This is a genomic window from Micromonospora costi (genome assembly GCF_003626655.1).
GTDB lineage: Bacteria > Actinomycetota > Actinomycetes > Mycobacteriales > Micromonosporaceae > Micromonospora > Micromonospora costi.
The window spans coordinates 1-56,335 of record NZ_RBAN01000006.1 but is presented as its reverse complement, the minus strand read 5'-3'; the positions used below and the strand labels follow the sequence as shown (position 1 = coordinate 56,335).

General features: G+C 73.2%; 57 protein-coding genes, 1 tRNA gene, 1 pseudogene and 1 riboswitch (1 of these 60 cut by a window edge). Of the genes and pseudogenes, 16 read left to right on the top strand and 43 right to left on the bottom strand.

Annotation, left to right across the window (positions count from 1 at the left end; all coding sequences use genetic code 11):
• Positions 1-1,359, bottom strand: the 5' portion of a protein-coding gene (locus D7193_RS27580; RefSeq protein ID WP_120782560.1) for an OFA family MFS transporter. The gene continues 57 nt to the left of window position 1, outside the view; the window shows 1,359 of its 1,416 coding nt (coding positions 1-1,359); its start codon is at positions 1,357-1,359; its stop codon lies off the left edge, out of view.
• Between the two features lie 304 nt (positions 1,360-1,663).
• Between D7193_RS27580 and D7193_RS27575 the strand changes: the two genes are divergently transcribed.
• Positions 1,664-3,262 (top strand): beta-N-acetylhexosaminidase, encoded by a 1,599-nt coding sequence (locus D7193_RS27575; protein ID WP_120782769.1) that lies wholly within the window; start codon positions 1,664-1,666, stop codon positions 3,260-3,262.
• 67 nt (positions 3,263-3,329) lie between these two features.
• Here D7193_RS27575 and D7193_RS27570 read toward each other — a convergent pair whose 3' ends face one another.
• A complete protein-coding gene (locus D7193_RS27570; RefSeq protein WP_120782559.1) occupies positions 3,330-4,319 on the bottom strand; it encodes a hypothetical protein in 990 nt (329 codons plus the stop codon).
• Positions 4,320-4,422: 103 nt separating this feature from the next.
• Entirely contained in the window at positions 4,423-5,334 is a 912-nt protein-coding gene (locus D7193_RS27565) for an aminoglycoside phosphotransferase family protein (RefSeq protein ID WP_241563543.1), read from the bottom strand.
• Positions 5,335-5,568: 234 nt separating this feature from the next.
• Here D7193_RS27565 and D7193_RS27560 point away from each other — a divergent pair, with 234 nt between their 5' ends.
• A complete protein-coding gene (locus D7193_RS27560; RefSeq protein WP_120782558.1) occupies positions 5,569-6,348 on the top strand; it encodes a hypothetical protein in 780 nt (259 codons plus the stop codon).
• On the opposite strand, the gene D7193_RS27555 is transcribed toward D7193_RS27560, so the two are convergent.
• From D7193_RS27555 to sigJ, 3 genes are all read right to left on the bottom strand, one after another.
• Positions 6,320-6,778, bottom strand: coding sequence for a carboxymuconolactone decarboxylase family protein (locus D7193_RS27555; RefSeq protein WP_120782557.1), 459 nt, complete (start codon positions 6,776-6,778; stop codon positions 6,320-6,322). The two genes, D7193_RS27560 and D7193_RS27555, sit on opposite strands and share 29 nt — an antisense overlap.
• Before the next feature lie 120 nt (positions 6,779-6,898).
• Positions 6,899-7,393, bottom strand: coding sequence for a cupin domain-containing protein (locus tag D7193_RS27550; RefSeq protein WP_120782556.1), 495 nt, complete (start codon positions 7,391-7,393; stop codon positions 6,899-6,901).
• Between the two features lie 146 nt (positions 7,394-7,539).
• Positions 7,540-8,430 carry an RNA polymerase sigma factor SigJ gene (gene sigJ / locus D7193_RS27545; RefSeq protein WP_120782555.1) on the bottom strand — a complete coding sequence of 297 codons (891 nt, stop codon included), beginning with the start codon at positions 8,428-8,430 and terminating at the stop codon, positions 7,540-7,542.
• Positions 8,431-8,942: 512 nt separating this feature from the next.
• Here sigJ and D7193_RS27540 point away from each other — a divergent pair.
• The gene (locus D7193_RS27540) at positions 8,943-9,203 is read left to right on the top strand and encodes a hypothetical protein (protein WP_206612008.1); all 261 of its coding nucleotides are present in this window, start codon (positions 8,943-8,945) and stop codon (positions 9,201-9,203) included.
• Between the two features lie 12 nt (positions 9,204-9,215).
• On the opposite strand, the gene D7193_RS27535 is transcribed toward D7193_RS27540, so the two are convergent.
• Together D7193_RS27535 and D7193_RS27530 are read right to left on the bottom strand one after the other, a co-directional pair.
• On the bottom strand, positions 9,216-10,013 hold the full coding sequence (locus D7193_RS27535; RefSeq protein ID WP_147434468.1) for a hypothetical protein: 798 nt from the start codon (positions 10,011-10,013) through the stop codon (positions 9,216-9,218).
• Positions 10,014-10,057: 44 nt separating this feature from the next.
• Entirely contained in the window at positions 10,058-10,483 is a 426-nt protein-coding gene (locus D7193_RS27530; RefSeq protein ID WP_120782553.1) for a MarR family winged helix-turn-helix transcriptional regulator, read from the bottom strand.
• Positions 10,484-10,624: 141 nt separating this feature from the next.
• On the opposite strand from D7193_RS27530, the gene D7193_RS27525 reads away from it, so the two are divergent.
• From D7193_RS27525 to D7193_RS27515, 3 genes are all read left to right on the top strand, one after another.
• Entirely contained in the window at positions 10,625-11,602 is a 978-nt protein-coding gene (locus tag D7193_RS27525; RefSeq protein ID WP_120782552.1) for an aldo/keto reductase, read from the top strand.
• A 544-nt stretch (positions 11,603-12,146) separates the two neighbouring features.
• The gene (locus D7193_RS27520) at positions 12,147-13,151 is read left to right on the top strand and encodes a tyrosine-type recombinase/integrase (RefSeq protein ID WP_120782551.1); all 1,005 of its coding nucleotides are present in this window, start codon (positions 12,147-12,149) and stop codon (positions 13,149-13,151) included.
• Positions 13,144-14,157 carry a hypothetical protein gene (locus D7193_RS27515; protein WP_241563541.1) on the top strand — a complete coding sequence of 338 codons (1,014 nt, stop codon included), beginning with the start codon at positions 13,144-13,146 and terminating at the stop codon, positions 14,155-14,157. Before D7193_RS27520 ends, D7193_RS27515 begins: the two co-directional genes overlap by 8 nt.
• On the opposite strand, the gene D7193_RS34940 is transcribed toward D7193_RS27515, so the two are convergent.
• The 4 genes from D7193_RS34940 to D7193_RS27495 all read right to left on the bottom strand — a co-directional run bounded on the left by D7193_RS34940 (position 14,141) and on the right by D7193_RS27495 (position 18,033).
• Positions 14,141-14,278, bottom strand: coding sequence for a pentapeptide repeat-containing protein (locus D7193_RS34940; RefSeq protein ID WP_120782767.1), 138 nt, complete (start codon positions 14,276-14,278; stop codon positions 14,141-14,143). The two genes, D7193_RS27515 and D7193_RS34940, sit on opposite strands and share 17 nt — an antisense overlap.
• Positions 14,265-14,900: a fasciclin domain-containing protein gene (locus D7193_RS27505; RefSeq protein ID WP_120782549.1), complete on the bottom strand. Its 636-nt coding sequence runs from the start codon at positions 14,898-14,900 to the stop codon at positions 14,265-14,267. The genes D7193_RS34940 and D7193_RS27505 overlap by 14 nt, the downstream gene beginning before the upstream one ends.
• A gap of 80 nt (positions 14,901-14,980) precedes the next feature.
• On the bottom strand, positions 14,981-17,089 hold the full coding sequence (locus D7193_RS27500; protein WP_120782548.1) for a M14 family zinc carboxypeptidase: 2,109 nt from the start codon (positions 17,087-17,089) through the stop codon (positions 14,981-14,983).
• Positions 17,090-17,253: 164 nt separating this feature from the next.
• Positions 17,254-18,033, bottom strand: a complete 780-nt coding sequence (locus D7193_RS27495) for an endonuclease/exonuclease/phosphatase family protein (RefSeq protein WP_120782547.1) — start codon at positions 18,031-18,033, stop codon at positions 17,254-17,256.
• A 207-nt stretch (positions 18,034-18,240) separates the two neighbouring features.
• On the opposite strand from D7193_RS27495, the gene D7193_RS27490 reads away from it, so the two are divergent.
• The gene (locus D7193_RS27490; protein ID WP_277749928.1) at positions 18,241-19,014 is read left to right on the top strand and encodes a sulfite exporter TauE/SafE family protein; all 774 of its coding nucleotides are present in this window, start codon (positions 18,241-18,243) and stop codon (positions 19,012-19,014) included.
• Between the two features lies 1 nt (position 19,015).
• Positions 19,016-19,789 carry a GNAT family N-acetyltransferase gene (locus tag D7193_RS27485; RefSeq protein ID WP_120782546.1) on the top strand — a complete coding sequence of 258 codons (774 nt, stop codon included), beginning with the start codon at positions 19,016-19,018 and terminating at the stop codon, positions 19,787-19,789.
• A 33-nt stretch (positions 19,790-19,822) separates the two neighbouring features.
• On the opposite strand, the gene def is transcribed toward D7193_RS27485, so the two are convergent.
• Both def and D7193_RS27475 read right to left on the bottom strand, forming a co-directional pair.
• Positions 19,823-20,332, bottom strand: coding sequence for a peptide deformylase (def, locus tag D7193_RS27480; RefSeq protein WP_120782545.1), 510 nt, complete (start codon positions 20,330-20,332; stop codon positions 19,823-19,825).
• A 10-nt stretch (positions 20,333-20,342) separates the two neighbouring features.
• Positions 20,343-21,113, bottom strand: a complete 771-nt coding sequence (locus D7193_RS27475; RefSeq protein WP_241563539.1) for a TetR/AcrR family transcriptional regulator — start codon at positions 21,111-21,113, stop codon at positions 20,343-20,345.
• 76 nt (positions 21,114-21,189) lie between these two features.
• Between D7193_RS27475 and D7193_RS27470 the strand changes: the two genes are divergently transcribed.
• A complete protein-coding gene (locus D7193_RS27470) occupies positions 21,190-22,149 on the top strand; it encodes an ATP-binding cassette domain-containing protein (protein WP_120782543.1) in 960 nt (319 codons plus the stop codon).
• Positions 22,146-22,958 carry an ABC transporter permease gene (locus D7193_RS27465; RefSeq protein WP_120782542.1) on the top strand — a complete coding sequence of 271 codons (813 nt, stop codon included), beginning with the start codon at positions 22,146-22,148 and terminating at the stop codon, positions 22,956-22,958. The genes D7193_RS27470 and D7193_RS27465 overlap by 4 nt, the downstream gene beginning before the upstream one ends.
• A 64-nt stretch (positions 22,959-23,022) precedes the next feature.
• On the opposite strand, the gene D7193_RS27460 is transcribed toward D7193_RS27465, so the two are convergent.
• The gene (locus tag D7193_RS27460; protein ID WP_206612007.1) at positions 23,023-23,511 is read right to left on the bottom strand and encodes a MarR family winged helix-turn-helix transcriptional regulator; all 489 of its coding nucleotides are present in this window, start codon (positions 23,509-23,511) and stop codon (positions 23,023-23,025) included.
• Positions 23,512-23,552: 41 nt separating this feature from the next.
• Here D7193_RS27460 and pip point away from each other — a divergent pair, with 41 nt between their 5' ends.
• Entirely contained in the window at positions 23,553-24,503 is a 951-nt protein-coding gene (gene pip, locus D7193_RS27455) for a prolyl aminopeptidase (RefSeq protein ID WP_120782541.1), read from the top strand.
• Between the two features lie 241 nt (positions 24,504-24,744).
• On the opposite strand, the gene D7193_RS27450 is transcribed toward pip, so the two are convergent.
• On the bottom strand, positions 24,745-25,947 hold the full coding sequence (locus D7193_RS27450; RefSeq protein ID WP_120782540.1) for a chorismate-binding protein: 1,203 nt from the start codon (positions 25,945-25,947) through the stop codon (positions 24,745-24,747).
• A 123-nt stretch (positions 25,948-26,070) separates the two neighbouring features.
• Here D7193_RS27450 and D7193_RS27445 point away from each other — a divergent pair, with 123 nt between their 5' ends.
• A complete protein-coding gene (locus D7193_RS27445) occupies positions 26,071-26,271 on the top strand; it encodes a DUF5999 family protein (RefSeq protein WP_120330837.1) in 201 nt (66 codons plus the stop codon).
• Between the two features lie 115 nt (positions 26,272-26,386).
• Here D7193_RS27445 and gcvP read toward each other — a convergent pair whose 3' ends face one another.
• From gcvP to D7193_RS27360, 17 genes are all read right to left on the bottom strand, one after another.
• Positions 26,387-29,209, bottom strand: coding sequence for an aminomethyl-transferring glycine dehydrogenase (gcvP, locus tag D7193_RS27440; protein ID WP_120782539.1), 2,823 nt, complete (start codon positions 29,207-29,209; stop codon positions 26,387-26,389).
• A gap of 72 nt (positions 29,210-29,281) precedes the next feature.
• A riboswitch (glycine riboswitch) is annotated at positions 29,282-29,380 on the bottom strand.
• A gap of 109 nt (positions 29,381-29,489) precedes the next feature.
• The gene (locus D7193_RS27435) at positions 29,490-30,389 is read right to left on the bottom strand and encodes an NAD-dependent protein deacetylase (RefSeq protein ID WP_174242750.1); all 900 of its coding nucleotides are present in this window, start codon (positions 30,387-30,389) and stop codon (positions 29,490-29,492) included.
• A 97-nt stretch (positions 30,390-30,486) separates the two neighbouring features.
• A complete protein-coding gene (locus D7193_RS27430; protein ID WP_120782538.1) occupies positions 30,487-31,179 on the bottom strand; it encodes a DivIVA domain-containing protein in 693 nt (230 codons plus the stop codon).
• The gene (locus tag D7193_RS27425; protein WP_120782537.1) at positions 31,176-32,351 is read right to left on the bottom strand and encodes a globin domain-containing protein; all 1,176 of its coding nucleotides are present in this window, start codon (positions 32,349-32,351) and stop codon (positions 31,176-31,178) included. The genes D7193_RS27430 and D7193_RS27425 overlap by 4 nt, the downstream gene beginning before the upstream one ends.
• A gap of 2 nt (positions 32,352-32,353) precedes the next feature.
• Positions 32,354-32,752, bottom strand: coding sequence for a group I truncated hemoglobin (locus tag D7193_RS27420; protein ID WP_120782536.1), 399 nt, complete (start codon positions 32,750-32,752; stop codon positions 32,354-32,356).
• A 692-nt stretch (positions 32,753-33,444) separates the two neighbouring features.
• Positions 33,445-34,035: a MerR family transcriptional regulator gene (locus tag D7193_RS27415; RefSeq protein WP_120782535.1), complete on the bottom strand. Its 591-nt coding sequence runs from the start codon at positions 34,033-34,035 to the stop codon at positions 33,445-33,447.
• A gap of 213 nt (positions 34,036-34,248) precedes the next feature.
• A complete protein-coding gene (locus D7193_RS27410) occupies positions 34,249-34,713 on the bottom strand; it encodes a bifunctional nuclease family protein (RefSeq protein WP_120782534.1) in 465 nt (154 codons plus the stop codon).
• A gap of 181 nt (positions 34,714-34,894) precedes the next feature.
• Positions 34,895-35,596 (bottom strand): transcriptional regulator FtsR, encoded by a 702-nt coding sequence (gene ftsR, locus D7193_RS27405; RefSeq protein WP_174242760.1) that lies wholly within the window; start codon positions 35,594-35,596, stop codon positions 34,895-34,897.
• A 50-nt stretch (positions 35,597-35,646) separates the two neighbouring features.
• The gene (odhI, locus tag D7193_RS27400) at positions 35,647-36,099 is read right to left on the bottom strand and encodes an oxoglutarate dehydrogenase inhibitor Odhl (protein ID WP_007071101.1); all 453 of its coding nucleotides are present in this window, start codon (positions 36,097-36,099) and stop codon (positions 35,647-35,649) included.
• Between the two features lie 214 nt (positions 36,100-36,313).
• Positions 36,314-36,694 carry a glycine cleavage system protein GcvH gene (gene gcvH, locus D7193_RS27395; RefSeq protein WP_120782532.1) on the bottom strand — a complete coding sequence of 127 codons (381 nt, stop codon included), beginning with the start codon at positions 36,692-36,694 and terminating at the stop codon, positions 36,314-36,316.
• A gap of 58 nt (positions 36,695-36,752) precedes the next feature.
• Positions 36,753-37,745 (bottom strand): DUF881 domain-containing protein, encoded by a 993-nt coding sequence (locus D7193_RS27390; protein ID WP_120782531.1) that lies wholly within the window; start codon positions 37,743-37,745, stop codon positions 36,753-36,755.
• Between the two features lie 10 nt (positions 37,746-37,755).
• A complete protein-coding gene (locus D7193_RS27385; RefSeq protein ID WP_091588778.1) occupies positions 37,756-38,088 on the bottom strand; it encodes a small basic family protein in 333 nt (110 codons plus the stop codon).
• Positions 38,085-39,014: a DUF881 domain-containing protein gene (locus D7193_RS27380; RefSeq protein WP_120782530.1), complete on the bottom strand. Its 930-nt coding sequence runs from the start codon at positions 39,012-39,014 to the stop codon at positions 38,085-38,087. The genes D7193_RS27385 and D7193_RS27380 overlap by 4 nt, the downstream gene beginning before the upstream one ends.
• Positions 39,011-39,631 carry a cardiolipin synthase ClsA gene (clsA, locus tag D7193_RS27375; RefSeq protein ID WP_120782529.1) on the bottom strand — a complete coding sequence of 207 codons (621 nt, stop codon included), beginning with the start codon at positions 39,629-39,631 and terminating at the stop codon, positions 39,011-39,013. Before clsA ends, D7193_RS27380 begins: the two co-directional genes overlap by 4 nt.
• A 380-nt stretch (positions 39,632-40,011) precedes the next feature.
• Positions 40,012-40,482 carry a MarR family winged helix-turn-helix transcriptional regulator gene (locus D7193_RS27370; protein ID WP_120782528.1) on the bottom strand — a complete coding sequence of 157 codons (471 nt, stop codon included), beginning with the start codon at positions 40,480-40,482 and terminating at the stop codon, positions 40,012-40,014.
• A gap of 56 nt (positions 40,483-40,538) precedes the next feature.
• On the bottom strand, positions 40,539-41,717 hold the full coding sequence (locus D7193_RS27365) for a PP2C family protein-serine/threonine phosphatase (RefSeq protein ID WP_120782527.1): 1,179 nt from the start codon (positions 41,715-41,717) through the stop codon (positions 40,539-40,541).
• Positions 41,718-41,806: 89 nt separating this feature from the next.
• Positions 41,807-42,553 carry an SAM-dependent methyltransferase gene (locus D7193_RS27360; protein WP_120782763.1) on the bottom strand — a complete coding sequence of 249 codons (747 nt, stop codon included), beginning with the start codon at positions 42,551-42,553 and terminating at the stop codon, positions 41,807-41,809.
• Positions 42,554-42,671: 118 nt separating this feature from the next.
• On the opposite strand from D7193_RS27360, the gene D7193_RS27355 reads away from it, so the two are divergent.
• The 3 genes from D7193_RS27355 (at position 42,672) to D7193_RS27345 (ending at position 44,303) form a co-directional block, all read left to right on the top strand.
• Positions 42,672-43,556 carry a universal stress protein gene (locus tag D7193_RS27355; protein ID WP_120782526.1) on the top strand — a complete coding sequence of 295 codons (885 nt, stop codon included), beginning with the start codon at positions 42,672-42,674 and terminating at the stop codon, positions 43,554-43,556.
• Positions 43,557-43,620: 64 nt separating this feature from the next.
• Entirely contained in the window at positions 43,621-43,833 is a 213-nt protein-coding gene (locus D7193_RS27350; protein ID WP_120782525.1) for a phosphatidylethanolamine-binding protein, read from the top strand.
• Positions 43,830-44,303 carry a hypothetical protein gene (locus D7193_RS27345; RefSeq protein ID WP_120782524.1) on the top strand — a complete coding sequence of 158 codons (474 nt, stop codon included), beginning with the start codon at positions 43,830-43,832 and terminating at the stop codon, positions 44,301-44,303. Before D7193_RS27350 ends, D7193_RS27345 begins: the two co-directional genes overlap by 4 nt.
• A gap of 3 nt (positions 44,304-44,306) precedes the next feature.
• On the opposite strand, the gene D7193_RS27340 is transcribed toward D7193_RS27345, so the two are convergent.
• On the bottom strand, positions 44,307-44,513 hold the full coding sequence (locus tag D7193_RS27340; RefSeq protein WP_120782523.1) for a hypothetical protein: 207 nt from the start codon (positions 44,511-44,513) through the stop codon (positions 44,307-44,309).
• Positions 44,514-44,674: 161 nt separating this feature from the next.
• On the opposite strand from D7193_RS27340, the gene D7193_RS27335 reads away from it, so the two are divergent.
• Positions 44,675-45,328: a hypothetical protein gene (locus D7193_RS27335; RefSeq protein WP_120782762.1), complete on the top strand. Its 654-nt coding sequence runs from the start codon at positions 44,675-44,677 to the stop codon at positions 45,326-45,328.
• Between the two features lie 13 nt (positions 45,329-45,341).
• Here the strand turns inward: D7193_RS27335 and D7193_RS27330 are convergent, their stop codons facing one another.
• The 9 genes and pseudogenes from D7193_RS27330 to fdh all read right to left on the bottom strand — a co-directional run.
• A complete protein-coding gene (locus tag D7193_RS27330; RefSeq protein ID WP_174242759.1) occupies positions 45,342-45,509 on the bottom strand; it encodes an amidophosphoribosyltransferase in 168 nt (55 codons plus the stop codon).
• A gap of 182 nt (positions 45,510-45,691) precedes the next feature.
• The gene (locus D7193_RS27325) at positions 45,692-46,969 is read right to left on the bottom strand and encodes a hemolysin family protein (protein ID WP_120782521.1); all 1,278 of its coding nucleotides are present in this window, start codon (positions 46,967-46,969) and stop codon (positions 45,692-45,694) included.
• A gap of 108 nt (positions 46,970-47,077) precedes the next feature.
• The gene (locus tag D7193_RS27320; protein WP_076471704.1) at positions 47,078-47,275 is read right to left on the bottom strand and encodes a hypothetical protein; all 198 of its coding nucleotides are present in this window, start codon (positions 47,273-47,275) and stop codon (positions 47,078-47,080) included.
• Between the two features lie 58 nt (positions 47,276-47,333).
• On the bottom strand, positions 47,334-49,088 hold the full coding sequence (gene selB / locus D7193_RS27315) for a selenocysteine-specific translation elongation factor (RefSeq protein WP_120782520.1): 1,755 nt from the start codon (positions 49,086-49,088) through the stop codon (positions 47,334-47,336).
• Between the two features lies 1 nt (position 49,089).
• Positions 49,090-50,397, bottom strand: coding sequence for an L-seryl-tRNA(Sec) selenium transferase (gene selA, locus D7193_RS27310; protein WP_120782519.1), 1,308 nt, complete (start codon positions 50,395-50,397; stop codon positions 49,090-49,092).
• 21 nt (positions 50,398-50,418) lie between these two features.
• Positions 50,419-50,514: transfer RNA gene (locus D7193_RS33570), tRNA-Sec, on the bottom strand.
• 57 nt (positions 50,515-50,571) lie between these two features.
• A complete protein-coding gene (gene nrfD / locus D7193_RS27305; protein WP_120782518.1) occupies positions 50,572-51,750 on the bottom strand; it encodes an NrfD/PsrC family molybdoenzyme membrane anchor subunit in 1,179 nt (392 codons plus the stop codon).
• Complete coding sequence (locus D7193_RS27300) at positions 51,747-52,796, bottom strand: 4Fe-4S dicluster domain-containing protein (RefSeq protein WP_206612006.1); 1,050 nt, start codon at positions 52,794-52,796, stop codon at positions 51,747-51,749. The genes nrfD and D7193_RS27300 overlap by 4 nt, the downstream gene beginning before the upstream one ends.
• Positions 52,797-52,803: 7 nt before the next feature.
• A pseudogene (gene fdh, locus D7193_RS27295) lies at positions 52,804-56,055 on the bottom strand (formate dehydrogenase); the annotation flags it as partial.
• Positions 56,056-56,335 lie beyond the last annotated feature (280 nt).

Sequence of the window (56,335 nt, the reverse complement as noted above, 5' to 3'; positions counted from 1 at the left end):
CGCCGGCTCGTGGTACCGCTGCGGCACCGGCCGGATCAACAGGTTGGCGACGAACCCCACCGCCAGCACCCCGACCATCGTGAACAACGCCGGCCGGTACGCCTCCGCCGTCAACGTGCCGGGCTTGCCCTGAGCGTCGAGGAACCCGTTCACGATCAGCGGACCGGCGACACCCGCCGCCGACCAGGCGGTCAGCAGCCGCCCGTGGATCGCGCCCACCTGGAACGTCCCGAACAGGTCCCGCAGGTACGCCGGTACCGTGGCGAACCCGCCACCGTAGAACGACAGGATCACGCACGCCAGCAGCACGAACAGGCCCGTCGCCGCGTGCCCCACGAGCGCCAGCAGCGCGTACAGCACCATGCCGACGCCCAGGTACACCATGTAGATGGGCCGGCGACCGATCATGTCGGACGTCGAGGACCACACGAACCGGCCGGCCATGTTGAACAGCGACAGCAGGCCCACGAAACCGCCCGCCGCCGCCACCGACACCGCCGAGGTGCCGCCGTCGCGGAAGAAGTCCTGGATCATCGGGCTCGCCTGTTCCAGGATGCCGATGCCGGCGGTCACGTTGCAGAACAGCACCACCCACAGCAGCCAGAACGAACGGGTCTTCAGCGCGTTCGCCGCCGACACGTTGGCCGTGGTCACGAGCGGTTTCGCCGCCACCCGCGCCGGGTCGAACCCGGCCGGCCGCCAGTCCGGCGCCGGCACCCGCACGTTGAACACCCCGAACATCATGATCAGGAAGTAGCCGACGCCCAGCGTCACGAACAGCCATACCAGCGCACTGCCGGACGCCGTCGACCCGGCGTTCGACGGGTCGTACGCCGGGTCGTAGTACGACAACAGCTGCCGGGACAGGGGAGAGGCCACCATCGCCCCGCCACCGAAACCCATGATCGCCAGACCGGTCGCCAACCCGGGCCGGTCCGGGAACCACTTGATCAATGTGGACACGGGGGAGATGTAGCCGATCCCCAGCCCGATGCCGCCCAGCAGCCCGTACCCGAGGTAGAGCAGCCACAGCTGCCGGGTCGCGATGCCCAGCGCGCCGACCAGGAAACCGGCCGCCCAGAAGCACGCCGAGACGAACATGGCCTTGCGCGGCCCGTTCGCCTCCACCCACGTGCCCGCCACCGCGGCGGACAGGCCGAGCATCACGATCGCGATGCTGAAGATCACCCCGATCGCCGTCTGACCGGTGTCGAAGTGCGCGATGAGGGAGTTCTTGTACACGCTCGTGGCGTACACCTGCCCGATGCACAGGTGGATGGCCAACGCCGCCGGTGGTATCAGCCAACGGCTGTACCCCGGCGGCGCCACGGTGTGCCGACGGTCGAGTGCGGAAAGCATGCCGCTGGTCCTCTCCGGAAGACGGGTGAAATCCTTTTCCCCTTTCATCCACCCGCCGGTGGGCCCGGGAAAACCAGGACGGTCCCGCGCCGTCGCCGGGCGGTCGCTGCGGTGAGCCGAACGGTCAGCGCATCACCCTCGCCCGCCGCCCCCGCTGACCGCCGGACGCGGCACCGCCCGACCCCCGGAGCGCGCCCGTTGGCACGACACGCATCGTTAAGGAAGGTTTACAGTCCAGGTGGGGCGCGGGTAGCGTGCGGATCGATCGACCACCACCGATCACGACGAGCGCTTGGAGGTCTCCGTGCGTCGCCGACACACCGTCACCCGGCTGCTGGCCGCAGCCGTCCTCACCCTGCCCCTGACCGTCACGGCGGCCCCCGCGGCCGCCGCACCCGCCGCGGCACCCACCCGCCAACTCAGCGACGTCATCCCCGCACCCGTCGAGACCCGCCCCGACCCCCGCGGCACGTTCATCCTCAGCCCGCTGACCGTCATCCGCACCACACCGGGTTCCGCCGCCGCCCGCCAGGTCGGCCGGCAACTCGCCGACACCCTGCGGCCGGCCACCGGCTACCCGCTGCCCGTCCTGCCCGTCCCGTTCACACCCCTGCCCGAGATCGCCCTGCTCCTCGGCGGGGCCGACGCCCGCGTCGGCCAACAGGGCTACCAACTCGACGTCACCCGCCGCGGCGTCACGATCCGGGCCAACACCGCGGCCGGCCTCTTCGCCGGCACCCAGACCCTGCGCCAGCTCCTCCCCGCCCAGATCGAGGCCCCGCAGCGGCAGCGCACCACCTGGACCGTCCCCGGCGGCCGCATCGTCGACCACCCCCGCTTCGCCTACCGCGGCGCGATGCTCGACCTGGCCCGACACTTCCACACCGTCGACGAGATCAAGACGTACGTCGACCTGCTCAGCCAGTACAAAATCAACTACCTGCACCTGCACCTGAGCGACGACCAGGGCTGGCGCATCCAGATCGACTCCTGGCCGCTGCTCACCACCGTCGGCGGCGGGCCCGGAACCGGCGTCGACGGCGTCGGCCCCGGCTACCTCACGAAGGCCGACTACAAGGCCGTCGTCGCGTACGCCGCCGCACGCCACATCACGGTCATCCCCGAGATCGACATGCCCGGACACACCAACGCCGCCCAGTCCACGTACGCCGAACTGAACTGCGACAAGGTCGCCACGCCGCCGCGCACCGACACGGCCGTCGGCTACAGCTCCCTGTGCATTCACGACGAGCTGACCTACCGGTTCGTCGAGGACGTCATCCGCGAACTCGCCGAGATCACCCCCGGCCCGTACCTGCACATCGGCGGCGACGAGGCCCACGCCACCACCGACGAGGACTACCGCACCTTCGTGCAGCGCGTCCTGCCCCTCGTCAGCAAGTACGGCAAGCGCGCCTACGGCTGGAACGAGATCATGAAGGCCGACCCGGCCGCCGACGTGGTCGCCCAGTACTGGGGCACCGGCACCACCAACGCCGACCTCGCCGAGGCCGCCGCGCGCGGCAACAAGGTCGTCATGTCACCGGCGAACAAGGCCTACCTCGACATGAAGTACGACCGCAACACCCCGCTCGGCCTGTCCTGGGCCGGCTACATCGAGGTCCGCACCGCCTACGACTGGGACCCCGCCACCCGAGTCGCCGGCGTCGGCGAGGACGCGGTCCTCGGCGTCGAGGCGCCACTGTGGTCGGAGACCCTGCGCAGCATCGACGACATCGAGTACATGGCGTTCCCGCGCCTGCCCGCGATCGCCGAACTCGGCTGGTCCACGGCGGCCAGCCACGACTGGGAATCCTTCCGCACCCGGCTGGGGGAGCAGGCACCGCGCTGGCGCCTGCAGGACGTGGACTTCTACCCGTCCGCGCAGGTGCCCTGGGCCTGACCCGACCCCGCGCACGGCCCCCGGCCCGGAGGCCGGGGGCCGTCGCACGACCGCACGCGGCGGACGCTCAGCAGCCCGTCCACCGCACCGCGCTGACCCGCCCGTCGTTGCGGAAACCCACCACCGTGCCGTCGTCGGCGATGGCCCGCGCACCCACCGTCCGGGCACCGCCGCCGGGCAACTGGCGGGCCGTGGCGCCCCGCACCACCCACTCGCCTCCGATGGCCACACCCCGCCCGTTGACGTCGGTGAGCACCCCGACCTCCGGGGCGAGCGCCGCGTACCGGCCCGTCCGCAGGTTCCACCGCACCGGGACGTGGCTGCCGTCGGCCAGGTCCGCACGGCCGACCACCCACCGGCCCTGCGCCGCGTCGACCTGCACGGAACGGGCCCCCGGCACCGTCAGCGTGTCGTACGCGCCGCCGGGCCGCCGCACCCAGCCGGTGAAGTCTTCTGGCCCACCCGCCGTGCCCACGATGCTGCCGTCGCGGGTGATCCCCAACGCCATCGCACCCGCCGGCGCGTCCAACCGCTCGACCGTGCCCGGCCGGGACGCCGGCCAGCGCACCGCGAACGGCTCCCCGCTCACCTCGTCGTAGCCGTAGCCCACCACGTCGCCCCGCGCGTTGACCGCGTCGGCGAAGACGCCGCCGGGCAGCGTCGCCAGGTGGGTGAAGACACCGCCGTGGTACGTCCACGGCTGGCTCCTGCCGTCGACGTGGCCGTTCCCGACCACCACGCCCCGGATGTTCACGTCGACCACGTACTCACCCAGTGGCGACGCGATCGTGCGCAGCCGCCCCCGGTCCCACAGCAACACGAACGACTCCGTGCCCTCGTCGGTCACCCGCAGGGCACCGCCGGCCACGTACCGGCCGGACGGATCCACCGCGTACGCCTCGGTGCGGTACATGCCCGCCGGTTGCGCGAGCGTCTCGATGGCGCAGGACGGCACGCGCGGGCGGGGAAACGCCCCGGCGGGGGACACCGGAGCCACGGCCACGGCGGCCAACAGACCGGCGACGACGACCGTCGCGCGGGTGGCGGAGTGAGGCATCGGTCCTCCCCGGGGTGGCGGGTCGACGGGACAGGCCGATGCTCCCACCACCGGCCCCCGACCACGCCCACCACCGGCTGTCAGATCTGGGACGCCCGCCCGCTCACACCGTCGGCGGGTCGTCCACGATCCGCGCCAACGTCCGCCGACCCATCCCACTCATGGCCGGGTTGGTCCGGTCGTAGTACCACACGAGGCCCAGCGCCTGCACGAACGCCCACGCCCGGCCGCGCTCCCACTCGACATCGTCGCAGCCCAGGGCCCGCCGCAGCGCCTGCCGCGGCCCGCGTTCCAGCAGGTGCCACGCCCCCACCAGGTCGAGGGACGGGTCCGCAGGCCCCAGCCCGCCCACGTCGAGCACCCCCGCCAAACGCCCGCCGGACACCAGGACATTGCCCGGGATGAGGTCACCGTGGTTCATCACATCCGGCCCGCCGCGCGGCAGATCCCGCATCGCCGTCCAGATGCGGCGCAGCGCCGGCACGTCCAGCAACCCCTCGCTGCGCCGGAAACAGGTCTGCACCCACTCCTCGTGCGCGGGCAGCTCACCACCGCGACCCTGACCGCCGAACGTACGCCCCCGCGTGTCGATCGCGCGCACCCCGGCGACGAACTCGGCCAGATCCTCCGCGAACCCGTACGAGTCACCCGGATCCTGGTCGGTGGCCACCGCACCGGGCACCCACGTCTGCACCGACCACGGAAGCGGGTAGCCGGCACCGGGCTCACCGAGAGCGACCGGCTCGGGCGTCGGGAAGCGCGTACGCCCCAGCAGCTCCCGCGCCGCTTCCGCCTCACGCTCCAGCCAGCGCCACGCCTCCTCCAGCGGGCAGGGCTGAAGGGGAAACCGCGCCGTCAACCGGTCCCCGACACGGACGATGGCGTTGACCGTCCCGTGCGAGGACACCCGCCGCACCGGCAGCTCCCGCCACTGCGGGAACTGCGCGTCCACCAGCTCACGCACCGTCCGAAGGGACACCGCGAGCTGGCCCTCGTGCATCAGCGCGTCCGGCACGACACCTCACCCTCGATCGTCGGTCAGGGTCAGTCCACCGGTCGGGGCCGTTTGGCGGCAAACGAATTTGGCACCAACCCGGGCGCGGGCGAGTACCGCCACCGACGTAGCGCCGCCGGCGGCCTACGCGCCGGGGCGTACGGCAGGTGGCGCTCCGGCGCGGACGGCAGCCGACGGCCACGGCGGCACGATCGACCCCCACAGTCTTCCGGATCGGGAAAGGGGTTGGTCCACATGCGACGGTGGGCTTGGTTCGGCCCGGCGTTCGTGGTCGCCTTCGTAGCCAGCATCGTGGTCGGCGGCGCGCTGGCGACCGGCGACACGCTGTACCTGCCCGACGCGTCGGTGGCGGACCTGCGCGCCTTCTACGGGCACAACCTGCCCGCCGTCGTCGCGCAGAGCGCGCTCCAGGTGCTCGCCGCCGTCGCCCTGTACCTGTTCGGGCGCGGGCTGCATCGCAGCCTGTGGCCGAATCGCCCGGACGGGCTGGACCGCCCGGACCGGCTGGGTCGCGTGGCCGCCTGGGGTAACGCGGCCGCGGCCGGTTTCCTGCTGCTGTCCGTCCTCACGTCGGTCAGCCTGGCCGCCGTGGCCGAACGGGCCGACGCCGGCGTCGTGTCCGCGCTCGGCACGGCGACCCTGCTGTGTGGGGGAGCAGTGCACCTCGCCGGCCTCGCCGTGTTCGTCACCGCGTCCTCCGTCGCCGGCCTGCGCCGTCGTACCCGCGGCCGGTGGGTGTTCCGCTACGGGCGGTGGGCCGGGCCGCTGGTCGCCGTGTCCGTGGTGTCGATCGTGTGGCCGCCGCTGCTGAGGCTCGAACCGCTGTGGCGGCTGGTGGCGATCGTCTGGATCGTCGGCGTGACCGTGGCGGCACGGCGGAGTGGCGGAGTGGCCTCGCCCGGACGCCTCGGGCGGCCGGGCGGGCTGTCACGTCTCATCCATCCTGAGCCGTCCCAGCCCGCCCGGCCGGTGCTCGCCGCCGGCGTCAGCTGCCGACGCGGTACCGGCTGGTGATCGCGACGCGGTTCCAGGCGTTCATCACCGTCACCAGCCAGGCGACTGCCGAGACCTGGTCGGCGGTGAGTACGCCCGCGGCGGCATCGAAGTCCTCGTCGCTGACGTGCCCCTGCGGAACGAGTGTGATCGCCTCGGCCAGGCGGAGGGCGGCGCGGTCGGTCGCGGAGAAGTAGTCCGTCTCCGCCCAGGCGGGCAGTACGGCGATCCGGTCGGGGTTTTCGCCCTTCTTGAGGGCATCGCGGGTGTGCATGCGCAGGCAGAACGCGCAGCCGTTGATCTGGGAGGTGCGGATCCTCACCAGCTCGACCAGGAGCGGGTCGAGGCCCGCCGCGGCGGCGGCCTCGTCCGCCTCCGACGACAGGGCGATGAGGGCCTTGTAGGAGGCGGGGTGCTGCTCGCCGATGTTGACACGCTGACGTTCGGTCATGGTTCCTTCTGATCCGTTCGTACGATCTGCGCCGCGCCCTTCGGGCGCGTCCTGGTGGCGCTGAATGAATGGCAGGGACAGATTTCAGGCAGCCTGTGCCGCCCGCTGCGTGCCCCCGGGCTATGACTTCGGGTCGTCGACCTTGAGCTTGTCTCCGGTGTCGGAGACGAAGACGACCAGGAGCTCGGCCGGCTCGGTCTGGCTGGCGTTCTCGGTGAGGACATGGTCGGTGCCCGGCTGCTCGACCCAGTTCTCGCCCTGGTGGAAGGTGGTCACGGGCCCGTCGTCGAGCTTGCTGCGCACGGTGCCTTCGAGGACGTAGGCGTAGACGAACGCCTGGCCGTGCCGGTGCGGCGCCGCGCTCGCGTTGGGTGGAAGTTCGACGACCGCCGACGTGAACGTCTTTCCCTCCACATCCGGCAGGGCCTGCTGGAACAGCGGTTTGAGGGTCTCGGCGGGCCGCGCCGATGCCGACGCTGCGGCGGCCGTGGCCGGCCCCGCGGCGTGAGCGCCCTGGTTGGAGGTCGAGCAGGCCGTGGCCACGGTCAGCGTGGCGACAGCCAGGAGGCCAGCGGCGATACCCGCGTTCCGGCCCCGCACAGTGATGGCTTGCATACGGTCCTTACTGGGGAGGGGCGACTCGGGCGCACAGCCCACTCACGCAGGGCTCAAGCGGCATCCCACCTGCTCGCGCCAATTCCTTCGTCGCCCGTTCTGCGTTCTCATCAGGGAGACGAGGCAGCCCGTCCGGACGTGACAGCTCAGACGCGCGCGAGTTTGTCGGGATTGATGACCCTGCGGTACGCGCTGATCAGACCGTCTGTGAGCTGCACCGTGTCGACGGAGTAGACCCGGCCTTCCCGATGGAACACGAGGGCGAGTTCGCCGCCAACCTCGGCGAAGTCGATGCGGTCCGGGCGCCACTGGCGTCCCGTACGCACCATGACCTCGGCGACGCGCTCGCCGCCGTAGATGAGCTTGCGTGCCGCCGAGACCTTGCCCCCGCCGTCGGTGACGTAGACGGCGTTCGGGTGCAGGAGCCTGACCAGGCCTGCCAGGTCCCCGGCCTCGTAAGCGGCGCGGAAGACCCTGAGAACGCGTTCGCGCTCTGCCTTCGACGCCTGCGGCGTGGACTGCTTCGCGTTGGCCACCCGCCGTCGTGCCCGCGAGGCAAGCTGCCGGGCAGCCGGCACGGAGACGTCCAGCACTTCGGCGATCCGGCCGAACTCAAGACCGAAGACGTCGTGGAGGACGAAGGCCACCCGCTCCGGCGGGCTCAGCTCTTCCATGATCAGCAGCATCGCTGAACTGACGGACTCGTCGACGAGGACCGGCTGCGACGCGTCCGGCCCGGTCAGCAGCGGCTCAGGCAGCCACGGCCCGACATAGGTCTCCCGCCGCACACGGGCGCTCTTGAGGATGTCGTACGACCGTCGCGCGGCCACCGTCACCAGCCAGGCATGCAGATCACCGATGTCCTGCAGGTCCGCTCCCGCCGCCCGCAGCCACACGTCCTGGGTCACATCCTCGGCGTCGGCCACACTCCCCAGCAGCCGGTAGGCCACACCGAAGACGGCGGGCCGGTGCCTCTCCCATCCGGCTCCGAGCGGATCCTCCTGCTCCGACCGTCCGGGCCCGCGCGAGTCACCCATGCAGATCGCAACCTCCTCCAGCTTGCGGATCCAGCGTAGTCATCCGAACTCGGGATTCTCGAAGACAGCTCCGCGCAAGCGAGCCAGCCCGCACAGATGCGTGGCCTCCGGCAGTGCCTGGGGCACGGTGGTGGGGTGTGCCGGTCGGATCGGTCACGCGAGGCTGTCAGCCAGGCGGGGGAGGACCGCCAGTTGCCGTTGCGGGGCGGGAAGGAACTCTGAGAACGCACGGCCACGACCATCCCGACCACCTCAGAGGCCTCACAATGAAACTCGGACTTCGCCGGCCCCAGAGATTGGGAACCGACCTCCAACACGACCTGGTCGAAGCGGCCAGAACGGCCGAAGCCGCCGGATACGCCAGTCTGTGGACGCGGTGGCAGCACCATCGGCCGGGGCTCCAAGGCCGTGGAACGCATCAACAGGCGCGCCGACGGCTGGCTGCCGTTCCTTCCCGAACCGGGCCGGCCGGAGCCGCGGACCTGCTCGCGAGCTGGGACCGCATCCGGGACATGGCTTCCGGGTACGGCCGGGACACGGACCGGATGGAGATGATCGTGGTGGGCAACGTCACCTTCACCGACCGTCCGGCGGGCCCTGACCGACCCCCGTTCGTCGGCACACTCGACCAGATCATGGACGACGTCCACACGGCCGCAGAGGCCGGCGCGGACGAGCTCATCGTGGATCTGAATCTGCAGGACTGGTTCACCAGCACCCGGCAGATGCTGGAGACGGCGGTGGAGATCCACGAACGGGCCACGACCGCCTGACCGATGTCGCCCTCAGCCGCCCAGACCCAGCTGCGGGTAGAGGGCGTCGGGAGCCTTCACCGCACCGTCCGGGCGGACGACCTCGAACGGGGCACCGAATTCGCTGTACCGTAGCGACGCGCTGGGAGCGCCGTTGGCCTCGGGGATCAGGAAATCGACCAGTCGACCCTCCGCGTCCAGCGACGCGTGGAACGCCTGGTTGCGCACGCTGTCGGGAAACTCTCCCGCTGGCCCCGGCCGGAAGCTGATCCCGTTGCCGCTGCCGATTCGGGTCACGTCGAGCGTCCCGCTGATACGGGGACCGTCCGCCCGCGCGGTGACGATCGCGTTGATCAGGCGCGCCGAGCCGCTGGGATCGTTCTTGCCGGGCTCGAAGCTCAGGGCGAAGGCCGACGGCACGCGAGCCCGGTCGAGGACCATCCAGTCGTGACCGACGCCCGGCAGGTCCAGATCGGTCTTCATGTAGACGTCCTCGTCGATCATCCGGATCTCCCAGCCGCGACCGCCCACGGAGACCGTGCTGACGGCGCGCCTCTCGACGTTGTCGGTCTGCGAGAGGGTCGAGATCTGGCTCGCGATGTCGACGTCGGCGCGAAAACTGGTCTGATCGACGAACGCCGTACCCGCCCGCAGCTGGTCTATCGCGTCGGCCGTCGTGGCGGCGTCAGCGTTGACGCTCCCGGCGGGAGCTGAGGAGCCACGCTCGGCCGGACCGTCGGCACGCGGTTCGTCGTCCGGTTCCACGCCGACCGAGCACGCGAGCAGAAGCAGAGCACCTGCGGCCAATCCGGCCATCGCGGCTCGTCTCATGGCCGCATGCTAGGCGGCCATTGCAAGGTTGGGGGACCGGCAGGTCAGCGGACGAGGGCGCGGGTGAGGAGCCGCTGCAGCACGTCCCGCTCTTCCGGGCCGAGAGGGGACAGGGGGGAGTCCTCGGCGAGCAACGCGAGGAGGCGCTCGCGGAGCTCGGTGCCCCGGGGGGTCAGGACGAGCTGCTTGGCGCGGCGGTCCTCGGGGTGCGGGTGGCGTTCGAGGTAGCCCTGCTCTTCGAGGCGGTCGGCGACGAAGGTGGCGTTGGACGGCTCGCAGCTCATCCGATCGGCGAGTTCACGCAGGGTCACGGGACCGGTCAACTCGCGCAGCGCGGTGGCCTGCGAGGCGGTCAGACCGAGGGTGGCCGCCCGCACCCGAAGGTGCGCTTCGATGTGACTGGCCAGGCCGTTGACCAGCCCGCACAGCTGGCGGTCGGCTTGGGCTTGGGTCTCGCGCTCGGTGGACACCGCACAAGTTTACTGCAACTCAGATAGTTGCAATTAGAGCTGTTCTAGCTGTAACTTTCGGTCCGCGCAGCCGCCCGACGGTACGGCGGCGCCCACCTGCCCGGCAGGGCGTACAGATCGCTATGGGAACGGAGAATCGTCATGAAGCACATCAAGCTGGGGGACCTGGACGTCTCCCGTATCGGCCTGGGCCTCCTATCGATGTCCTACGCCTACACGGGCGCCGGCACGGACGACGCCGAGTCGATCCGCACCATCCACCGGGCCCTCGACCTGGGTGTCACGCACCTGGACACCGCCGAGTTCTACGGCCCGTACCTCAACGAGGAACTCCTCGGCAAGGCGCTCAAGGGCCGCCGCGACCAGGCCGTCGTGGCGACGAAGTTCGGCATGATCTCGCACGCCGGCGGCGGGCCAGGACACCTCGACAGCAGCCCGGCCAACATCCGCACCGCCGTCGACGGCTCACTCAAGCGGCTGGGCACCGACTACATCGACCTGTACTACCAGCACCGGGTCGACCCGAACACCCCCATCGAGGACACCATCGGGACGCTGGCCGACCTCATCACCGAGGGCAAGATCCGCTACATCGGCCTGTCCGAGGCCGGACCGGAGACCATCCGCCGCGCCCACGCCGTGCACCCCATCACCGCCGTCCAGTCGGAGTACTCCCTGTGGACCCGGCACCCGGAGACGCACGTACTGCCACTGCTGCGCCAGCTGAACATCGGCTTCGTGCCCTACTCGCCAATGGGCCGCGGCTTCCTCACCGGGCAGATCCGCTCGACCAGCGGCTTCGACGACACCGACCTGCGGAAGAACAACCCGCGCTTCACCGGCGAGAACTTCCAGCGCAACCTGCGTATCGCGGACGAGGTGCAGGCCATCGCCGCCGAAGCGGGCGCCACCCCGGCGCAGATCGCCCTGGCCTGGCTGCTGAGCCGCGGTGACGACGTCGCCCCCATCCCGGGCACCAAGCGCGTGGCACGTGTCGAGGAGAACACCGCCGCCGACGCCGTCGAACTGACCGCGGAACAGATGGAGAAGCTCGACAACCTTCCGCCCGCCGTCGGCGACACCCACGACGAAGCCGCCCTGCGCCTGCTGGAGCGTTGACCGCGAGCGACTCGACTTCCAGGAAGTCGCGCTGTCGAGGCGGACGGGACACCGCGACTTCCTGGAACCGGAGTCGCGCAGATTCGATAATGTACATTATGTCAAGTAGAGCGGATCCGACCCTCCCTCGGAAGGGGCGTACGCCGGCGAGAGGCGCCGATCGCGTGAACGCCTCCAGGGCCCGTCGACCGCGCCTCGTGACGGCCGAGCCCTGACGCACGTCAGTCGCGCCGGGCGCCGTTGCGCAGGTCAGCGCCCGCTGCGGCGGTGTCACGGGCGACGCCGAGCGTGCCGGTGTCCGGCGCACCCGTATCACCGGCGGCCGACCTTGGTCGGGTCCCGTCCATTCGGGACTCGCGCCCTGCCCCCTGCGTTGATCGACACCACTTCGCCGATGTTGCGGGGTCTCGCGCCGTGGGATACCGCACTTTCGGCGATCTGGTGTCGATTAAGGCGGGGCGACCCGCCCGGTCGACCTGTCGCCCCGACGTCCGGCCCTCCCCTCGCTTGTCCGGCAACGTGAAAATGCTGCATAATATGCCTTATGCATGACAAAAAGGACGAATCGGTTGAGTACTGGATCGAGGAGTTCCTGACCGCCCGGGCGACGCGCAAGCCCTCCCCGCACACCCTCGAGGCGTACCGGCGGGACCTGCGTACGGTGGCGGCGCTGGCCGGGGAGACTGAGGCCGCTCCCCTCCCCCTCGACGCCCTCTCCCCCCGCCTGCTGCGGGCGGCGTTCGCCCGGTTCGCCGGCGCCCGCGCCGCGGCGTCCGTCCACCGGGCCTGGTCAACCTGGAACAGTTTCTTCACGTTCCTGGTCGCCGAGGGTGCCGTACCGGGAAATCCGATGCCGGCGGTGGGCCGCCCCCGGGCGCCGCTCCCCCAGCCGAAACCGCTGCGCGGCGAGGACACCCCCGAGGAGTTGCTGGCCGCGGTGGCGCAGGCGGCCGGGCGGCAGCGGGATCCCTGGCCGGAGCGGGACCTCGCCGTGCTGGCGCTGGCGCTGTGCGCGGGGCTGCGCCTGTCGGAGTTGCTGGCGCTGCGGGTGGCGTCGGTGGGTGGCCGTGCGGGCGAGCGGCGGGTGGAGGTGGCGGGCAAGGGCGGTCGGCCGCGTACGGTGCCGATCGAGGACGGGGTGGACCGGGTGTTGACCGACTACCTGGACAGCCGGCGGCGCCGGTTCGGGGCGCGGAGCGTACGGCCGGACGCGCCGCTGTTGGTGGACCGGCACGGTGAGCCGTTGCGCCGGGGTGGGCTGCAGTACCTGGTGGAGTCGTGTTACCGGCGGGCGGGCATCGTCGACCGGGTGCCGCGGGGGGCGCGGTTGCACGCGTTGCGGCACACGTTCGCGACCCGGCTGGCCGAGGACGGGGCGAGCGCGGCGGAGATCATGCGGTTGTTGGGGCATGCGTCGTTGACGTCGTCGCAGGCGTACATCGAGGTGACGGCCGGGCAGCAGCGTGCCGCGGTGCGGTCCAACAGGACCAACCGCGCGCTGGCCGGTCTGGTGGGCGGCCGTCCGGAGGTGACCGGTGCGGGTGGGTGAGGCGCGGTCGGTGGCCGCGCGGTGGGTGCGCGAGCGGGCCGGCCGGGACCCGGGGGTACGGGGGGCGTTCTTCAGCGGGTCGACGGTGGGGTTGCCGGCGGAGGCGGTGCTGCCGTCGTCGTCGGATGTGGACGTGCTGCTGGTGCGGGAGGAGCCGGCGGCGAAGGAGGGCAAGTTCCGGCACGAGGGGGTGTTGCTGGAGGTCAGCGCCGTCACGTGGGACGAGTTGGGCGGTCCGGAGGATGTGCTGGGGTCGTGGGTGTTCGCGCCCTCGTTCCGTACGGACACGGTGATCGTGGATCCGACGGGGCGGTTGGCGGCGTTGCGGGACCGGGTGGCGGTGGGGTTCGCGGATCCGGTGTGGGTGTGGCGGCGATGTGCGGGGGTGCGCCGGCGGGTCGAGGAGGGGCTGCGGGCGCTCGACGGTGCGGGGCCGTTGCACGAGCAGGTGACCCGGTGGTTGTTCCCGACGTCGCTGCTGGCGTTGGTGCCGGTGGTGGCGGGGTTGCGGAATCCGACGGTGCGGCGGCGGTACGTGGTGGCACGGGAGGTGTTGGCCGCGTACGGTCTGGCCGACCGTTATCCGGAGCTGCTCGGCCTGCTCGATGGGGGTGGGGTGCCGGCGGGGCGGGTGCGGGAGCACCTGGCGGGGTTGGCGCGGACGTTCGACGTCGCGGCGTCGGTGGCGCGGACCCGGTTCCCGTTCAGCGCGGACGTGACGGTGGCGGGGCGGCCGGTGGTGGTGGACGGTTCGCGTGAGCTGGTCGAGGCGGGTCGGCACCGGGAGGCGATGTTCTGGATCGTCGCGACGTACGCGCGGTGTCACGCGATCCTGGCGGCGGACGCGCCGGAGTGGGGTGTGCGGTTGCTGCCGTTGTTCGAGGCGGCGTTGGCGGACCTGGGGGTGGCGTCGGTGGGTGACCGGCGGCGTCGCGCGGACGAGGCCCTGGCGGCGGTGCCCGGGTGGTGGTCGGTGGCCGGGCGGATCGTCACGCCGCCGCGGTGAGATCCGCCGCGGTGAGATCCGCCGCGGTGAGATCCGCCGCGGTGAGATCCGCCGCGGTGAGATCCGCCGCGGTGAGATCCGCCGCGGTGACGTGAGCCGCGGTGACGTCAGCCGCGGTGATCCCTGCCGCCGGCGTCGGTGGGTAGCGGGCCGAGGACGGTGTTGATGATGTGGATGCGCGCGCGGGTGGCCTGGTAGTCGCCGCAGACGGCGTCGGCCTTGTCGCCGAAGCGGGTGGTGTCGCCGGTGCGGGTGACGGTGAGGGTGGCGCCGTCGAGGGTGGTGGCGGTGCCGTCGTCGGCGAGCTCGTCGAGGGTGTGGGTGCCGGCGATGAGGTGGGCCTTGACGAGGGTGCGGAGCTTGTCCTGGTCCTTCGTCATGAGGGCGTCCCAGGTGTCGTCGGAGAACTTCGTGGCGAAGGCGTCGTCGCTGGGTGCCAGGAGGGTGATGCCGTCGTGTTCGAGGTCGGGAAGGAGCCCGCTGGTGCGCAGGGCCGCCTCGAAGGTGGTGAGGGTGGGCATCCACTGCAGGGCGGTGGCGACGGGTTGCCCGGCGAGGTAGGTGGGGTTGCCGGGTTCGTCGCCGGCGGGCAGGGCGGCGCAGAGCGGGCCGCTGATCTGGGCGGCGACGGGTGTGGTGTCGGGTTGGTGCGGGTCGCCGGTGCAGGCGGTGACGGTGAGCAGCAGGGCCGCCGCGAGGAGGGCGCCGGCGCGCCGCGGGTGGCGGGTGCGGGGGTACGACACGACGGTCTCCTGGGGGGTGACGGTGGGTGCCGGCAGGGCGGCTGGTGGTCCGCCCTGCCGGCACGTTCACCGGGTGGGTGTCACAGGGTGGCGCACTGGCCGGCGCGGGGGCCGGTCACGGTGTTGTCGATGGTGAGGTTGGTCGGTGCGGTGGTGTTGCCGGCGCAGGCCAGCGGGCCGTTGACCGTGTTGCCGACGAGCAGCGGCTGGTTGTCGGTGCGGTTGGCGGACAGGTCGACGGGGCCGGTGACGGTGAGGTCGATCAGGGAGATCGCGTCGGTGGTGCCGCTGACGCGGACCGGGCCGGTGACCTTGGTGTCGGCGAGCATGACGCCGGCGGCGCCGCTGGCGTTGACCGGGCCGGTGATGGTGGTGCCGGTGGTGACGAGCGCCGCGCCGGAGCGGACGGTGACCGGTCCGGTGATGGTGGCGTCGTCGAGGCAGGCGAATCCGGTGACGGTCAGCGGGCCGGTGCGCGGGCCGGTGAGGGTCGGGTAGATCCGCTCGCCGTCGACGAGGTTCTCCACGCCCTGCCCGTCGAGGAGCAGCGGGATGAGGCCGCGTTCGGGCTGGTTGAGCGGGACGTAGTAGCTGTCGCCGACCTTGATGACCTTCCAGCCGTGGTCGGCGATGCGCTCGGCGGCGGTGGTGACGGCGCCGGTGGGGCCGTCGGTGCGGGCGCCGTGGTACTGCTCCTCGGTGAGCCGGTAGGCGCAGGGGGCGTTGTCGAGGATGAGGTCGGCCGGCGGGGCGTCGATCGGCGGCGGGCTGCTGCCGGGGTGCGGCGCCGGGTGGGCGGGGATGGGTCGGGAGCCGCGGAAGACGAGGCGGCCGGTGTTGGAGGCCTGGAAGGCGATGGCCTCGGCGCGGCCCTGCTTGATGGCGGGCAGGTTCGCGCGGTGGTAGTCGAGGAACTGCTGGAAGGTCCAGAGGGCGGAGAAGGTCTTGCGGCGGCGGTTGTTGGCCGTGTTGCCCTCGTCGGGGCGGGTCTGTCCGCCGGAGCTGCGCAGTTCGAGCAGCGAGTTGACGACGTTCTTCAGGCCGAGGGTGTTGCGGAGGATGGTCTCCTCGCCGAGGCCGACGCTGCCTCCGCCGTCGCAGCCGTAGGGGCAGGGCCACCAGCCGTCCTCGGCGCCCTTGGTGTACATGTGGCCTTCGATCATGTCCATGGACTCGTCGAAGATCGGCTGGGCGACGTTCTGGTGGCGCGGCGGCAGCATGGGCAGGTCGCCGGCGCGGGAGTTGCCGTACTCGTGGCCGTCGTAGCCGGCGATGGGCCGGTACTGGCGGACCATGTTGACGTACGCGGCGGTTTCCGGCTGGCGGATCAGCGAGTAGTCGCGGTTGAGGTCCTGGCCGGTGGAGTTGCCGCGGGTGTTGGCGGCACGTCCGTCACCGTTGATGGTGGGGACGATCAGCACGGTGGTGTGGCTGAGCAGGTCGATGACCCGCGGGTCGGTGCTGAAGGCGAGTTGCCGGGCCATGATGAGGCAGGCTTCGCGGTCGCCGGGCTCGTTGCCGTGGACGTTGCAGTTGATGGCCGCGGGTGAGGTGGCGGCGACGGCTTCCGGGGTGGCCGGCGGGGTGGGGTAGCCGATGACGAACATGTTGATCGGCCGGTCCTTGACGGTGCGGCCGATCTCGACGACGCGGACGCGGTCGCTGAGTTCGTCGATGGCGGCGGTGTAGGCGTACTCCTCGGTGTCGCTGGTGTACTGCGCGGCGTGGCTGGTCTCCCACTGGGTGCGCAGCTGCTCGCCGGCGACGTTGGGGTTGCCCCAGGGGGCGGTGGTGGTGCCGGTGACGGGCGTGGAGTAGGGCTGCTCGGTGGTGTCGAAGCGGGCCCGTACGCGCCACTGGAACCGGTCGCCGGGGTTGAAGCCGGCGTCGGCGAAGGTGGGTGACTCCTGGTTGATCTGCCGGTTGGGGCGCCAGATGCCGACGATGGTGGCGGCGCCGGTGGGGGTGCCGTTGGCGTCGACGGGGGTGCGTTCGATCTGGTAGTCGGTGGCGCCGTCGACCGGCTGCCAGGCGAGGGTGGCGTACCCGTCGGCCTGCCGGACGGTGAGGTTGGTGACCTGGTTGGGCTCGGCGGCGGCCTCCTGGGCGCTGGCCGGGGTGGCCAGCGTGGTGAGGCTCGCGGCGAGCAGGGTGGACAGTGCGATCAGGATGGTGCGCTGGCGTCTCACATGGCCTCCATGGCGAGGTCTGGTTGACCGTGACGCGGTTTGGACCAGCATGATCGTCATGGATCGACGGCGCAACGATCTTGAGGGAATCTTGCGTCTCGGCGGGTGAGGGGCCCTCTCCCCTGCTGCCGGGGGGTGCGGGACAGGTGCCGAGCGCGGTGGCGTCAGCCGAGATCGATGATCAGGGGGCGGTGGTCGGAGATCGTGGACAGGGGTGTGCCGACCGCGGTGACGGGTGGGAGTTGACGCCGGGCCTGCCGGTCGGCGAGGACGTGGTCGAGCTGGACGCGGGGCTCGCCGGCCGGGTAGGTGGGGCGGCGGCCCAGGGGGTGCCAGCCGGAGACGACACGGACCACGCCGGCGGGAAGGTTGAGGTCGCCGAGCAGGACGCGGGGCGCCGGAAGGGCGCGGAGCGCGCGGACGACCTGCCGGAGTTGGCGCAGGTTCCACCCGGGTACGAAGGACAGGTGGGTGGCGGCGGCGGTGAGCGGCCCGTGGGGGGTGTCGAGGACGGCGGCGAGCACCACGCGTGGTTCGTCGTGCAGGAGGACGAGGCCGCCGCCGGGCCCGGGGACGTAGACCGGTGAGCGGACGGGTGCGCGGGTGAGCCGGGTGACGCGCCAGGTGCGTACGGGGTAGCGGCTGATCAGGCCGATGCCGTAGCAGGGTTCGCCGTGCCCGTCGTCGTCGCCGGTGAGGGGGCGGAATCGTTCGCCGGGGGTGCCGACGACGGCGGCGGCGAAGCGGTGGTGGGGGGCGTCGAGGGCGCGGGCGGCGATGGCCGTGAGGTCGAGGTTGCCGCTGCGGCTCTGGTCCCGGTCGACCTCCTGAAGGGCGAGCACGTCGGCGTCGAGGGCGGTGACGGCCGCGGCGAGCCGGTCGGGGTCGACGAGGCCGTCGGTGAGTGATCGGCCGTGCAGCAGGTTGAAGGTGGCCAGGCGCACTCCTGCACCCTACGACGCCGTGGCAGTCTTGCCCGGTGGTCAAGGCGCTGCTCTGTTCGATGCTGGTGTTCGTGGCGGTGGGCGCGGCCGGGGTGTGGCTGCGGCGCCGGCGGGGCCGGTGACCTGCCCGGGGTGGGTCGGGTGGCCGGGTGAGGCTGGCCACAGGCGACGGCGGCGGACCCGGGCGGGTCGGAAGAATGGCCGCCCGTGGACCCCGCTTCGCTGATCACGCTCCTCGCCGCGGCCGGTATGGCCGGCTGGGTCGACGCCGTCGTGGGCGGCGGTGGGCTGCTCCTGCTGCCGGCGCTGCTGGTGGCCGCGCCGGGGGTGCCGGTGGCCACGGCCCTGGGCACGAACAAGCTCGCCGCGATCGCCGGCACCGCGACGGCGGCGGCGACGTACGCGCGACGTACGAAGATCGACTGGTCGGTGACGGGTCCGGCGGCGGGGCTGGCGGTGCTCAGTTCGGGCGTGGGCGCGGTGCTGGCGGGTGCGGTGCCGGCGTCGGCGTACCGGCCGGTGGTGCTCGTGGTGCTGCTGTCGGTGGCGTTGTTCGTGCTGCTGCGCCCGCGGCTGGGTGTGGTGTCGCTGCCGCACCGGCGTACCCCGGCCCGGGTGGCCGCGGCGGTGGCGCTCGCCGGTGTCGGTATCGCCCTGTACGACGGGCTCATCGGCCCGGGCACCGGCACGTTCCTGGTGTTGGCGTTCACCGCGCTGGTCGGCGCGGACTTCGTGCACGGCTCGGCCATGGCGAAGGTGGTCAACGCCGGCACCAACCTGGGTGCGCTGGTGGTGTTCGCGGCGACCGGGCACGTGTGGTGGCTGCTCGGCGCGGGGATGGCGGTGTGCAACATCGCCGGCGCGGCGGTGGGGGCGCGGATGGCGTTGCGCCGCGGCGCCGGGTTCGTCCGCGTCGTGCTGCTGGTGGTGGTGCTGGCGCTGGTGGGCAAGCTCGGCTACGACCAGTGGCTGGCGGGTTGACGTGCCGGTACGCGCGGAACACGACCGGACCGTGCTGGCCGGGCTGCTCGGCCGGGACCCGGTGCTGCACGCCTACCAGCTCGGGGACCTGGACGACTTCTTCTGGCCGTACACCTCGTGGTTCCGCCGTGGTGACCAGGTGGCGCTGCTGTACCACGGGGTGGAGCCGCCGACGCTGCTGGCGTTCGCCGCGCCGGAGCAGGCCGGGGAGCTGGCGGCGCTGCTGGCCGACCTGACCCCGGTGCTGCCGGGACGGCTGTACGCGCACCTCTCCCCCGGTCTGGAGGCGGCGCTCGCGCCCGCGTTCGACCTCGACGGTCCGGCCGCGCACCACAAGATGGCGTTGACGGACCCGGCGCGCCTGGCGGGGGTCGTCCCGGCGGGGCGGCCGCTGGGCGCGGCGGACCTGCCGCGGCTGACCACCCTGTACGCGCAGGCGTATCCGGGCAACTGGTTCGACCCGCGGATGCTGGACACCGGCCAGTACGTGGGTGTGCGTGACGGCGACGCGCTGGTCGCGGTGGCCGGTGTCCACGTGTGGTCGCCCGCGTACGGGGTGGCGGCCCTGGGCAACGTCACCACGCATCCGCGGGTGCGGGGGCGGGGCCTGGGCGCGGCGGTCGTGGCCGCGCTGTGCCACCGGCTGCGGGAGACCGTCGCGCACGTCACGCTCAACGTGCGGGCGGACAACGGCACGGCGGTGCGGCTGTACGAGCGGCTCGGGTTCACGCGGGTCGCCGACTACGGCGAGTTCACGCTGACCGCCCGCCGGTGAGCCGGCCCGCTGCGGGCCGGCTCGGCGAACGGGTCAGCCGCGGCGGCTGGGTGAGTCGAAGCGGCCGGCGCGGATCTCGCGCAGCGCCCGCCGCCGGGTCTCCCCGGTGAGGGTGTCGACGTAGAGGCGGCCGGCGAGGTGGTCGGTCTCGTGCTGCAACGCCCGGGCGAGGAAGCCGCTGCCGGAGATCGTGAGTGGTTCGCCGTGCTGGTCGAAGCCGTGCGCGGTGGCGTGCAGGGCGCGGCGGGTCGGGAAGTACAGGCCGGGGATGGAAAGGCAGCCCTCGTCGTCGTCCTGGGTCTCCTCGGACAGCTCAAGGGTTGGGTTGATCAGGTGACCGCGGTGCCCGTCGGCGTCGTAGACGAACACCTGGGCGTCCACGCCGATCTGCGGTGCGGCGACGCCGGCCCGGCCGGGCGCGCCGAGCAGGGTGTCCATCAGGTCGCTGACCACGGTGCGCAGCTCGGCGTCGAAGCTCGTCACCGGCGTGCAGGAGGTGCGGAGCACGGGGTCTCCGATGATCCGGATGGGCCGCATCGTCATGCCGGCAAGATTATCCGGCGGGGTGCCGGTCGTGGACGAGCACCTCGATGCCGTCGAGGATGCGGGCGAGGCCGAACTCGAACGCCCGTACCGGGTCGGCGGCGGCCTGGTACTCCTCCCCGGCCGCCTGGCCGACCCGGGCGGCGAGGGGGAAGCGGCGCGGGTCCATGGCCTTTTCCAGGTACGGGGCGTGCGCCTGCCACCACTGTTCCTCGGTCATGCCGGTGCGTTCGGCGGCCTGGGCCTGCTCGACGGCGCCGCGGACGGCGCCGTGGACGAACCCGCCGACGAGGGTGACGACGCCGTCCATCTCGAGGTCGGTGAGGCCGATGCCGTCCACGGCCCGCAGTTCGCGTTCGTAGCGGGCGATCAGGTTGGGGCCCAGCGGGGGGCGGGTGGTGGCGACCTGCAGCAGCCACGGGTGGCGCAGGTACAGCGCCCAGGACTCGCGGGCGAGGTGTTCCAGCCGGGCGCGCCACCCGTCGGTCGGGTCGGGTTCGGCGAGGGTTTCGCCGTAGACGGTGTCGAGCATCAGGTCGAGCAGTTCGCCCTTGCCGGGGACATGGGTGTAGAGCGACATGGTGCCCACGCCGAGGCGTTCGGCCACGCGGCGCATGGACAGCGCGGCGAGTCCCTCGGTGTCGGCGACGTCGACGGCGGCCCGGACGATCCGGTCGACGGTCAGGTCGGTGCGGCCCCGTCGGCTGGCCGGTTCGCGGGTGCGCCACAGCAGGGCGAGGCTGCGGGCCGGGTCGCCGGTGCCGCTGTACTCCGTGGTCACGTCCCGGACTCTACCGCCGCTCTCGTCGTACGCTGTACGGTACGGCGTACGGTAAACGACGCGGAGGGACACGCCCATGCACACCGGATCACCGGCCGTCGAGGCCGAAGGACTGCGCAAGCGGTACGGCGACACCGAGGCCCTGGCCGGGCTCGACCTGTCCGTGCCGGCCGGCGCCGTCTGCGGGCTGCTCGGCCCCAACGGGGCGGGCAAGACCACGGCGGTGCGGGTCCTCACCACCCTGCTGCGCCCCGACGCGGGACGGGCCCGCGTCGCCGGGCACGACGTGACCCGCCACCCCGACCGGGTACGCGCCGCGATCGGTCTCGTCGGGCAGCACGCGGCCGTCGACGACGTGCTCACCGGCCGGCAGAACCTCACCCTGTTCGGCCGGCTGCACCACCTGTCCCGGCGCGCGGCGCGGGCCCGGGCCGACGACCTGCTGGACCGGTTCGGGCTCACCGCCGCAACGTCGCGGCCGGTGTCCGGCTACTCCGGTGGGATGCGCCGACGCCTGGACCTGGCCGCGAGCCTCCTCCTCGCCCCACCGGTGCTGTTCCTCGACGAGCCCACCACCGGGCTCGACCCGCGGGCGCGCAGCGAGGTGTGGGACGCGCTGCGCGCGCTGGTGGCCGACGGCACCACCGTCCTGCTGACCACCCAGTACCTGGAGGAGGCCGACCAGCTCGCCGACACCGTCGCCGTGGTCGACGCCGGCCGCGTCGTCGCCGAGGGCACCCCGGAACGACTCAAGGACGGCCTCGGTGGCGACCGGTTGGACGTGCTGCTGCACCACACCGCCGACCTGACCCGGGCCGCCGCGACGGTCAGTGCGGCGCTCACCGCCCCGTGCGACCTCGACCCGGCCGCGCTGCGGATCAGCGTCCCGATCACCGACCGGGTCGCGGCCCTCACCGCGGTGCTGCGGGCACTGGACGAGGCCGGGGTCGGCGTGGCCGACGTGGCGGTGCGCCGCCCCACCCTCGACGAGGTGTTCCTGCGCCTCACCGGCGAGCGGGCGGAGGTGGCCGCGTGAGCACCCTCTCCCTCGCGCCGCGCCGCCTGCGCTGGGCGGTCTCCGACACGCTGGTGCTGACCGGCCGGTCGATGAGCCACTGGGCCCGCCAACCCGCCGAGCTGATCATCGGGCTGCTGTTCCCGGTGCTCATGGTGCTGATGTTCGGCTACCTGTTCGGCGGCGCGATCGCCGTGCCCGGCGGCGGCGACTACCGGGAGTTCCTGCTGCCCGGCATGTTCGCGATGACCATGGCCTTCGGTGTCGAGGCCAGCTACGCCGCGGTGGCCGCCGACGCGGCGCGCGGGGTCACCGACCGGTTCCGGTCGCTGCCGATGGCGCGGTCCGCCGTCGTCACCGGGCGGGCCCTCGCCGACCTGCTGCACTCCGCCGCCGGTCTGGCCGTGATGCTGGCCTGCGGGTGGCTGGTCGGCTGGCAGTGGCGCAACGGCCTGGCCCACGCCCTGGCGGCCGTGGGGCTGCTGCTGCTGTTGCGGGTGGCGCTGATCTGGGTGGGCATCCACCTGGCGCTGGTGCTGCGCCGCCCGGAGTCGGTCATGGTCCTGCAGATCCTGGTGTGGCCGGTCGGGTTCACCTCCAACGCGTTCGTGGCCCCGCAGACCATGCCCGGCTGGCTCGCCCCGATCGCCGAGTGGAACCCTCTGTCGGCCACCGTGGCCGCCTGCCGGGAACTGTTCGGCAACCCCGGCTGGGGTGGCGACTCCTTCGCGGCGCAGCACGCCGTGGCCCTGGCGGTCGCCTGGCCGGTGCTGCTCGTCGCGGTGTTCCTGCCCCTGTCGGTGCGCCGCTACCGCCAGCTGAGTCGCTGACCGCGGCCTCGGGCCGGCGGCGCGACACGGGGCTGCCGGCCCGGGGGTGCGCGCGGTCGGCCGGTCAGGCCGGGGGCGGCGTGGGCAGGCCGGCGTCGGCGATGCGCTGGCGCAGGGACCGGCGGCGTACGGCGTCGAGCACCGCGTGCAGCATCTCGGCCAACGGCACCGGCAGTTCGTCGTCCAGGCCGCGCATGGCCGCCGACGTGGCCGCCCACTCCGCCTCGACGACCGGCAGCAGCTCCCGCGCCCGGGCGCCCAGGTGCACGATCCGCTGCCGGGCGTCGGCCCCCGGGGTCAGCTCGACCAGCCCCGCCCGGGCCATCTGCGCCACCGTCTGGCTGGCCGCCGAGTGGGTGACCCCCACCCGGCGGGCCAGGTCGCGGATCGGCAGCGGCCCGTCGGCGACCAGCACCCGCAGCGGCGGCGAGAAGCGGGGACGGTAGTCCGCCAACCCGCGCTCGGCGTAGACGGCGGCCACGTCGCCGTCGAGCACCTCGAGGACGTGCCGCAGCAACGTCCCCACCGCCTCCCGGTCCGGCACCTCGGTCACCCCGCTAATGTAACAGCGCTGTTGTATCTGAGGGAGGACGGATGTACCCAGCGGTGGAGCCGTACGCGCACGGCCTGCTCGACGTCGGCGACGGTCAGCTCGTGTACTGGGAGACCTGCGGCAACCCCGACGGCAAACCCGCCGTGGTGCTGCACGGCGGCCCCGGCTCCGGGGCCACGGCCGGGTGGCGGCGCTACTTCGACCCGGACCGCTACCGGGTGGTGCTGTTCGACCAGCGTGGCTGCGGCCGCAGCCGCCCGCACGCCGCCGACCCGGCCGTGGACCTGTCGGTCAACACCACGGGTCACCTCGTGGCCGACATCGAGCGGCTGCGCGCGCACCTCGGCGTGGACCGGTGGCTGGTGCTCGGCGCCTCGTGGGGGTCCACGCTCGGGCTCGCGTACGCCCAGCGGCACCCCGACCGGGTCAGCGAGCTGGTGCTGTTCAGCGTCGTCACCACGAGCCGCCGGGAGGTCACCTGGATCACCCGGGACATGGGCCGGCTCTTCCCGGCCGAGTGGGCCCGGTTCCGTGACGGCGTACCGGCGGACGAACGCGACGGCGACCTGGTCGACGCGTACGCCCGGCTGCTGGCCGATCCGGACCCGGCGGTCCGCGAGCGGGCGGCCCGCGACTGGTGCGCCTGGGACGACACCCACGTCCGCACGGTGCCCGGGTGGCGTCCCGATCCCCGCTTCGACGACCCCGAGTTCCGGATGCTGTCGGCCCGGCTGGTCACCCACTACTGGCGGCATGCCGCCTTCCTGCCCGACGGCCAGCTGCTGCGTGAGGCGGGACGGCTCGCCGGCATCCCGGGTGTCCTGGTGCACGGGCGCCTGGACGTGAGCAGTCCCGCCGACATCCCCTGGCAGCTGGCACGGTCCTGGCCGGACGCCCGGCTGGACCTGGTCGAGAGCGCCGGGCACGGCGCCGGCCACGGCATCGGAGACAAGGTGCTCGCCGCCCTCGACGGCTTCGCCACCCGCCGCTGAGCCGGCCGCCGCCGGGCCGGCTCGGAGCCGGCCGCTCCCGGTCGGCCTACCGGCCGCAGGTCTCCTCACGAGCGTGATGCCTCACAGGCATATTTGTGACGCTGAGGCATCACGCTCGCGGCGAAAGACGGCCCCGTCGGCACCGCCCACCACGGTTGGCGCTCTCGCCCCTCACCGCGACGGCCGCCGCACGGACCACGCGGCCACGCCCGCGCCGCCGGCAGCCCTCGGCCAGGGCGGGTCAGCGGCCGGCGAGGGCGGCCCGCACGGGCGCGCTCTTCGCGGCGGCCTCCGCGACCTCGGCCTCGGGGTCGCTGCCCCAGGTGATGCCGCCGCCGGCCCACACGTGCACCCGCTCGGCGTCGGCGGCGGCGGTGCGGATGGTCAACCCCAGGTCGATCCGGCCGGGGGCGACCCAGCCGAGGGCGCCCATGCCGGCGCCGCGCCCGACCGGTTCGAGCGCCGCGATGCGGTCCAGGGCGGCGCGTTTCGGGGCGCCGGTGACCGACCCACCGGGGCAGACGGCGCGCAGCAGGTCCGCGAGGCCGAGCCCGTCGGCGACCGCCGCGGACACCGTCGACTCGGCCTGCCACAGGTCGCACCACCGGCGTACCGCGAACAGCTCGTCCACCCGCACCGTGCCGGTGCGGGCGACGCGGGCCAGGTCGTTGCGCTCCAGGTCGACGATCATCACGTGTTCGGCGCGTTCCTTCGCGCTGGCCAGCAGCTCACGGGCGCCGGCGGCGGTGGCCGGCCGGGTGCCCTTGATCGGGCGGGTGACGAGCCGCCCTCCGGTCAGCTCGACCAGCGTCTCCGGGGAGGCGCAGCCGATCGCCCAGCCCGCACCGGTCAGGGTGCCGCCGTAGCGGGCGCCGGGCAGCGCGCCGAGGCGCGCGAGCGCCGGCAGCGGGTCGCCGGCGTACCGGGCGCAGGCGTGGCCCACGACGTTGACCTGGTAGACGTCGCCGCGGGCGATGGCCTCGCGCACCGCCTCGACGGCCGCGGCGTGCTCGGCCGGGGTCCAGCTCTCGGCCCAGTCGCCGAGCCGCCACGGGCCGGCCGCCGGGGACGCCGGGCGTACGCGTCTCGCGTCGGCGTGGCCGTAGACCACCACGGCGACGTCCGGCAGGGCGGGCGTCGGGGTCGCGGCCCCGGGCGGCGCGCCGGCCAGCAGCGCGCCGGCCGCCGCCGAGACGTACAGGGCGGCGCCACACGGGCCGGTGGGATCGTGGCCGGCCGCGGGGCGGGCCAGGTCGTCCAGCGGCAGCCCGTGGGCGGCCAGGAACTCCTGTGCGGCGACGGCCGGGTCACCGCCGTCGGCCGGGCGCCACTCCCAGCGGGCCCGTTCGACCAGCGTACGGCGGCAGCCGGCGGGCGCCGCCGGCACATTGACAACAGTAAGTAATGGGAGCGTGTCCACGCCGTCCGGCCCTATCTGCCTCATCCGTTCAGCGGATTTCCCGCCCCGCACGCGTACTCCTGCTCGATGCCGGCCACTTTCGCTTGGTACTGTGCGTCACTGGTCATGTGAACCATGACACAGTGCCCCCACAGTCCGGAGAACCCGATGTGCCAGCACCAACCCACCTGCCCCTCCGCTGATGCCACCGACAGGGAAGCCGCACGGGTCATCGCCTGCTTCCCTGAGCAGGGCTGGAGCCTGCTCTGCAACGGTGTCATCGTCTTCGAGGACACCGGCGAGCTACTCCCCGACGGCCGCAGCATCGCCCCGCACCGCGGGCCCGCCCGCCACGCCCTCGTCGCCTGACCGACCACGCTGAGTCACCAGACGATCGTCGACCAGGCTAGTCCCCCGGTCCGGGACCACCACGCCCAGGTCGACGCCGCCGGGGCGGCGCGAACACCGCCCCGGCGCACACCGGTCAGCTCTCGAACGCCTCCGGCGACGGGCAGGAGCAGACCAGGTTCCGGTCGCCGTACGCGCCGTCGATCCGCCGCACCGGCGGCCAGTACTTGCCCAGCCGGTCCACCCCGGCCGGGTACGCGCCCACCGACCGCGGGTACGGGTGCGGCCACTCGTCACCGCTGACCATCGCCGCGGTGTGCGGCGCGTTCGCGAGCGGGTTGTCCCCGGCCGGCCACTCCCCGGCGCCCACCTTGTCGATCTCCGCCCGGATCGCGATCATCGCCTCGCAGAACCGGTCCAGCTCGGCCAGGTCCTCGCTCTCGGTCGGCTCCACCATCAGCGTCCCCGCCACCGGGAACGACATCGTCGGCGCGTGGAAGCCGTAGTCGATGAGCCGCTTCGCCACATCGTCCACGCTCACACCGGTCGCCTTCGTCAGCGGCCGCAGGTCCAGGATGCACTCGTGCGCGACGAGGCCCTTGTTGCCCGCGTACAGCACCGGGAAGTGGTTGCGCAGCCGCGCCGCCACGTAGTTCGCCGCCAGCACCGCCACCCCCGTGGCCCGGGTCAGCCCCGACGCGCCCATCATCCGCAGGTACGCCCACGGGATCGGCAGGATCCCCGTCGACCCGTACCGGGCCGCCGAGATCGCCGGCTTCCCGTCGACGTGCGCCCCGCCCGGGTCACCCGGCAGGAACGGCGCCAGGTGCGCCCGCACCGCCACCGGTCCCACACCCGGCCCGCCACCACCGTGGGGAATGCAGAACGTCTTGTGCAGGTTGAGGTGCGACACGTCCGCGCCGAACCGGCCCGGCTTGGCGAACCCGACCAGCGCGTTGAGGTTCGCGCCGTCGACGTACACCTGCCCGCCCGCGTCGTGCACCTTCGCGCACAGCTGCGCGATGCCCGTCTCGTACACCCCGTGCGTCGACGGGTACGTCACCATGATCGCGGCGAGCGCGTCCCGGTGCTTGTCGATCTTCGCGTCGAGGTCGACCAGGTCGACGTTGCCCTCCGCGTCGCAGGCCACCACGACGACCCGCATCCCGGCCATGACCGCGCTGGCCGCGTTCGTGCCGTGCGCCGACGACGGGATCAGGCACACGTCGCGGTGCCCCTCGCCCCGGTCCCGGTGGTACGCGCGGATGGCCAGCAGCCCCGCCAGCTCACCCTGCGACCCGGCGTTCGGCTGGACGCTGACCGCGTCGTACCCGGTCAGCTCCGCCAGCCACCCCTCCAGCTGACCGATCATCTCCCGGTAGCCGGCGGTCTGCTCGGCCGGCGCGAACGGGTGGATGTGCGCGAACTCCGCCCAGCTGACCGGTTCCATCTCGGTGGTCGCGTTCAGCTTCATCGTGCAGGAGCCCAGCGGGATCATGCCCCGGTCCAGGGCGTAGTCGAAGTCGGCCAGCCGGCGCAGGTAGCGCAGCATCGCCGTCTCCGAGTGGTGGGTGTTGAACACCGGGTGGGTCAGGAACTCCGACGTACGCGCCAGCGCCTCCGGCAGCCGCGACCCGGCCTCACCGGTCGGGCCCGCCACACCGAACGCCGCGCACACCGCCGCCAGGTGCGCGTCGGTGGTCGTCTCGTCGCAGGAGACACCCACCCGGTCGGCGTCGACCAGCCGCAGGTTCACCCCCCGCCCCGCGGCGGCGGCCACCACCTCGGCGGCCCGGCCGGGCACCACGGCGCTCACCGTGTCGAAGAACGGCACGTCGGTGACCTCGACGCCACCGGCGCGCAGCGCCGCCGCGAGCCGTACCGCCATGCCGTGGGTGCGCCCGGCGATCGCCCGCAGCCCGTCCGGCCCGTGGTAGACGGCGTACATGCCGGCCATCACCGCCAGCAGCACCTGGGCGGTGCAGATGTTGCTGGTCGCCTTCTCCCGCCGGATGTGCTGCTCCCGGGTCTGCAACGCCAGCCGGTACGCCGGGTTGCCGTCCGCGTCCTTCGACACGCCGACCAGCCGGCCCGGCAGCATCCGCTCCAGCCCCGACCGAACCGCCAGGTAGCCGGCGTGCGGGCCGCCGAAGCCCATCGGCACCCCGAACCGCTGGGTGGTGCCCGCGGCGATGTCCGCGCCGATCTCCCCCGGCGGGCGCAGCAGCGTCAACGCCAGCAGGTCCGCCGCGACGGTCACCAGGGCACCCGCCGCGTGGGCCGCCTCGACCAGCGGCGCGTGGTCACGCACCGCGCCGGACGCGCCCGGGTACTGCAGGTGCAGGCCGAAGAACTCGCCGGGCAGCTCCTCGGCGTCCAGGTCCAGCACCCGCACCTCGATGCCCAGCGGCTCCGCCCGGCTGCCGATCACCGCGATGGTCTGCGGCAGCGCGTCGGCGTCGACCACGTACACCGGGCTCTTGCTCTTCGACGCCCGCCGGGCCAGGGTCATCGCCTCGGCCGCGGCCGTGCCCTCGTCGAGCATCGACGCGTTCGCGGTGGCCAGCCCCGTCAGGTCGGTCACCATCGTCTGGAAGTTCAGCAGCGCCTCCAGCCGGCCCTGGCTGATCTCCGGCTGGTACGGCGTGTACGCCGTGTACCAGGCCGGGTCCTCCAGCACGTTACGGCGGATCACCGCAGGGGTGTGCGTACCGTGGTAGCCCAGGCCGATCATGGACACGGCGACGGTGTTGCGGCCGGCGAGGGCCCGCAGCTCGGCCAGCGCCTCCGCCTCGGTCGCCGGGTCCGGCAGGTCGAGGGTGCCGTGCCAGCGGATCACCTCGGGAATCGCCGCGTCCATCAGCTCGTCGATCGAGCCGTAGCCGACGGTCTCCAACATCCGGCGCTCGTCGTCCGGGCCGGGGCCGATGTGACGGGTGGCGAACTGCTCTGCGGTCATGGGCTGCGCTCCCGGGGCGAGGTCGACAGGTCGGCCTCCCCCTCTGTCGCGCCCGCACGGCGCTCCACAGTGCCTGCCCACGAGGTCCTTTTGCCTGAGAGGTTCCGGGGAGGATTTGCCCCTTCGGCGCCGCCCCGGGTGCTCCTGGGCGGTCTCTCCCCCGTGGGTGTTACCGGCAGGGTCAACGCTACCAGCGCGCGGGTTTCCCACCGCCGTCGTCCCCCGGCACAGCGATCATGAGCGACCGCGGGGGCCGGTCTAGCCTGCCGCGGGGGCCGGTCTAGCCTGCCGCGGCGGCCACCGGGGCGCCCGCCGTGCCCGGCCGGGACAGCCCGCCCGGCAGCGGCCCGACCGCCCGGTCGGCCACCGCCGGCAGCACCCGGCCCAGCGGCGCGTCCACCGTCAACGCCGCGTACCCGTCACCCCGCGTCGGCCCCTGGTTCACGATCACCACGGGAATGCCGAGTTTCGCCGCGCGCAGCACGAACCGTCGGCCCGACATCACCGTCAACGACGAACCCAGCACCAGCAGCAGCCGCGCCCGCTCCACCAGCGCGAAACACCGCGCCACCCGCGGCGCGGGCACCGTCTCCCCGAAGAACACCACATCCGGCTTCAGCGTGCCCGTGCGGCAGAACGTGCAGTCGACCGTACGGAACCCGGCCACCTCGGCGTCGTCGAGATCCACGTCACCGTCGGGGTTGACGGCGGCGACCCGCGCGTCGAAGCCCGGGTTGGCCTCCCGCAGCCGCCGGTCCAGCTCCTCCCGGGACGTCTGGTTGCCGCAGTCGAGGCAGACCACCTCGTCGAGCCGGCCGTGCAACTCCACCACCCCGGTGCTGCCCGCCGCCGTGTGCAGACCGTCGACGTTCTGGGTGATCACCGCGTCGACCAGGCCGGCCCGCTGCAACCGGGCCACCGCCCGGTGCCCGTCGTTCGGCTCGGCCCGGGCCATCAACCGCCACCCCAGGTGGCTACGCGCCCAGTAGCGGCGCCGCGCCAGCGGATCCCGCGTGAACGTCTGGTACGTCATCGGGGTGTGCCGCCGCGCCGCCCCGCTGGGCCCCCGGTAGTCCGGAATACCCGACTCGGTCGACAGGCCCGCCCCGCTCAGCACCACGACGCCACCGCCGGCCACCCGGTCGACCAGCGCGCCGATCATCTCGCTCACGCCGTCCATGCTGCCTCAGCACAAGCCCGTACGCCCACCGGGCACACGGACCACCCCACCGACGGGGGCGGCCGGTCCACCACGTCGGGGCGGACCGGCCCTCGCCTCAGCGCTGCTGGTGGCGCGGCAGCGCGGTCTGCCCCCCGCCGCCCACACCCACCGCCTGCCCGGCCTCCCCGACCAGCCGGCTCATGGTGCGCGACAACTGCTCACTGCCGTCGTCGAGGTGCCGCGCCGCGGCCTGCATGTGCGAGATCATCATCTCGCCGAAGATCCGCAACGCCTCCCGCGTGGCCACCGAATCGTCGAAGCTCGGCCCCGCCGCGCTGCGGTACTCCTGCACCGCCCGCTCGGCCTCCTGCTTCGCCTCCTCCGCGGCCGCCCGCATGTAGCTCTCGTACTGCGTCCGGGCGTACTCGGCGACCCGTCGCGCGTAGTCGTGCGCCTGCGCGATGATCTGCTCCGCCTCCCGCTGCGCCGCCGAGAGCAGGTTCACCTCCTTCGCCGCCGGCACGTTCGCCGCCGCGTTCTTGCTCGGGATCACCCCGTGCCGGTGCAGCTCCACCCGGTCGGTGAGCCGCTCGTTCTCGGCCCGCAGGTTCGCGATCTGCGCCGCCAGCAGATCCAGCTCGTCGGCGACCTGCATCCGGAACCGGTCCACGTCGGCGTTGTCGTAGCCCCGCCGGGTGAACGACGCCGCCGCGAACTCCCACCGGCGCACCCGGTCGGAAGTCATCCGCACCTGGACGCCACCGGACACCGGCATCCCGTCGTACCTGCTGATCGGCGTCGCGCTCACCGCGCACCTCCCGAGTTGTCAGGGGCGGCGGCGTCCACCGCCGACCGCCACGCCGGCCCGTACCAGTGCTTGCCGAACCCCTCGTGGTGCACCTGACCGGCGTGGTAGCCGGCCCGCGTCAACGCCTGCACCGAGTAGCCGACCATCTCGTCCGAGCCGCACACGTACACGTGCCGGGACCGCCAGTCACCGTCGGCCAACGCCCGGTCCACGGCGTGCACCATCTCCCCCGGCCGCTGGAAGTCCACACCGACCACGTAGGTCACCGTCAGCCACGGGCACGACGACGCCAACTTGTCGATCGCGTCCGTGTCGTAGAACTCGCTGCGGGACCGGGCACCCACGTACAGGTCCACCCGCCGGCGGGAACCCTCCGCCGCGACCTGCTCCACGAGGGCCTTCACCGGCGCCCAGCCGGTGCCACCGGCCAGCAGCAGCAGGTCGCTCGATCCGGCCGACCACAACGTCAACCGGTCCCCGACCGGCGCCGCCAGATGCACCTGGTCACCGACCGCGCACCCGTACACCAGCCGCGACGACACCACACCGCCCGGCGCGGCCCGCACGTGCAACTCCAACGTGCCGTCCGCGCGCGGCGCGTTCGCCGGCGAGTAGTACCGCCACGACCGCACCGCCGGATGCGACACACCGATCGACTGCCCCGGCGTGAACGGAAGCAGGTACTGCGGACGCAGCGTCAGCACCGCCACGTCGAACGCCCGCCGCTCGTGCGCCACGATCTCGGCGACCCACCAGGGCGGGTTCACCGCCTCCGCGGCCTGCGCGGCGTCGATCATCACCTTCGACACCAGCCCGTACGCGGCCGTCCAGTCCTGAGCCAGCTCCTCGGTCCACTGCTCGCCGAGGAAGTGCTGCAACGTGGCCACCAGCGCCTCACCGACGGCCGGGTAGTGCTCCGGACGCACCGCGAACTTGCGGTGGTCGGCGCCGAGGTCCTGCAGGAACCCGACGAGCCGGTCCACCTGGTCGACGTTGGTCACGATGTGCGCCAACGCGGTGACGAGCCGGTCCCGCTGACCCGCCATGTTCGTGGGGAACATCTGCCGGGTCTCGGGATGGCTCAGGAACAGCGTCGAGTAGAAGTAGAGCGGCACCTGGTCGCCGTGCGCGGCGACCAGGGACCAGCTCTGCTTGAGCCGTGCGACGTCCACGTTCAGACGCCCGGACGGGTCCCGGCGGCCACCACCTGGTCCTGCACGTCGGCCAGCACGGTCCGCACGTCCGCCAGGATGTCGGCCGGCACACCCAACTCGGTCAGCGTGACGATGAGGTGCTCACCGACCTTCGCGTAGTGCGCCACCGGGATGTTCAACGGCTGGTGCGCCTCGGCCAGCCCGCGGCCGGTGTACTCGTTCGGACCGCCCAGCACCACGGTCAGCATCAGCGCGAGGTGCCGGCGCTGGCCGACCATGTCCACGTCGGCGAAGTAGCCGGCGAGCGCCGGGTCGGCGAGCACCTTGTCGTAGAACAGCTCGACGGCCGCCTTCACCGAGCTGGCACCACCGATCCGCTCGTAGTGCGAGACGGGGGTGGTCTCTTCCGTAACCGTCACGGTTGTTCCTTCCACACTGGAGGGGTTCGCGCGGGGGTGGCGCGGAGGGGCATCGGTCGGGCCGCCGCTACCGGTGGCGAAGGCGACACCGGCCCCGGGGCGACCGCGTGTCGGACCATAGCGTGTCGCGTCCGCGCGGTCATGGCCCCCCTATCGGATTCCCGACACCGTCCACCACGCACAGTCACGAAACGAGCGACCGTCGCCACCACCAACCGCGACCACCGCACCACGGGACGTCACCGTCGGGAGGCCACCGTCCACTCCGGAACGACCGCCGCCACCACCGCTGTCCGGTCCCTCGACCGCCACTGACCACCACGGACACCCGTCGGCCGATCGCCTGACCAGCACCACCCGACCCGACGAGCCATGATCCACCGGCAGGACGGCCCGCCAGCCCGAACGGGCGACCACCCCCCGCGACACCCACCAACGGTCACGCAGCGTCACCACGAAAATTGCGACAACCATCGGCGCGTCGCGCGCACCCACGGTCACAGACGACCGCACCGCGGCCGGCAGGCCACCGACCGCCGAGGCCCGTTCTCGCCCACGTGACCGGTCACGCCATCGCATCAGCGACCCCGGCGCGGATCACGACCGCTCGCCCGGCCTGGACCGGCCGCAGTCGCGGGAACGCTCAGGCGGTCAGCCGCCGGGCGGTCGTCACGACGCCAAAACGCGAGCCCTCAGCCCGCCCGCCGACGCGCCCGCCGGGCCGCCAACTCGTCACCCACCGGATCCGCCGCCACCGCGGGCTCACTCGCAGCTCCCGCCGCCGGCTCCGCCGGCAGATGCGACAACGAACCCTGGATCTCCTTGAACGCCCCACCGATCGCGATGCCGAACACACCCTGGCCGCCCTGCAACAGGTCCACGACCTCCTCCGGCGACCGGCACTCGTACACCGTCGTCCCGTCCGAGATCAGCGTGATCCCCGCCAGGTCCTCGACACCCCGCGACCGCAACGCCTCGATCGCCTTACGGATGTTCTGCAACGACACCCCGGCATCCAGCAGACGCTTCACGACCTTCAACACCACCAGGTCGCGGAACGAGTACAGCCGCTGCGTCCCCGAACCCGACGCGTCCCGAACGCTCGGCACCACCAGACCCGTACGGGCCCAGTAGTCCAACTGCCGGTAGGAGATCCCCACCGCGTGGCAGGCCGTCACACCCCGGTAGCCCACCGAACCGTCACTGTCCGTCGCCGACCCCGGCGGCGCCACACCCGGCTCGTCCTGCCCTGTACCCGGATCGGAATTCCGCGGCTCGTGCATCCGGACAACCTCCCCGTCCGTGCGGTGCCGCGTCGTTTCCGGGACGCGACCCCTCGACACGGCAACCCTATAGCGATGCCCGGGAGTTACCACGGAGAAACCGGCGCGACACGCCGCGCAGCCACACGAAGATCATCACAGACGGCACCACGTCACCCACCGTGACGCCCGTCGCAACCGACCCGACCGGCCACCGCCGGCCCGAGCCACCGCTCAGCCCGCGAAGTCCTCCGGACGCACCTGCTCCAGGAACTCGCGGAACTTCTCCACCTCGTCCTCCTGCTCGTCCGGGATGACGATCCCCGCCTCGCTGAGGACCTGCTCGGCACAACGAATGGGAGCACCCACCCGCAACGCCAACGCGATCGAATCGCTCGGCCGCGCCGACACCCGCACCCCGTCACCGATCAACAGATCGGCGTAGAAGACGTTCTCCTTGAGCTCGGTGATCTCCACCGCCCGCAACGGCGCGTCCAGCGCCGCCAACACGTCCCTCAGAAGATCATGCGTCAACGGGCGGGCCGGCTTGACCCCCTGCTGCTCGTAAGCGATCGCCGTCGCCTCGACCGCGCCGATCCAGATCGGCAGATAGCGGTCCCCCTCGACCTCCCTGAGCAGGACGATCGGCTGGTTGCTGGGCAGCTCCACCCGAACCCCGACCACGCTCAGCTCGCGCACCGCCGCCTCCGTGTCGTTGTCACCTACGCCGCACCGCGCCCTTCCCTGCACGGTACACGGACCGCGACACGGCCGTCCCACGCGCTACCCGCACCACGCCCGCGCCAGAAAGGGGTTACCCCCGCAAGCCTACGGCACGCTTCCCGACGCAGATCTTTCCGCACACCGCCCACACCGACCCTCACCGGCCCAGCGTCGACCGCAGACCCACCCGCACCAACGCCGCGTGCAACTGCTGCGACAGCGCCACCAACTCCCGCGCCGTCTCCGCCGCCCGCGCCCGCGCCGCCGGATCACTCTGCCGCACCAACGGCGCCACCAACTGCGCGAACAAACCGACCTCCCGGTCCGCCGCCGTCCGATAACCCCGCAGATGCCGCGGCTCCAGACCGTACGCCGCCAGACCCGCCACCGCCCGCGCGATGATCAACGCATCCGCGTCGTACCAACCCGGCGGATCCGGCACCACCACACCGAGCCGCTCCAACTCCGACAGCGTCGACTCGGCCAACCCGCTACGCGCCAGCAGATCCGACCGGCCGAGCCGCACCTCCGACGACTCGGCCGGCTCCTCCGCCGCACGACCGGGCACCTCACCACCCGGGCCCACCGCCACCAACGTCGGCCGCGACCGCCCCGGCGCCGCACCGGTCGCATCCCACTCGGCCAACTGCTCGCGGATCACCCGCAACGGCAGATACTGGTCCCGCTGCGCGGTCAACACGAACCGCAACCGCGCCACATCGTCCCAGCTGTACTTGCGGTAACCCGCCGCCGTCCGCTGCGGCTCGACCAGCCCCTCGGCCTCGAGGAACCGCAACTTCGAGATCGTGACGTCCGGGAAGTCCACCCGCAACTGCCCCAGCACCTCACCGATGCTCATCAGCGGCTGTGACCGGGCCGCCCCCGGTGACGTGGAGGCCGCAGGCTCGTTCACCCCCGGCCGGCCTCCTCCTCCGGACGCGGACCGGCGATGAACACCACCCGGAACTTACCGATCTGCACCTCGTCACCGTTGCTCAACGTGGCCGCCTCGACCCGCTCCCGGTTCACGTAGGTGCCGTTCAGGCTCCCCACGTCCCGCACCGTGAACGTGCCACCGTCACGGTGGAACTCCGCGTGCCGCCGCGACACCGTCACGTCATCGAGGAAGATGTCACTGTCCGGATGCCGCCCACTGGTCGTCACATCGTGATCCAACAGGAACCGGGCACCCGCGTTCGGACCACGACGAACCACCAGCAGCGCCATCCCCGGCGGCAACGAACCGGACATCCGGCTCGGCACCACATCGGTGTCCGGCCCCTCCAGCACTTCGTCGAGCGAACCGAGATTGAGCGTCGAAGTGACGTCGAGTGGGGGGAACTCGTCGTCTGGGCGCGTCATGGGACCACCTCACGGATCTGTTCGGTCGGCGTCGGGTAATGGCGGGTCTGGCCGCCGGGCAGTCGCACACCCGGCGGCTGGCTCCCCGTGCCCGGGAAGGCAATTCCGCAACGCTCAACTATTGGGTTCTCGGTCGACTGGGCGAGCCTAGCCAGCGCCGAAATGCAGGGCAACCGGACGCGCGGACTCAACGGGCGCACCGGATCAAGCACACTCAGCTCTCGGTGAGCTCGCGGTACGCGCCCGCGGTCAGCAGCCCGTCCACCGCCGTCGGATCGTCCGGGGTGATCTCCACCAACCAACCCGCACCGTACGGGTCCGTGTTGATCACCTCAGGGGTGTCGCCGAGCGCCTCGTTGCGCGCGGCCACCGTGCCACTCACGGGCGCGTAGATCTCCGACACACTCTTCGTCGACTCGATCTCACCCAGCGAGTCACCGGCCGTCACCGCCGTGCCCGCATCAGGCAGCTGGACGTACACGATGTCACCAAGCGCGTCCTGCGCGAAGTGCGTGATGCCGACCCGGACCGTCCCGGTGCCGTCACCCGCCACCCACTCGTGCTCGGCGGTGTATCGCAGATCCTCAGGAATCACAGACGCGTCCCTCATCCATCGTGCTCCGGGCACCCGGCCCGAAGCCGGCCGCGACCGGTCAGGAGACCGGACGGGCGTGTTCCAGCTTGATCGGCGCGTGCAGCGCCGAAACCTCGGCAGCCTCACGATCCTCAACGATCACGTTACCGCCGTCACCCTGGACCGACGCCACCACCCCACCCGGAATGTTCAACGCCGTACGCATCGTCGCCGGATCACCGATCACCGTGATCGTGTACGGCCCCGTCAGACGCCGCCCGTCCACCACCAACGACCCGTTCTCCCCGTCCAGGAAGTACGTCGACGCGATGATCCGCGCCGTCGCCCGATCCCCACCGGAGATCTGCATCGCCTCCGCGCCCGCGCCCCGCAACTCCTGCACCGCGTCCAGCACCCGCGTCGCCGAGATCGGCTTCCCGCCCGCCTCGAACCGCACACTCAACCCCGGACCCGTCGCCGGCAGCGTGCCCGCCAGAATGCCCAGCTCGTCCGCCCGCCGCGTCGCCTCGTCCAGCGCCGCCTGCCGCCCCTGCTCACCCGAGCGCAACTGACGCTGGCTCTCCTCCAACGACGCGATGTCCTGCCGCAGCCGGTTCTCCCGGGCATCCAGATCCGACAGGATCCGCACCAGGTCCTCCTGCCGCGTCGCCCCCGACGTCGGATCCGTCGACGTCGTCTTCAACTGCACCACCAGCGTGAACCCCAGCAGCGCCAGCAACGCGGCGATCATCACACCCGCCGCCGAGAACCGCGACCGCACCGACGCGGACGCGCCCGAACCGCCGGCCTCGCCCGCGTCGCCGGCCGGCTCCCCGGCCGCCTCGTCCGACGTGGGCAGCGCCACCGTCACATCCTCGACCGGCTCCGCACCGGCGCCCGAGCGCTCGTCCCGGTCCGGCTCCTCCACCGGCCCCGCCGGCGCCAACGGACTCAACTCGTCCGGATCCGGCGCGTCCGGCCGCGGATCCGGCTCACCCGCCGGACCCGCAGGCCGACCCGGACCCGCCGGCTGCGGCCAGCCCGTACCCGTCTCGGTCTGCTCGTCGCTCATCGCCTTGAACCTACGCCCGGAACAGGTGCCGACGGATCGCCGCCACATTTCCGAAAATCCGCACCCCGAGCACGACCACCACACCCGTGGACAACTGACCACCCACACCGAGCTGGTCACCCAGGTACACGATCAGCGCCGCCACCAACACGTTCGAGATGAACGACACCACGAACTGCTTGTCGTCGAAGATCCGGTCGAGCTTCGCCCGCACCCCACCGAACACCGCGTCCAACGCGGCCACCACGGCGATCGGCAGGTACGGCTGCAACGCCGCGGGCACGGTGGGATCGAGCCACACCCCGAGAACCACACCGGCGAGCAACGCCAGCACCGCGATCATCGACCACCTCCGGAGGGGCTGGGAGACGTCCCGGAACCGGACGCCCCGGGACTGGCGGACCGGTCACCCGACGGCGAGGGGCTCGGGCTTTCCGGCGGTTCCGCGTAGCGTAGCCGCGGCTCGGGAGCGGCCGGCAGGGTGAGGTCGTCCGCCTCCCGCACCCCGAACGACAGACCCGTCTTCTGCGCCACGTCGCGCATCAACGCCGCGTTGCGGCTCTGCTCGAACCTGCGCTTCATCGAATCCGGACCGATCGCCGACACCTCGTACGGCCCCGTCACCGGCCGGAAGTCCACCAGGATCGCCTCGCCCGCGGAACGGATCGTCGACGTCGCGGTCAACCGCTGACCGTTGATCGACACCGCCTCCGCGCCGGCGCTCCACAGCGCGTTGGCCACACCCTGCAGGTCGCTGTACAGCACCCGCGGCGGGCCCGCCCCGGCGCCGGTCACCGCGTCCGCGTCACCGGGAGCGTCCGCCAACCGGACCACCACCCCGTCGCCACGCACCCGGCCCAGCCCGGTCCCCGCCTCCAGGTCCCGCAGCCGCGCCGCCGCTGAACCGCTCAACGCCGCGTCCCGCTGCCGGCTGACCTCCTCGCGCAGCTGGTCGGCGCGGGCGGACAACTCGTCGGTCGCGTGCTCCCGCTCCTTGATCTGCGCCACCAGACCCGACCGGGCCTGGCTGCGCCCCGGCTCGTCCTCCATCGTCTGCCGGTACGCCACCGCCAGGAGGAACCCCAGCACCACCAGCACGACCACGGTGACCGACCGCGTCGACCGGGCCCGCCACGGCGGAGGCGGATCCGCCCGCCGCCGTTCCGCGGCCGCCGCGTACCCCGGCTCGAGGGGGTTGCGGAACAGCTCGGTGAGGAAGTCCGGCGCGTACACGCGCGCCGGGCGCTCGCCCCGGTCGTCCGCGCTCACGCCGCCGCCCCCGTCGCGCGCGCCGCCCGGATCAGCCGGACCGCCTGCACCACGTACATGGCGCCGGCCACCCAGTAGAGCACCAGACCCCACCAGGCCAACGCCCAGCCGATCGCGCCGGCCGCCGCCTCGGCGCCGGACACCGCGTGCGCCAGCAGCAGCGTCGGGAACGCGGCCAGCAGCAGGAACGTGGCGGTCTTGCCGACGTAGTGCACCGGCGGCGGCCCGTACCCGTAGCGGCGCAGCACCGCCAGCGAGACGAGCAGCAGCAGCTCCCGGGCGAGGAGCGCCGCGGTGAACTGCCAGGGCACCACCTCGCGGGCGGTGAACGCCACCAGCGTGGCGAGGATGTAGAGGCGGTCGGCGAGCGGGTCGAGCAACTCCCCCAGCCGGCTCACCTGGCGCAACCGGCGCGCGACCCAGCCGTCCACCCAGTCGGTGGTGCCGCCCACGGCCAGCACCACGAGCGCCGCCACGTCCGCGTGGACGACGAGCAGGAGGTAGAGGAACAGCGGCACACCGAGCAGCCGAAGGAAGCTGATGAGGTTGGGCAGCGTGAGGATGCGACCGCTGGCCGTGCCGCCGGGGTGATCTGCCTCAGCCGGCCGACGCGACACCGAACCTCCTCCGCCACACGATCCGGCGCCCGACCGCGTCGGGCGCTGCGGGAAGACGTGCGCACTGTCGGGCCGGCCACCGCCGGCGCCCTCTCCGCGGCCCCGCCGAACGGGACCTTCGCCTGAAGTCGGCCCGCGATCGACGATCGCGGGCCGGACGAGTTGCGCTGCCACTATATCGGGCTGCTCGCCTTCCCCCGTTGCCCCGAGGGCCGGGCCGGCGTGTGCCTGTCGCGTGTGGTGTGCCTCACCACCCGTACGGCATCCTAGGACGATAGGAGCCGCCCCCGAATGAGCCACGCCTCGCCGCCTGGACCACCGCCATCGCCCGCCACCCACCCGACGTCGATCACGGCAGCCAGGCGCGGCGGCGCGGCCGGTCAGGCCGTCCGTACCGTCGGATCCTCCTGCGGCTCGCCCGCTCCCCTGGCCGCGGCCTGCGTGAACGCCAGCAGAGCGAGCAGCAGCTCGTGCTGCGTGCGTTGCGGCATCCGGTCGAGCACCGCCTGCACCGCCCGGTGCCGGCGCTCGGCCAGGTCGCGCAGGAGGTTCTCGCCGGCCGCCGTGGGCAGCAACCGGACCTCGCGGCGGTCCCGGGGATCCGCCGCGCGGCGCAGCAGCCCGATCGCCTCCAGCCGGTCGCAGAGCCGGCTCGCCGAGGACGGCACCACGTCCAGCAGCTCGGCCAACCGGTTGACGTTGGTCGACGGCCGGGCGCTGATCAGCGACAGCACCCGCAGCTGCGTCGGGGAGACCGAGATCTGGTGCCGCGACGCGGTCGAGTCGAGCACGGCCACGAGTGCCTCCGCGGCGGCCTCGATCGCCGCGGCGAGATTTGGAGGTCGCTCCACCCGATGTCACCTGCCATCGTCCCGCTGCTGCTGCCTGACCATCGCGGCCGCGCCCGTCACCCGGCATCCCGGCCACGGACACCGTGCCAGTCAAGGCAGACCACGACGGCGTCGTCGCGCAGGTCCGTGTCCGCATGGTAGGCGTGAAGTTCGCGCATCACCGTACCAACCGCCTCGGCCGCCGGCTGCAACCGCGTGGACCGCATGGCCCGGGCCATCGCCCGGTCCCCGTACGGTTCCTGGCCCGCGGGAGTGGCCGCCCAGACCCCGTCGCTCACCACGAAGAGCCGGTCGCCCGGCGCCAGCGTGAACTCCTGCAGGTCGTAGCGGGCCTCGGCGAACATGCCCAGCGGCAGCTGCTGGTCCAGCCCGATCGGCTCGACGGTGCCGCCGCGCAGCCGCAGCACGTGCGGCGAGCCGGCGTCCACCGCCCGTATCCGCCCGGTGCGCACGTCGAGTTCGAGCAGCAACGTGGCCACGTGCCGCCGGCCGCGGTGCTGGTAGTAGAGCGTGTCCGAGGCCAGCTCCGCCTGCTCGACCAGGCCGCCCTCGGAGCGGCGGGCGTTGCGCATCGCGTTGACCGCGACCGCGGTGAGCAGCGACGCGGACAGGCCGGTGCCGTCACCGTTGAGGACCGTGACGGTCAACGTGTCACCGTCGAGGGACCAGTCGAAGTGGTCACCGCCCACTGTGTACGCCGGTTCGAGCTGGCCGGCGAGGTGGAACGTCTCGTGGGTGACACTGCGCCCGGGCAGCAGTTCCCACTGCATCTCGGCGGCCATGGTGAGCCGTTCCCGGCGTCGTACCCGGCGGTAGCGGTCGGTCTCCCGGTCGGCGGCGCGCAGCGCCACGGCCAGGTCCCCGGCGATGTCGGCCGCCCGTTCCTCGACCCCCGGGCCGGGCCCGTCCGGCAGCTCGATCATCAGCACACCGAGCCGCTCACCCCACACCGTCAGCGGCAGGTAGAGCCGGCACCGGCCGTCGTCCGCCGCGTCACGGACGGGCCGCTGGCTGCTGAAGCAGCGCTGGGCCACCCCCTGACAGTCGAGGAAACCGGCGTCCGGCAGCTCCGGATCGAGCACCGGCCACAGGCCGCTGATCCGGTAGTCGGCGATGAACACGTCGGTCCGGCTCGCCCCCAGCAGGGACCGAATGGCGCTGTCGGCGGCCTCCGCGAGCTGGTCGGGCGGGGCCGCGCGCAGGGTGCGCGCCACCGGATCGGGGGTGTCCAGCATGGTTGTTCCTCCGCGAAACTTGCAGTAGGGCAAGCATCATACGGAGGGTCCCCGACCGCGCCGGACAGGGTGCCCACGCGACGCGCGGCTCAGTCCTCCCCGCGGACCGCGACGGCGCCGTGGAACGCGTCGGGCAGCTGCGGCGGCGGCCCCTGGGGCCGCCAGTGGGTGACCGGAACAATTCCGTCGTCGGTGGGCGTCCAGCGGCCCAGCAGCGGCCGGAACGCCGCCGGCGACCGCATCCGGAACGCGGGGCCCATCATGGCCAGCGCCTCCGGATACCCGGCCAGCTCCTCGGTGTCGAAGTCGATGGCGAGGCAACTGCCCGGCGCCGCCGCCGCATAGAGTTCGTCGAGCGTCCGGGCCAGCGTGTCGTCGTCGAGGAACGCCGCGAGGCCCAGGAAGACCACGCCCACCGGCCGCCGCCCCCAGCCCGGCACGAACCGGTGCAGTTGGGCCGGGTCGATCGTGCCGACGTCCGTGGCGTCGCCGTAGCCGTAGCCGGCCCGGTCGCTGCCGGCGAGGATGCGCTGCCCGAGCCGGATGGTGACCGGGTCCACGTCCGTGTAGAGCACCGTCGCCTCCGGTGCCGCCTCGTGCACGTTGCCCCTCGTGGGCACCCCGGCACCGAACACCAGGAACCCGTCCACCCCGCGGTCGGCCACCGCCCGCACCGCGCGGCCCAGGAAGGCGCGCAACGCGCGAAACACCGGCGCGCACGGCCCGTACGCCCGCTCGAAGGCCTCCGCCGCGGCGACGTCGACCGGGAAGTGGTGGTCCCCGCCGAGCCAGAAGTCGATCATGCGGGCGGTGCTCGGCTGCTCCGGCTCAACCATCGATGACGCTCCCTCCCCGGTGGTCGCCGCCAGCGTACCGACCGGGCGTCTCGCGCGGTATCGCTCCGGCGGCCCCGGGGCGGCCGGGATACTGGCCGCAGTGGGCGGGAGGTGGACGGTGAACTCGTCGGACGGCGCGGCCGTGGTGGTCGGCGTGGACGGCTCCGAGCCCGCGCTGCGCGCGGTGCGCGTCGCCGCGGTCGAGGCGACCCGCCGCAACCGGCCGCTGCGGGTCGTCCACGGGTTCATCTGGCCGCTGCTGCACGTGCCGCTCGCCCCGCCGGCCGACGGCCCACCCGGGGGCGGGCTGCGCGAGCAGGCCCAGGAGCTGGTCGCCACCGCGGTCGCCGAGGCCGAGACCGCCGCGCCCGGCGTACGGGTCTCCGGCGAGATCATCGACGGGGAGGCGTCCGCGGTGCTGCTCGGGGAGGCGCCCGCCGCCGCCATGATCGTGCTCGGCGACCGGGGGCTGGGCGGCTTCTCCGCCCTGATCGTCGGCTCCGTCGCCATCCAGGTGACGTCGTACGCCGACTGCCCGGTGCTGGTGGTACGCGGCACGACACGCACCGACGGACCGGTCGTGGTCGGCGTGGACGGATCGGACCTGTCCACCCTGGCCGTCCAGTTCGCCGCCGACACCGCCGCCGCGCGTGGCGCCGACCTGCTCGCGCTGCACGCGTACCGCCATCCGGTCTCCACCGGCCCGGGCGACATGCAACCGCTCGTGTACGACGAGGCCCTGCTGCACCGCGAGGAGGAACGGGTGCTCGACGAGGCCGTCGCCGGTCTCGGCGACCGGTACCCGGGGCTGCGGGTGACCCGGCGGGCGGTGCACGCCCGCGCCGGCGCGGCGCTCGCCGAGGCGTCCCGCGACGCCCAACTGCTGGTGGTCGGTGGGCGGGGGCGCGGCGAGTTCACCGGGTTGCTGCTGGGGTCGGTGAGCCAGTCGGTGCTGCACCACGCGGACTGCCCGGTGGCCGTCGTCCGCGCCGCGCACGGTTGACCAGACGCGCAACGGGTAGACGCCTCCGGTACGCCATCGGCGACAGCGACCGGAGGAGGCAGTGATGCCAGGACCACGGCCGGGTAGCAACGCGTACGACAAGCTGCGGGCACGGCTGCGCAACGCGATCGACGACTCCGGACGGCGGGTGCCCGACGGCCGGGCCAACCAGGTCGCGAACCGGATCCTCCAGGAGGACCGGGGCCAGCGCGGTGTGATCCGGGGCGAGCGGGTCTACGGCCCCAAGGGCGAGCGCGAACCGGGCGACCCGAAGTGAGGACGGCCGAGCTGACCGACGGCGCCATCGCGGGCGCCGTCGGCAGCACCGCTCTGAACGTGGTGACATACCTGGACATGGTGCTGCGGGCCCGCCCGGCCTCCAGCACACCGGACGACGCGGTCGGACGGCTGGCCGGCGCGGTGCACGTCGACCTGGGCACGGGTCCGAAGGCAACGAACCGTCGCTCGGGGCTCGGCGCGCTGCTCGGCTACGCCACGGGCATCGGCGTCGGCGTCGGCTTCGCGCTGCTCGCCCGGGGCCGCCGGTGGCCGCTGGCCACGGCCGGGGGTCTGCTCGGCGCCGGCGCCATGACCATGACGGACGGTTCGCTCACGGCGCTGAAGGTCACCGACCCACGCACCTGGAGCCGGTCGGACTGGATCAGCGACATCGTGCCGCACCTCGTGTACGGGTTGGCGGCCGCAGCCACGTGGAACCGGCTGCGACCGCCCTGCAAGCGCAGGTGACGCTCAGCCCCGCGCGTCGCTCTCGTCGTCGGCCAGCGGCTCACCGGCCGGGCCGTACGGCGACGCCTGCCCCTTCGGGACCGGCCGGCCCTGGTCGCCGCGGGACGACCCCCGGTTGAGCGGATGGCCGGTCGGCTTCGGGCCCTTGCTGTACTGGCTCGTCGCGCCCTTGTCGTTGCGTCGCAACTCCTCCTGCTGCGGGTTGACCACCGGTGTCTCCTTCCGCGTGGACGGCTCACGGCATCGACCGCCTCCACGGCCGGTTACCCGTCGCCGCCACCGCCATTCGCCGCCGCGACGGCGCCGGCCGCGACGGGCGCCGGATTCGCCACGCCGCGGCTAGCCGGGCGGTGGGCGGGTACACCGGGGGCGTGGCTGACGATCGGGCGGTGGCGCGGGTCCTGCTGGACCGGCAGGAACACACGTACGCCGAGGAGGCCGGCATCCGGCTCGCGGACCGGCCGGGGCCGCTGTACCAGTTGCTGGTACTGGCCACGCTGCTGAGCACCCGCATCCGGGCCTGCGTGGCGGTGTCCGCCGCGCGGGAACTCTTCGCCGCCGGCTACCGGACACCGCAGGCGATGGAGGCGGCGAGCTGGCAGCAGCGGGTCGACGCGCTCGGTCGCGGCCACTACCGCCGCTACGACGAGCGGACGGCCACCATGCTCGGCACGGGGGCGCGGCTCTGCCTGGACCGCTGGCACGGGGACCTGCGGCGCCTGCACCGCGAGGCCGGGGACGCGCCGGCCGCGCTGCGCCGGCTGCTCACCGAGTTTCCCGGCATCGGCCCCACCGGCGCGGACATCTTCCTGCGCGAGGCGCAGGCGGTCTGGCCGGATCTGCGACCGTTCACCGACCGGCGGACCCTGTCCGGTGCGAAGCGGCTCGGCCTGCCGGAGAAGCCGGACAAGCTCGCCGGCCTGGTCCGCGACGCCGACTTCGGCCGGCTCGCCTCCGCGCTCGTCCGCGTGGCGCTCGGCGAGGAGTCGGCCGGGGAGATCACGCGCGGCGCGGCCCGCCGGTGAGGCCGCCGGCGTCCTACTTCGCCGGCTGTCCCGGCTTGGTCAGGTGCCACACGAGCAGCGAGGCGGCCAGGGCGAGCAGCACCAGGCCGCCGGTGAGCCCCCGGCCCTCGTCCGGGTCCCGACCCGTGGTGCCGAAGTAGATCACCGCGAGCCCCGCGAGCACTGTCACGAACGTCCGCAACCCTCGGTCCTTCACATATCGGACGGTACGGGCGTCGCGCCGTGGCCGTGGGCGGAATGCTGGCTTTTCCCCCGCAGGGTGCGGCCGCCGGCGGATGACCGCGGCTCCGCCCCCGCGCCGGGTCGGCGCGTTCCGTCGGCGGGTGCCCGCAGCTCCTGCCCCGGGCCGGCCCGGCGCGGTGCTCAGTCGTCCGGCACGAAGCCGCGCAGCCGCACCCGCCGTACCGCCCGGTCGTGGACCTCGACCACCTCGATGGTCAGCCCGGGCAGCCGGACGGTCTCCCCCGGCCCGCTGGGCAGGTGGCCGAGGCCGGCCAGCACCAGCCCCGCCACGGTGGTGTACTCCCGGGACACGGGGAAGCTGAGCCGCACCCCCACGTCCGGCAGGTCGTGCAGGGGGAAGTCGCCGGGCAGCAGCAGCGCACCGTCCGGTTCCCGGACGACACCGCACACGTCCCGGTCCGTCTCGTCGTACAGCTCGCCGACCACCTCGGCGAGCAGGTCCTCCAGGGTGATCATGCCGTCGATGCCGCCGTGCTCGTCGACCGCCAGCGCGAGCTGCTGGTGCTGCTGACGCAGCTGCCGCAGCGCGTCGGACACCGGCAGGGACGCGGGCAGCAGCAGCGGCGGCCGGGCCCGCTCCCCCACGGTGCCGCGCGTCGGGTCCACCAGGTCACGGATGTGCACCACCCCGATGACCTCGTCCAGGCCGCCGGGCCCGGTCACCGGCGCCCGGGAGCGACCCGCGGCGGCGAGCCGGCGCATACCCTCCTGCGGGGAGAGCGCGGCGGGCAGCGTCGTCACGTCCCGCCGCGCCACGAGGATCTCCCGCAACGTGCGGCCGGCGATGTCGAACGCCCCCGTGAGGATCTCCCGCTGCTGGGCGGAGAGGCCACGCTGGCTGACCAGCATCTCGCGCAGCTCCTCCTCCGTGACCTCCTCACGGCGGGCCCGCGGGTCGCCCCCAGCCAGCCGCACCACCATGTTCGTGGTGACGCTCAGCAGCCAGACGGCGGGCCGGGACAGCCGGGCGAGCACGTCCAGCGGCCCGGCGCTGACCAACGCCCACCGCTCGGCCCGCTGCATCGCGAGCCGCTTCGGCGCCAACTCCCCCACGACCAGCGTCACGAAGGTCAGGATCACGGTCACCACGACAACGGCGGTGGGACGGGCCAGCCGGCCGAGGAAGCCCAGCGGGCCGACCAGCGGCTCCGCGAGACTCACGGCGGCGGCCGCGGACGCGAGGAAACCGGCGAGGGTGATGCCCAACTGGATGGTGCCCAGGTAACGGTTCGGGTCACGGGAGAGCCGGACCAGCCGCTCCCCCGCGCGGGAGCGCCGCCCCAGCCGGCGCAGCTGCCCCTCGCGCAGCGTCACCAGGGCCATCTCGCTGCCCGAGAGGGCGGCGTTGACCAGCACCAGCACCGCCACCAGCGCGAGCTGCCCGAGCTGCTCGCCCATCCGCGCACCCCCGTCCGCCCCCGCCGGCCGGACCGGCGCGCCCCCGCCCGACGGTCCCTACGCCACTCAACCGCAGCCCGTGCCGGCGCGCGTGCGGTTCCGTCGGGCTCAGTCGCTCTCCAGGTCGTCGAGCGAGATGGCGTGCGTCATGAGCCACCGCGCCAGCGCCGACATGCCGAACAGCCACAGCGGCGCCGACTCGGTGGTGCCGTTGGTGGCGAAGATCGCGAACCGGAGGTCGGGCGCCCGGTACGCCTCGATCCGCCACTTGTGCTGCCGGTCCCGCCAGACAGCGGAAGGGTCCATGGCGTCACCGTAGGTGACCGCGGGCGTACACACCGGCGGTTCGCGGCCCGACGGGGCGTCAGCCGACCACGACCCGGGCGTCGTCGGGCAGCCGGCGGGTCGCGCCGCGCCGGTCCAGGAGTTCGAGCAGCGGCACCGCCACCCGGCGGGTGGTGTCCAGCGCCCGCCGGGCCTCGGAGAGCGTGAACGGCTGCGGCAGCTTGGCCAGCACCCGCACCGCCTCGTCGAGCACGTCGGGCAGCAGCACCACGTTCTCGGCCAGCCGCAGCAGCGCCCCGGCGCGGACCGCCGCGCCGATCTCCCGGGGGCCCAGCCCCAGGTCGGCGAGCCGGTCGGCCTCCGGCGCGCGGAACGGCCGGTCGCCGTACTCGGCGCGGACGCGGCCCACGGCCCGCGCCACCGGCTCCGGCAGCGCGTCCGTGGCGGACGCCGTGACCCGCCCGCCGCGCAGGCGCAGCGGTGCGCGGACCAGCGCCTCCACGAGGGCACGGTCCGGCAGGCCGAGCCGCTGCCGCAGGGCCTCCACGGGCGCGCCCGGCTCCAGCGGGTGCTCCCGGGCGTGGCGGGCCACCTCCTGGGCCAGGCGGACGCCGAGCTGCCGCCAGTGCTCCGGATCGACCAGCCAGTCGCCGGCCACCGGGCGGACGTCGACCGGAACACCCATGCGGGTCAGGTCGGCGGCCCGGACCAGCCGGCGGCGGCGCAGCTCCCCGGCGAGGTCGGGTCGGCCGTCCAGGCCGGCCAGGACGGCCGCCCGCGCGGCCGCCGCGCCCCGGCGGGCCAGCGGCGGCGGCGCCACGTCGAGCACCGTCACCCCGCCGGCCACGTGGTGGCGACCCGGGTCACGCAGCAACGCCCGGTCGCCCACGAGCAGCGGCAGCGGCCGGGCCAGCCGCAGCCGGGCCGTATCGGGGCCCAGCGGCCGGACCCGGGCCGGCACGGCGGCCGAGCCGACGTGCACCGTAAGGGTGGACGGCAGGTCCGTGGCCGGGTCACCCGCGACCCGGACGTCCAGCACGTCGGTGCGGTGGAACCGGCCCGGGCTGAGCAGCGCGTCACCGCGCGCCAGACGATCCCGCGGCGTGCCACGCAGGTTCACCGCCACCCGGGCCACCGCGCCCACCTCGGGCCGGGGCACACCGAGCGACTGCAACCCGCGTACCCGGACCACGTCGCCGGTCCCCGCCAGCTCCAGTTCGTCGCCGACGCGCAACCGCCCCGCGCCCAGCGTCCCGGTGACCACCGTGCCGCTGCCGCGGATGGTGAAGCTGCGGTCCACCCAGAGCCGCACCGGGCCGTCCCCGACCGGGTCGGGCAGCCGCACGGCGAGCCGGTCCAGCGCCTCCCGCAGCTGCGGCAGGCCCGCGCCGGTCACGCCGCTGACGGCGACCGCCTCGACCGCACCGAGCGAGGAGGCGGCGATCTCCGCGCGGGCGCGCGCCACCGCGGGACCCGGATCGGCCAGGTCCGCCCGGGTCACCACGAGCAGGCCGTACGAGACACCGAGCGCGTCGAGCGCGGCCAGGTGCTCGGCGGACTGCGGCATCCAGCCCTCGTCGGCGGCCACCACCACGAGGGCGGCCGGCACCGGGCCGACCCCGGCGAGCATGTTCGGCACGAACCGCTCGTGACCGGGCACGTCGACGAACGCCACGGTGCCCCCGGACGGCAGCGTCGTCCACGCGAAACCGAGGTCGATGGTCATGCCCCGGCGGCGCTCCTCGGCCCACCGGTCGGGTTCCATGCCCGTCAACGCCCGCACCAGAGTGGACTTCCCGTGGTCGACGTGACCGGCCGTGGCGACGACCCACACGTCAGTCACCCTCCACCGGAACCGCCAGCACGGCGGCGCGTACCGTGTCGTCGGCCTCCGGCGGCACGCAGCGCAGGTCCAGCAGGAGCCGCCCGCGCACCACCCGGCCCAGCACGGGTGTCTCACCGGTGCGCAGCGGCGTCGCGTAGCGCTCGGGCAGGCTCAGCGCCCACGAGTCCAGCTCGACGCCGGGCGCCCCGCCCCCGCCGACCACCGCGACCGACGGCACCACCTCGGCCTTGCGGCCGTCCACGCCGAGCCGGTCCCGCAGCCGCTCCACCCGGCGACGCAGGACGCCGGGATCGGCGTGCAGCGCGGACCGGGTGGGGGTGTCGGGCCGGTGCAGGGTGGCCGCCAACGCCGCGAGGGTGAGCTTGTCCACCCGCAGCGCCCGCGCGAGGGGGTGCCGGCGCAGCCGCTCCACGAGGTCGGCGGCGCCCAGCAGCAGCCCGGCCTGTGGGCCGCCGAGCAGCTTGTCGCCGCTGGCCGTCACCAGATGCGCGCCGGCGCGCAGGGTGGTCGCCGCGTCGGGCTCGTCGGGCAGCAACGGGTCCGGCGCGAGCAGCCCGGAGCCGATGTCGGCGACGACCGGCACGCCGAGCGTCGCCAACTCGCGTACGCCCACGGCGGACGTGAAGCCCGTGACCCGGAAGTTCGACGGGTGCACCTTGAGCACGAAACCGGTGTCCGGGCCCACGGCGGCCGCGTAGTCGGCCAGCGTCGTCCGGTTGGTGGTGCCCACCTCGCGCAAACGGGCGCCCGTGCTGGCCAGCAGGTCCGGCAGGCGGAACCCGTCGCCGATCTCCACGAGCTCACCCCGGCTGACAACGATCTCCCGGCCCGCGGCGAGCGCGGTCGCGGCGAGCACCAGCGCGGCGGCGCCGTTGTTCACGACGTGCACGCCGCCGGCGGCGGGTACGGCGGCCGCCAGCGCGGCCATCGTGTCGCGGCCGCGGCGAGCACGCCGGCCGGTCGCGAGGTCCAACTCGACGTCGGTGTGCCCGGCGGCGGCGAGCAGCGCGTCCACCGCGGCGCGGGACAGCGCGGCCCGACCCAGGTTGGTGTGCAGCACGACACCGGTGGCGTTGAGCACCGCGCGGGGCGCCGGCGGCGGCAGCGCCGCCACGGCGGCGTCGCGCACGGCCTCGGGGCCGATCTCGCCGCGGCGGGCCCGCTCCTGCGCCGCGACCACGGCGGCCTTGACCCGGTCGCGGCCCAGCGTGGCCGCCGCGGCCGCCAGGGCGGGGTCGGCGAGCAGCAGGTCGGTGCGGGGTACGCGGCGCCGCGGGTCGGTGTCCCCGTCGCGCATCGCGTCAACTCCTACCGCGGTTGGCGGAGACGGACGGGAATCGAACCCGCCTGGCCCGGGTCCCGGACCACACCGGTTTTGAAGACCGGGAGGGGCACCAGCCGCCTGAACGCCTCCACGGAGTATTTGACCACAACGCACCCACGGCCGCGCGGCGAGATCGAGAAGACGGGGTCAGCCGGCGTCGGTGGTCCGCCGCCGGTCCGCCCGCTCCCGCTGCGGCACCACCGTGTACTTCGGATCCCGGGCCGAGGCCACGCCGGCGTAGAAGACACCGAACCGGGTCGCCACGGAGGCCGCCAGCAGCGCGGCGCCGGACAGCGCGGACACCACCCGGCTGCGCCGGCCGACCAGCGCGCCCACCACCCCGGCCGCGGTGAGCGCCCGGCCGGTTCGCAGCAGCCGGCCCGGAAGGCCGAGACGGAACGGCTCCGAGAGCAGGCCGATGCGGGTCTCCACCCGGTGCGACCCGCTGAGTTCCAGGGCCGCGCCGAGCAGCGCCATCCGCCGGGCCGGCCCGGCCTGCGCCGTCGGCGCGGCGATCAGCCCCACGCCGGCGCCGCTGGCCAGCGCGCTGCCCGCGAAGATCACGGGCAGCTCCGGGTACGCCTCGTGCCACGACGGCACGGCCGTGTCGGAGAGCAGCACCCCCGTGTACGTGGCCAGCGCCGGCGCGACGGCCGCCGCGGCCAGCCCGGCCACGTCCCCCGCCGGGGACAGCACCCGGCGGGCCAGCCCGGGCAGCCCGCGCTCGGGCAGCCACGGCGCCGCCTCCGCGACAGCGGCGACCCCGGCCGCCGGCCCGAACACGGTGAGGATCCAGGTGCCCACCGACATCGGCGAGGTCAACTTCGCCACCCGCAGCATGTGGTGGAACCGCTCCGGCCGGCCGAGATCCCGGATCAGGAACCCGGCGCTGGCGCTGACGGCCGCGAGCGCGGTCACCCGGCCGGCCCGCCGCAGCGCCGGCCGACCGGTGAGCTGCGCCCCCGCGGCGAGCAGCGACGAACCGGCCGCGAGACCGCCGGTGAAAAGGTACGCGGCGATGTCCTTCTTCCACACCGGCGCCTTGAGGATCGGCCGTCCGTAGTACGAGACGAACTCGGCCTCGGGAACCCGCAGCTCCTCGCCGCCACCACGACGCACCCTGCGGCGGCCGGGCCGGGCGTCGCGGGCCGGCACCGGCGCGTAACCCGCCTCCGCCGCCTCGGCGTCGCCGCGCGGCGCGTACGACCGGAAGGCCGTCGACCGGGCGCCCTCCTCGGCCGGCTGCCCCTCGACGTCCGAACGGCCGCGCTCCACGCGGTCACGGAACCGGCGGAACCGGTCACCGACCGGGCGGTCCGGGCTCACGACGATCCTCCCCCGACGAACGCGACCACGGCGGCGGCCGCCATGGCCAGGGCGGCCAGGCCGGCCCGCTTCCACATCTTCGGCAGGTCCCGGGTCGTGACCACCGGGTCCGGCGGCAGCCCGTACACCTCCGGCTCGTCGAGCAGCAGGAAGAACGCGCCGTCACCGCCCACACCGTCGGTGGGGTCGTGGCCGTAGAGGCGGGCCTCCGGCACCCCCCGCTCGTGCAGGGTCGCCACCCGGGCCGCGGCCCGCTCCCGCAGCTCGTCGAGCGGCCCGTACTGGATCGACTCGGTAGGGCAGGCCTGCGCGCAGGCCGGTGTCTTGTCCGCGCCGATGCGGTCGTAGCAGAGCGTGCACTTCCACGCCCGCCCGTCGCCCTTACGCTGGTCGATGACGCCGTACGGGCAGGCGGAGATGCAGTAGCCGCAACCGTTGCAGATGTCCTCCTGCACCACGACCGTGCCGAACTCGGTGCGGAACAGCGAGCCGGTCGGGCAGACGTCCAAACAGGCCGCGTGCGTGCAGTGCTTGCACACGTCGGACATCATCAGCCACCGGAAGTCGGTGCGGGTCTCCGCGCCCGTGGCCCGCCCGGGCGGCTCCGCACCGGGCATGCCGAGGAACTCCGGCCCCGCGGCCATCCGCGCGGCGGGCTCCGGCGAGCCGGGCGGCACCCCCGGATCCGTGCCGGTCGGGTTACCGGTCCCCGACGCGATGGCCGCCGAATCGGCGCTCACCGAGCCGCCGGTCGGGTTACCGCCGAACGGCGGCGTCCGGTGGTCCGCCGGGCGGGGCTGCTCGATGAAGGCGACGTGCCGCCACGAGTTCGCCGTCAACGCGCCCGTGTTGTCGTACGACATACCCAGCAGGTCCAGGCCGGAGGTGGGGACGTCGTTCCACTCCTTGCACGCCACCTCACACGCCTTGCACCCGATGCAGATGCTCGTGTCGGTGAAGAACCCCATCCGCGGCGGCGCCTCCGCCCAGCCGGCCTCGGGTGCCGGGTCCAGCGGGCCGTAGAGGCTGTTCCGGTCAGGAATCATTCCGCGTCTCACCACCGTCGGAGGTGACGACCGGCGAGAGCCGGCCCGGCGTGATGCCCGCCCGCCGCCGGTAGTCGTCGACCAGCTCGCGCAGCGCCGGCCCGGTCGGCCGGCGGCCCGGCCGCACGTCGCACGTGCCCACCTTGCTCTCCTGGATCAGCACGTTGGGGTCCAGGGTGATCCCGAACAGATCGTTGGCCGAGTCGCCGGTGACCAGCCCCTCGAAGCCGAAGTGGTACGGCAGCCACAGCTGGTGGATGACGCGGCCGTCCAACCGCAGCGGGGTGAGCCGGTCGGTCACCAGCACCCTCGCCTCGATCACGGCGCGGCCGCTGACCAGGTGCGCCCAGCCCAGGTGGGTGAGGCCCACCTCGGTGGCCAGCTCCGGCGACACCTCCACGAACATCTCCGGCTGCAACTCGGCCAGCGGCGGCACCGTCCGGCTCATCCCGCCCGCCGTGTGGTGCTCGGTGAGCCGGCTGACCGTGAACACGTACGGGAAGACCGACGAGTGCTCCTCCGGCGGGCTCGGGTTCACCGAGTTCACCGGGTGCGCGTACGTCTTGCGGGTGGGGTTGGACTGCTGCCGGTACAGCGCGTTGCGCACCGGCGACTCCACCGGCTCGTAGTGGGTGGGCAGCGGCCCGTCCACCGTCCCGGCCGGCGCGTACAGCCAGGCCTTCCCGTCGCCCTGCATCACGAAGGCGTCGTCACCGGCGATCCCGTCCGGCCCGGACGTGCCCGGCTCCGGCCGGTACGACGGCGGCTTCGTCTTCTCGAAGTCCGGCACGTCGTAGCCGGTCCACTCGCGCTTCTCCTCGTCCCACCAGACGTACTTCTTCCGCTCGCTCCACGGCCGGCCCTGCGGGTCGGCGGAGGCCCGGTTGTAGAGCGTGCGCCGGTTCGCCGGCCAGGCCCAACCCCACTCGCCGGCCACCCAGTTCTGCTCGTGCCGGGACTTGCGGCGGGCGGCCTGGTTCACCCCGTCCGCGTACACGCCGCTGTAGATCCAGCAGCCCATCGCCGTCGAGCCGTCGTCCCGGGCCTCGGTGAACCCGCCCAGCGGCCGGCCGGTGGCCACGTCGTACCCGTTGATCTCGTAGAGCACCGCCTCGCCGCTCGGCTCCGCGTGCGGGCCGTGCGTCGGGTAGTTCCAGTTCAGGTCGAGCAGCGCCCGGTCGCGGGGCTTGTCCGAGCCGGCGAGCTTCTCCCGCAGCTTGCGACCCAGGTGGTAGAAGAACCACAGTTCCGAACGTGCGTCGCCCGGCGGCTCCACGGCCTTCTCCCGCCACTGCAGCAGCCGCTGCGTCTGGGTGAACGTGCCCTCCTTCTCCACGTGCGACGCGGCCGGCAGGAAGAACACCTCGGTGCGGCACTCCTCCGGCACGATCTCCCCGGTGGCCACCTCGGGACCGTTCTTCCAGAACGTGGCACTCTCGATCATGAACAGGTCGCGGACCACGAGCCAGTCCAGGTTCGCCATGCCGAGCCGCTGGGCGCGACCGTGCGCGGAACCGACGGCCGGATTCTGCCCGAGCAGGAAGTACCCCTTCACCTTCCCGTCGATCATGTTGAGCACCTGCTGGTAGGTGCCGTGGTCGCCGGTCATGCGGGGCAGGTAGCCGTAGCAGAAGTCGTTCTCCGGCGTCGCCGCGTCCCCCCAGTACGCCTTCAACAGGCTCGCGCAGTAGGCGCGGGCGTTACCCCAGAAGCCCTTCTGCCCCGGATGCCGGATGGCGCGCGTCCAGTCGTCGAACGTCGCGTGGTTCGCGTGGTGCGGCATCGGCAGGTAACCCGGCAGCAGGTTGAACAGCGTCGGGATGTCCGTGGACCCCTGGATGCTGGCGTGCCCGCGCAGGGCCAGCACGCCGCCGCCGGGCCGGCCGATGTTGCCCAACAAGGTCTGGATGATCGCGCCGGTGCGGATGTACTGCGCGCCGACGGTGTGCTGCGTCCACCCCACCGAGTAGATGAGCACCCCGGTGCGCTCCCGGCCGGAGTTCTCCGTCCACGCGCGGGCCAGCTCGAAGAACTTCTCCTGCGGGATGCCGCACACCCGCTCCACCATCTCCGGCGTGTAGCGGGAGTAGTGCCGCTTGAGGATCTGGTAGACGCAGCGCGGATGCTGCAACGTCTCGTCCCGCTGCGTATGACCGCTTATCGGCATGCCGTGGGACTCGTGCCGCAGCCCGGCCGCGGTCTCCCGCTCCTCGCCCGTGTCCCGGACCCCGGAGTTCCCCTCCTGTCCCGCGTACTGCCAGGTCTTCTGGTCGTACCCCCCGGTCTCCGGGTCGAAGCCGGAGAAGATGCCGTCGCCGTCCTCCGTGTCGACGAACTGGTCGCTGACGATCGTCGCCGCGTTGGTGTACGCCAGGATGTACTCCCGGAAGTCCAGCTCGTTCTCCAGGATGTACCGCACCACCGCGCCGAGCAGGGCGATGTCCGTACCCGCCCGGATCGGCACGTACGTGTCGGCGAGCGCGCTCGTCCGGGTGAACCGCGGGTCGACGTGGAAGACCCTCGCGCCGCGCTGCTTGGCCTCCATCACCCACTGGAAGCCCACCGGGTGGGCCTCGGCCATGTTCGAGCCCTGGATGACGATGACGTCAGCGTTGGCGAGGTCCTGCTGGAAGTCCGTGGCGCCGCCGCGACCGAAGCTGGTCCCCAGACCGGGGACGGTGGCGGAGTGTCAAATGCGGGCCTGGTTCTCGATCTGGAGCGCCCCCATCGCCGTGAACAGCTTCTTGATGAGGTAGTTCTCCTCGTTGTCCAGCGTCGCCCCGCCCAGGCTGGAGATGCCCAGCGTGCGGTTCAGCGGGCGGCCCTCGTCGTCGACGTCCTCCCACGTCTCGTCGCGGGCGGCGAGCACCCGGTCGGCGATCATGTCGAGCGCGACGTCGAGATCCAGGTCCTCCCACTCCGTCGCGTACGGCCGGCGGTAGCGGACCTTCGTCTGGCGCAGAGGGCTGGTCACCAGGCTCTTGCTGGCCGCGCCCTTCGGGCAGAGCCGGCCGCGGGAGATCGGGCTGTCCGGATCCCCCTCGATCTGGGTGACCTGCCCGTCCTTGACGTACACCCGCTGGCCGCAACCGACCGCGCAGTACGGGCAGATCGACCGCGCCATGCTGTCGGCCGTCTCCGTACGCGCCGTCAGCTCCGCCGAACGGGGCGACTGCGCCGCCGCGCCACGGCCGAGCGGGTCCGTGCCGGAGAGTTGCCGGTAGACCGGCCAGCCCTCGATGAAGGTACGCAGACCCACCGGGGCACCTCCCTCCCGACCGTCGACGCCGACCTCATGAACATATGCCAACCGACGCCGTCCCGCGCGCGGAGCCGGCGGAATTTCTGATCTCGCTTCGGCTTCCGGGCGTCCGCCAACAGACAGCGCCGCCCCCGGCCGGGTGGCCGGGGACGGCGCTGGGGTGTCGGTGTGCAGGTCGCCTCTCGGCGAGTGGCGCGACGCGGCTCCAGCCGAACGGTATTCCGCGACGGCAGTTATAGGTGAGGCCCGGGGACACTGGACACACCGACACCCCACA

Bases quoted from the DNA above. Each gene is read 5' to 3' on its own strand.
- odhI (WP_007071101.1), bottom strand. From the start codon at position 36,099: ATGACGCGCCCAGACGACGAGTTCCCCCCACTCGACGTCACTTCGACG.
- D7193_RS27320 (WP_076471704.1), bottom strand. From the start codon at position 47,275: ATGGACCCTTCCGCTGTCTGGCGGGACCGGCAGCACAAGTGGCGGATC.
- D7193_RS27450 (WP_120782540.1), bottom strand. From the start codon at position 25,947: ATGAGGCAGATAGGGCCGGACGGCGTGGACACGCTCCCATTACTTACT.
- D7193_RS27350 (WP_120782525.1), top strand. From the start codon at position 43,621: ATGCCAGGACCACGGCCGGGTAGCAACGCGTACGACAAGCTGCGGGCA.
- D7193_RS27550 (WP_120782556.1), bottom strand. From the start codon at position 7,393: ATGCAAGCCATCACTGTGCGGGGCCGGAACGCGGGTATCGCCGCTGGC.
- pip (WP_120782541.1), top strand. From the start codon at position 23,553: ATGTACCCAGCGGTGGAGCCGTACGCGCACGGCCTGCTCGACGTCGGC.
- D7193_RS27570 (WP_120782559.1), bottom strand. From the start codon at position 4,319: ATGCCTCACTCCGCCACCCGCGCGACGGTCGTCGTCGCCGGTCTGTTG.
- ftsR (WP_174242760.1), bottom strand. From the start codon at position 35,596: ATGAGCATCGGTGAGGTGCTGGGGCAGTTGCGGGTGGACTTCCCGGAC.
- D7193_RS27435 (WP_174242750.1), bottom strand. From the start codon at position 30,389: ATGGACGGCGTGAGCGAGATGATCGGCGCGCTGGTCGACCGGGTGGCC.
- D7193_RS27385 (WP_091588778.1), bottom strand. From the start codon at position 38,088: ATGATCGCGGTGCTGGCGTTGCTCGCCGGTGTGGTTCTCGGGGTGTGG.
- D7193_RS27470 (WP_120782543.1), top strand. From the start codon at position 21,190: ATGCACACCGGATCACCGGCCGTCGAGGCCGAAGGACTGCGCAAGCGG.
- D7193_RS27560 (WP_120782558.1), top strand. From the start codon at position 5,569: ATGCGACGGTGGGCTTGGTTCGGCCCGGCGTTCGTGGTCGCCTTCGTA.
- D7193_RS27415 (WP_120782535.1), bottom strand. From the start codon at position 34,035: ATGCACGAGCCGCGGAATTCCGATCCGGGTACAGGGCAGGACGAGCCG.
- D7193_RS27540 (WP_206612008.1), top strand. From the start codon at position 8,943: ATGGCTTCCGGGTACGGCCGGGACACGGACCGGATGGAGATGATCGTG.
- D7193_RS27445 (WP_120330837.1), top strand. From the start codon at position 26,071: ATGTGCCAGCACCAACCCACCTGCCCCTCCGCTGATGCCACCGACAGG.
- gcvP (WP_120782539.1), bottom strand. From the start codon at position 29,209: ATGACCGCAGAGCAGTTCGCCACCCGTCACATCGGCCCCGGCCCGGAC.
- D7193_RS27300 (WP_206612006.1), bottom strand. From the start codon at position 52,796: ATGATTCCTGACCGGAACAGCCTCTACGGCCCGCTGGACCCGGCACCC.
- D7193_RS27390 (WP_120782531.1), bottom strand. From the start codon at position 37,745: ATGAGCGACGAGCAGACCGAGACGGGTACGGGCTGGCCGCAGCCGGCG.
- D7193_RS27325 (WP_120782521.1), bottom strand. From the start codon at position 46,969: ATGGGCGAGCAGCTCGGGCAGCTCGCGCTGGTGGCGGTGCTGGTGCTG.
- D7193_RS27365 (WP_120782527.1), bottom strand. From the start codon at position 41,717: ATGCTGGACACCCCCGATCCGGTGGCGCGCACCCTGCGCGCGGCCCCG.
- D7193_RS27520 (WP_120782551.1), top strand. From the start codon at position 12,147: ATGCATGACAAAAAGGACGAATCGGTTGAGTACTGGATCGAGGAGTTC.
- sigJ (WP_120782555.1), bottom strand. From the start codon at position 8,430: ATGGGTGACTCGCGCGGGCCCGGACGGTCGGAGCAGGAGGATCCGCTC.
- def (WP_120782545.1), bottom strand. From the start codon at position 20,332: ATGACGATGCGGCCCATCCGGATCATCGGAGACCCCGTGCTCCGCACC.
- D7193_RS27555 (WP_120782557.1), bottom strand. From the start codon at position 6,778: ATGACCGAACGTCAGCGTGTCAACATCGGCGAGCAGCACCCCGCCTCC.
- D7193_RS27525 (WP_120782552.1), top strand. From the start codon at position 10,625: ATGAAGCACATCAAGCTGGGGGACCTGGACGTCTCCCGTATCGGCCTG.
- selA (WP_120782519.1), bottom strand. From the start codon at position 50,397: ATGCGCGACGGGGACACCGACCCGCGGCGCCGCGTACCCCGCACCGAC.
- D7193_RS27360 (WP_120782763.1), bottom strand. From the start codon at position 42,553: ATGGTTGAGCCGGAGCAGCCGAGCACCGCCCGCATGATCGACTTCTGG.
- D7193_RS27535 (WP_147434468.1), bottom strand. From the start codon at position 10,013: ATGAGACGAGCCGCGATGGCCGGATTGGCCGCAGGTGCTCTGCTTCTG.